This is a genomic window from Candidatus Nitrosotalea bavarica (assembly GCF_900167955.1).
GTDB lineage: Archaea > Thermoproteota > Nitrososphaeria > Nitrososphaerales > Nitrosopumilaceae > Nitrosotalea > Nitrosotalea bavarica.
This window is the reverse complement of the sequence record NZ_FUYK01000007.1, coordinates 258,514-316,184: the sequence shown is the minus strand read 5'-3', so window position 1 is coordinate 316,184 and position 57,671 is coordinate 258,514. Positions and strand designations below refer to the sequence as shown.

62 protein-coding genes, 2 tRNA genes and 1 other RNA gene (2 of these 65 only partly in view) are annotated in these 57,671 nt (G+C 35.7%); 32 read left to right on the top strand and 33 right to left on the bottom strand.

Annotated elements, in window-relative coordinates; translation table 11 throughout:
• The 4 genes in view from C0Q33_RS05105 to C0Q33_RS05090 are tightly spaced (at most 59 nt apart) and all read right to left on the bottom strand, a layout consistent with a single transcriptional unit that may run on beyond the window.
• On the bottom strand, window positions 1-440 hold the 5' portion of the coding sequence (locus C0Q33_RS05105; protein ID WP_101477479.1) for a S16 family serine protease. The gene continues 646 nt to the left of window position 1, outside the view; 440 of the gene's 1,086 nt are visible here — the first part of the coding sequence; its start codon is at window positions 438-440; its stop codon lies off the left edge, out of view.
• A 59-nt stretch (window positions 441-499) separates the two neighbouring features.
• On the bottom strand, window positions 500-1,525 hold the full coding sequence (gene fen / locus C0Q33_RS05100; protein ID WP_101477478.1) for a flap endonuclease-1: 1,026 nt from the start codon (window positions 1,523-1,525) through the stop codon (window positions 500-502).
• A gap of 35 nt (window positions 1,526-1,560) precedes the next feature.
• Window positions 1,561-1,743 (bottom strand): hypothetical protein, encoded by a 183-nt coding sequence (locus tag C0Q33_RS05095; RefSeq protein ID WP_101477477.1) that lies wholly within the window; start codon window positions 1,741-1,743, stop codon window positions 1,561-1,563.
• Between the two features lie 50 nt (window positions 1,744-1,793).
• Window positions 1,794-1,973 (bottom strand): hypothetical protein, encoded by a 180-nt coding sequence (locus C0Q33_RS05090; RefSeq protein ID WP_101477476.1) that lies wholly within the window; start codon window positions 1,971-1,973, stop codon window positions 1,794-1,796.
• A 110-nt stretch (window positions 1,974-2,083) separates the two neighbouring features.
• Between C0Q33_RS05090 and C0Q33_RS05085 the strand changes: the two genes are divergently transcribed.
• Window positions 2,084-2,179 (top strand) — tRNA-Ser (locus tag C0Q33_RS05085).
• A 71-nt stretch (window positions 2,180-2,250) separates the two neighbouring features.
• Here the strand turns inward: C0Q33_RS05085 and C0Q33_RS09080 are convergent.
• The 5 genes from C0Q33_RS09080 to C0Q33_RS05065 form a co-directional block, all read right to left on the bottom strand.
• On the bottom strand, window positions 2,251-2,475 hold the full coding sequence (locus C0Q33_RS09080; RefSeq protein ID WP_133121016.1) for a hypothetical protein: 225 nt from the start codon (window positions 2,473-2,475) through the stop codon (window positions 2,251-2,253).
• Window positions 2,475-2,750 (bottom strand): hypothetical protein, encoded by a 276-nt coding sequence (locus tag C0Q33_RS05080; RefSeq protein ID WP_101477475.1) that lies wholly within the window; start codon window positions 2,748-2,750, stop codon window positions 2,475-2,477. The genes C0Q33_RS09080 and C0Q33_RS05080 overlap by 1 nt, the downstream gene beginning before the upstream one ends.
• A gap of 182 nt (window positions 2,751-2,932) precedes the next feature.
• On the bottom strand, window positions 2,933-3,361 hold the full coding sequence (locus C0Q33_RS05075; protein WP_133121015.1) for a universal stress protein: 429 nt from the start codon (window positions 3,359-3,361) through the stop codon (window positions 2,933-2,935).
• A 179-nt stretch (window positions 3,362-3,540) separates the two neighbouring features.
• The gene (locus C0Q33_RS05070) at window positions 3,541-4,224 is read right to left on the bottom strand and encodes an MIP/aquaporin family protein (RefSeq protein WP_101477640.1); all 684 of its coding nucleotides are present in this window, start codon (window positions 4,222-4,224) and stop codon (window positions 3,541-3,543) included.
• A 155-nt stretch (window positions 4,225-4,379) separates the two neighbouring features.
• Window positions 4,380-4,877: a YqaA family protein gene (locus C0Q33_RS05065; RefSeq protein WP_101477473.1), complete on the bottom strand. Its 498-nt coding sequence runs from the start codon at window positions 4,875-4,877 to the stop codon at window positions 4,380-4,382.
• Window positions 4,878-5,088: 211 nt separating this feature from the next.
• Between C0Q33_RS05065 and C0Q33_RS05060 the strand changes: the two genes are divergently transcribed.
• A complete protein-coding gene (locus C0Q33_RS05060) occupies window positions 5,089-5,532 on the top strand; it encodes a hypothetical protein (protein ID WP_101477472.1) in 444 nt (147 codons plus the stop codon).
• Between the two features lie 26 nt (window positions 5,533-5,558).
• Here C0Q33_RS05060 and C0Q33_RS05055 read toward each other — a convergent pair whose 3' ends face one another.
• On the bottom strand, window positions 5,559-5,852 hold the full coding sequence (locus tag C0Q33_RS05055) for a hypothetical protein (protein ID WP_101477471.1): 294 nt from the start codon (window positions 5,850-5,852) through the stop codon (window positions 5,559-5,561).
• Between the two features lie 622 nt (window positions 5,853-6,474).
• Here C0Q33_RS05055 and C0Q33_RS05050 point away from each other — a divergent pair.
• Both C0Q33_RS05050 and C0Q33_RS05045 read left to right on the top strand, forming a co-directional pair.
• Window positions 6,475-6,804, top strand: a complete 330-nt coding sequence (locus C0Q33_RS05050) for a hypothetical protein (RefSeq protein WP_101477470.1) — start codon at window positions 6,475-6,477, stop codon at window positions 6,802-6,804.
• A gap of 129 nt (window positions 6,805-6,933) precedes the next feature.
• Window positions 6,934-7,797, top strand: coding sequence for a ParB/RepB/Spo0J family partition protein (locus tag C0Q33_RS05045; RefSeq protein WP_245867327.1), 864 nt, complete (start codon window positions 6,934-6,936; stop codon window positions 7,795-7,797).
• Window positions 7,798-8,139: 342 nt separating this feature from the next.
• Here C0Q33_RS05045 and C0Q33_RS05040 read toward each other — a convergent pair whose 3' ends face one another.
• From C0Q33_RS05040 to C0Q33_RS05030, 3 genes are all read right to left on the bottom strand, one after another.
• Window positions 8,140-9,114, bottom strand: coding sequence for an SPFH domain-containing protein (locus tag C0Q33_RS05040; RefSeq protein ID WP_101477469.1), 975 nt, complete (start codon window positions 9,112-9,114; stop codon window positions 8,140-8,142).
• A 415-nt stretch (window positions 9,115-9,529) separates the two neighbouring features.
• Window positions 9,530-10,489 carry a polysaccharide deacetylase family protein gene (locus tag C0Q33_RS05035; protein ID WP_101477468.1) on the bottom strand — a complete coding sequence of 320 codons (960 nt, stop codon included), beginning with the start codon at window positions 10,487-10,489 and terminating at the stop codon, window positions 9,530-9,532.
• A gap of 125 nt (window positions 10,490-10,614) precedes the next feature.
• Window positions 10,615-11,352 (bottom strand): J domain-containing protein, encoded by a 738-nt coding sequence (locus tag C0Q33_RS05030; protein WP_165776437.1) that lies wholly within the window; start codon window positions 11,350-11,352, stop codon window positions 10,615-10,617.
• A gap of 84 nt (window positions 11,353-11,436) precedes the next feature.
• Here C0Q33_RS05030 and C0Q33_RS05025 point away from each other — a divergent pair, with 84 nt between their 5' ends.
• Together C0Q33_RS05025 and C0Q33_RS05020 are read left to right on the top strand one after the other, a co-directional pair.
• Window positions 11,437-12,900: a glycosyltransferase family 2 protein gene (locus C0Q33_RS05025; protein ID WP_101477466.1), complete on the top strand. Its 1,464-nt coding sequence runs from the start codon at window positions 11,437-11,439 to the stop codon at window positions 12,898-12,900.
• Complete coding sequence (locus C0Q33_RS05020) at window positions 12,870-14,741, top strand: polysaccharide deacetylase family protein (protein WP_133121014.1); 1,872 nt, start codon at window positions 12,870-12,872, stop codon at window positions 14,739-14,741. The genes C0Q33_RS05025 and C0Q33_RS05020 overlap by 31 nt, the downstream gene beginning before the upstream one ends.
• Before the next feature lie 17 nt (window positions 14,742-14,758).
• Here the strand turns inward: C0Q33_RS05020 and C0Q33_RS05015 are convergent, their stop codons facing one another.
• Entirely contained in the window at window positions 14,759-15,067 is a 309-nt protein-coding gene (locus C0Q33_RS05015) for a hypothetical protein (protein ID WP_101477464.1), read from the bottom strand.
• A gap of 63 nt (window positions 15,068-15,130) precedes the next feature.
• On the opposite strand from C0Q33_RS05015, the gene C0Q33_RS05010 reads away from it, so the two are divergent.
• Genes C0Q33_RS05010 through C0Q33_RS04995 form a run of 4 tightly spaced genes read left to right on the top strand, consistent with a single transcriptional unit; the run spans window position 15,131 to window position 17,569 of the window.
• On the top strand, window positions 15,131-16,408 hold the full coding sequence (locus C0Q33_RS05010) for a hypothetical protein (RefSeq protein ID WP_101477463.1): 1,278 nt from the start codon (window positions 15,131-15,133) through the stop codon (window positions 16,406-16,408).
• A 56-nt stretch (window positions 16,409-16,464) separates the two neighbouring features.
• Window positions 16,465-16,875: a Mov34/MPN/PAD-1 family protein gene (locus C0Q33_RS05005; protein ID WP_101477638.1), complete on the top strand. Its 411-nt coding sequence runs from the start codon at window positions 16,465-16,467 to the stop codon at window positions 16,873-16,875.
• A gap of 36 nt (window positions 16,876-16,911) precedes the next feature.
• A complete protein-coding gene (locus C0Q33_RS05000; RefSeq protein ID WP_177996805.1) occupies window positions 16,912-17,226 on the top strand; it encodes a hypothetical protein in 315 nt (104 codons plus the stop codon).
• A 10-nt stretch (window positions 17,227-17,236) separates the two neighbouring features.
• Window positions 17,237-17,569: a hypothetical protein gene (locus C0Q33_RS04995; RefSeq protein WP_101477462.1), complete on the top strand. Its 333-nt coding sequence runs from the start codon at window positions 17,237-17,239 to the stop codon at window positions 17,567-17,569.
• A gap of 36 nt (window positions 17,570-17,605) precedes the next feature.
• On the opposite strand, the gene C0Q33_RS04990 is transcribed toward C0Q33_RS04995, so the two are convergent.
• The 4 genes from C0Q33_RS04990 to C0Q33_RS04975 all read right to left on the bottom strand — a co-directional run bounded on the left by C0Q33_RS04990 (window position 17,606) and on the right by C0Q33_RS04975 (window position 22,982).
• Entirely contained in the window at window positions 17,606-17,977 is a 372-nt protein-coding gene (locus C0Q33_RS04990) for a hypothetical protein (protein WP_101477461.1), read from the bottom strand.
• Window positions 17,978-18,105: 128 nt separating this feature from the next.
• Window positions 18,106-19,467 (bottom strand): ABC transporter permease, encoded by a 1,362-nt coding sequence (locus C0Q33_RS04985; protein WP_101477460.1) that lies wholly within the window; start codon window positions 19,465-19,467, stop codon window positions 18,106-18,108.
• A complete protein-coding gene (locus tag C0Q33_RS04980; RefSeq protein WP_245867326.1) occupies window positions 19,464-20,516 on the bottom strand; it encodes an ABC transporter permease in 1,053 nt (350 codons plus the stop codon). Before C0Q33_RS04980 ends, C0Q33_RS04985 begins: the two co-directional genes overlap by 4 nt.
• Entirely contained in the window at window positions 20,517-22,982 is a 2,466-nt protein-coding gene (locus C0Q33_RS04975) for an ABC transporter substrate-binding protein (protein ID WP_101477459.1), read from the bottom strand.
• A 144-nt stretch (window positions 22,983-23,126) separates the two neighbouring features.
• On the opposite strand from C0Q33_RS04975, the gene C0Q33_RS04970 reads away from it, so the two are divergent.
• Window positions 23,127-23,747: a restriction endonuclease gene (locus C0Q33_RS04970; protein ID WP_245867325.1), complete on the top strand. Its 621-nt coding sequence runs from the start codon at window positions 23,127-23,129 to the stop codon at window positions 23,745-23,747.
• Here the strand turns inward: C0Q33_RS04970 and C0Q33_RS04965 are convergent.
• The 3 genes from C0Q33_RS04965 to C0Q33_RS04955 are packed head-to-tail and all read right to left on the bottom strand — an operon-like array spanning window position 23,744 to window position 26,027.
• Entirely contained in the window at window positions 23,744-25,483 is a 1,740-nt protein-coding gene (locus tag C0Q33_RS04965) for a DUF2070 family protein (RefSeq protein ID WP_101477458.1), read from the bottom strand. The two genes, C0Q33_RS04970 and C0Q33_RS04965, sit on opposite strands and share 4 nt — an antisense overlap.
• Window positions 25,480-25,647 carry a preprotein translocase subunit Sec61beta gene (locus tag C0Q33_RS04960; RefSeq protein WP_101477457.1) on the bottom strand — a complete coding sequence of 56 codons (168 nt, stop codon included), beginning with the start codon at window positions 25,645-25,647 and terminating at the stop codon, window positions 25,480-25,482. Before C0Q33_RS04960 ends, C0Q33_RS04965 begins: the two co-directional genes overlap by 4 nt.
• A gap of 44 nt (window positions 25,648-25,691) precedes the next feature.
• The gene (locus C0Q33_RS04955) at window positions 25,692-26,027 is read right to left on the bottom strand and encodes an Sjogren's syndrome/scleroderma autoantigen 1 family protein (RefSeq protein WP_101477456.1); all 336 of its coding nucleotides are present in this window, start codon (window positions 26,025-26,027) and stop codon (window positions 25,692-25,694) included.
• 83 nt (window positions 26,028-26,110) lie between these two features.
• On the opposite strand from C0Q33_RS04955, the gene yciH reads away from it, so the two are divergent.
• On the top strand, window positions 26,111-26,419 hold the full coding sequence (gene yciH, locus C0Q33_RS04950) for a stress response translation initiation inhibitor YciH (RefSeq protein WP_101477455.1): 309 nt from the start codon (window positions 26,111-26,113) through the stop codon (window positions 26,417-26,419).
• Window positions 26,420-26,427: 8 nt separating this feature from the next.
• Window positions 26,428-27,429, top strand: coding sequence for a CPBP family intramembrane glutamic endopeptidase (locus C0Q33_RS04945; protein ID WP_245867324.1), 1,002 nt, complete (start codon window positions 26,428-26,430; stop codon window positions 27,427-27,429).
• Between the two features lie 4 nt (window positions 27,430-27,433).
• On the opposite strand, the gene cofC is transcribed toward C0Q33_RS04945, so the two are convergent.
• Both cofC and cofD read right to left on the bottom strand, forming a co-directional pair.
• Complete coding sequence (gene cofC, locus C0Q33_RS04940; protein WP_245867323.1) at window positions 27,434-28,072, bottom strand: 2-phospho-L-lactate guanylyltransferase; 639 nt, start codon at window positions 28,070-28,072, stop codon at window positions 27,434-27,436.
• A complete protein-coding gene (gene cofD / locus C0Q33_RS04935; RefSeq protein WP_101477454.1) occupies window positions 28,065-28,985 on the bottom strand; it encodes a 2-phospho-L-lactate transferase in 921 nt (306 codons plus the stop codon). Before cofD ends, cofC begins: the two co-directional genes overlap by 8 nt.
• 127 nt (window positions 28,986-29,112) lie before the next feature.
• Between cofD and C0Q33_RS04930 the strand changes: the two genes are divergently transcribed.
• The gene (locus C0Q33_RS04930; RefSeq protein WP_101477453.1) at window positions 29,113-30,273 is read left to right on the top strand and encodes a hypothetical protein; all 1,161 of its coding nucleotides are present in this window, start codon (window positions 29,113-29,115) and stop codon (window positions 30,271-30,273) included.
• Between the two features lie 30 nt (window positions 30,274-30,303).
• Here the strand turns inward: C0Q33_RS04930 and rnpB are convergent.
• Window positions 30,304-30,579: RNase P RNA component (gene rnpB / locus C0Q33_RS04925), an RNA gene on the bottom strand.
• A gap of 152 nt (window positions 30,580-30,731) precedes the next feature.
• Between rnpB and C0Q33_RS04920 the strand changes: the two genes are divergently transcribed.
• Entirely contained in the window at window positions 30,732-33,062 is a 2,331-nt protein-coding gene (locus C0Q33_RS04920; RefSeq protein WP_101477452.1) for an amino acid permease, read from the top strand.
• A 36-nt stretch (window positions 33,063-33,098) separates the two neighbouring features.
• Here the strand turns inward: C0Q33_RS04920 and C0Q33_RS04915 are convergent, their stop codons facing one another.
• From C0Q33_RS04915 to C0Q33_RS04900, 4 genes are all read right to left on the bottom strand, one after another.
• Window positions 33,099-33,593, bottom strand: a complete 495-nt coding sequence (locus tag C0Q33_RS04915) for a DUF367 family protein (RefSeq protein ID WP_101477451.1) — start codon at window positions 33,591-33,593, stop codon at window positions 33,099-33,101.
• Between the two features lie 46 nt (window positions 33,594-33,639).
• Entirely contained in the window at window positions 33,640-37,101 is a 3,462-nt protein-coding gene (locus C0Q33_RS04910) for a lamin tail domain-containing protein (protein WP_165776436.1), read from the bottom strand.
• 160 nt (window positions 37,102-37,261) lie between these two features.
• Entirely contained in the window at window positions 37,262-37,522 is a 261-nt protein-coding gene (locus C0Q33_RS04905) for a hypothetical protein (RefSeq protein ID WP_245867322.1), read from the bottom strand.
• A gap of 182 nt (window positions 37,523-37,704) precedes the next feature.
• Window positions 37,705-37,778, bottom strand: a tRNA-Pro gene (locus C0Q33_RS04900).
• An 86-nt stretch (window positions 37,779-37,864) separates the two neighbouring features.
• On the opposite strand from C0Q33_RS04900, the gene map reads away from it, so the two are divergent.
• Window positions 37,865-38,755 (top strand): type II methionyl aminopeptidase, encoded by an 891-nt coding sequence (gene map / locus C0Q33_RS04895; RefSeq protein WP_101477449.1) that lies wholly within the window; start codon window positions 37,865-37,867, stop codon window positions 38,753-38,755.
• Here map and C0Q33_RS04890 read toward each other — a convergent pair.
• Both C0Q33_RS04890 and C0Q33_RS04885 read right to left on the bottom strand, forming a co-directional pair.
• A complete protein-coding gene (locus C0Q33_RS04890) occupies window positions 38,748-38,933 on the bottom strand; it encodes a hypothetical protein (RefSeq protein ID WP_101477448.1) in 186 nt (61 codons plus the stop codon). The genes map and C0Q33_RS04890 overlap by 8 nt on opposite strands.
• Window positions 38,930-40,051 carry a DUF1512 domain-containing protein gene (locus C0Q33_RS04885; protein ID WP_394336911.1) on the bottom strand — a complete coding sequence of 374 codons (1,122 nt, stop codon included), beginning with the start codon at window positions 40,049-40,051 and terminating at the stop codon, window positions 38,930-38,932. Before C0Q33_RS04885 ends, C0Q33_RS04890 begins: the two co-directional genes overlap by 4 nt.
• 80 nt (window positions 40,052-40,131) lie before the next feature.
• Here C0Q33_RS04885 and C0Q33_RS04880 point away from each other — a divergent pair, with 80 nt between their 5' ends.
• Window positions 40,132-41,580 (top strand): FAD-binding oxidoreductase, encoded by a 1,449-nt coding sequence (locus C0Q33_RS04880; RefSeq protein WP_101477447.1) that lies wholly within the window; start codon window positions 40,132-40,134, stop codon window positions 41,578-41,580.
• A gap of 14 nt (window positions 41,581-41,594) precedes the next feature.
• Here the strand turns inward: C0Q33_RS04880 and C0Q33_RS04875 are convergent, their stop codons facing one another.
• Complete coding sequence (locus C0Q33_RS04875) at window positions 41,595-41,882, bottom strand: tRNA-binding protein (RefSeq protein ID WP_394336914.1); 288 nt, start codon at window positions 41,880-41,882, stop codon at window positions 41,595-41,597.
• 149 nt (window positions 41,883-42,031) lie between these two features.
• Between C0Q33_RS04875 and C0Q33_RS04870 the strand changes: the two genes are divergently transcribed.
• From C0Q33_RS04870 to C0Q33_RS04840, 7 genes are all read left to right on the top strand, one after another.
• Window positions 42,032-42,448: a type II toxin-antitoxin system RatA family toxin gene (locus C0Q33_RS04870; protein WP_101477446.1), complete on the top strand. Its 417-nt coding sequence runs from the start codon at window positions 42,032-42,034 to the stop codon at window positions 42,446-42,448.
• A 4-nt stretch (window positions 42,449-42,452) separates the two neighbouring features.
• Window positions 42,453-43,661: a glycosyltransferase gene (locus C0Q33_RS04865; RefSeq protein WP_101477445.1), complete on the top strand. Its 1,209-nt coding sequence runs from the start codon at window positions 42,453-42,455 to the stop codon at window positions 43,659-43,661.
• A gap of 38 nt (window positions 43,662-43,699) precedes the next feature.
• Entirely contained in the window at window positions 43,700-44,830 is a 1,131-nt protein-coding gene (locus tag C0Q33_RS04860; RefSeq protein WP_101477629.1) for a S1C family serine protease, read from the top strand.
• A 99-nt stretch (window positions 44,831-44,929) separates the two neighbouring features.
• Complete coding sequence (locus tag C0Q33_RS04855; RefSeq protein WP_101477444.1) at window positions 44,930-45,217, top strand: winged helix-turn-helix domain-containing protein; 288 nt, start codon at window positions 44,930-44,932, stop codon at window positions 45,215-45,217.
• 211 nt (window positions 45,218-45,428) lie between these two features.
• A complete protein-coding gene (gene cofG / locus C0Q33_RS04850) occupies window positions 45,429-46,598 on the top strand; it encodes a 7,8-didemethyl-8-hydroxy-5-deazariboflavin synthase subunit CofG (RefSeq protein WP_101477443.1) in 1,170 nt (389 codons plus the stop codon).
• A complete protein-coding gene (gene cofH / locus C0Q33_RS04845; RefSeq protein WP_101477442.1) occupies window positions 46,595-47,863 on the top strand; it encodes a 5-amino-6-(D-ribitylamino)uracil--L-tyrosine 4-hydroxyphenyl transferase CofH in 1,269 nt (422 codons plus the stop codon). Before cofG ends, cofH begins: the two co-directional genes overlap by 4 nt.
• The gene (locus tag C0Q33_RS04840) at window positions 47,864-49,216 is read left to right on the top strand and encodes a TldD/PmbA family protein (RefSeq protein WP_177996804.1); all 1,353 of its coding nucleotides are present in this window, start codon (window positions 47,864-47,866) and stop codon (window positions 49,214-49,216) included.
• On the opposite strand, the gene C0Q33_RS04835 is transcribed toward C0Q33_RS04840, so the two are convergent.
• Complete coding sequence (locus C0Q33_RS04835; RefSeq protein WP_101477441.1) at window positions 49,213-50,229, bottom strand: sodium:calcium antiporter; 1,017 nt, start codon at window positions 50,227-50,229, stop codon at window positions 49,213-49,215. The genes C0Q33_RS04840 and C0Q33_RS04835 overlap by 4 nt on opposite strands.
• Window positions 50,230-50,349: 120 nt before the next feature.
• Complete coding sequence (locus tag C0Q33_RS04830; RefSeq protein ID WP_101477440.1) at window positions 50,350-50,583, bottom strand: Lrp/AsnC family transcriptional regulator; 234 nt, start codon at window positions 50,581-50,583, stop codon at window positions 50,350-50,352.
• A gap of 121 nt (window positions 50,584-50,704) precedes the next feature.
• Between C0Q33_RS04830 and C0Q33_RS04825 the strand changes: the two genes are divergently transcribed.
• The 8 genes from C0Q33_RS04825 to C0Q33_RS04790 form a co-directional block, all read left to right on the top strand.
• Window positions 50,705-51,049 carry a helix-turn-helix domain-containing protein gene (locus tag C0Q33_RS04825; protein WP_101477439.1) on the top strand — a complete coding sequence of 115 codons (345 nt, stop codon included), beginning with the start codon at window positions 50,705-50,707 and terminating at the stop codon, window positions 51,047-51,049.
• A gap of 47 nt (window positions 51,050-51,096) precedes the next feature.
• On the top strand, window positions 51,097-52,116 hold the full coding sequence (purM, locus tag C0Q33_RS04820) for a phosphoribosylformylglycinamidine cyclo-ligase (RefSeq protein ID WP_101477438.1): 1,020 nt from the start codon (window positions 51,097-51,099) through the stop codon (window positions 52,114-52,116).
• Between the two features lie 75 nt (window positions 52,117-52,191).
• The gene (locus C0Q33_RS04815; RefSeq protein WP_101477437.1) at window positions 52,192-53,778 is read left to right on the top strand and encodes an elongator complex protein 3; all 1,587 of its coding nucleotides are present in this window, start codon (window positions 52,192-52,194) and stop codon (window positions 53,776-53,778) included.
• Complete coding sequence (gene lysS / locus C0Q33_RS04810) at window positions 53,778-55,367, top strand: lysine--tRNA ligase (RefSeq protein WP_101477436.1); 1,590 nt, start codon at window positions 53,778-53,780, stop codon at window positions 55,365-55,367. Before C0Q33_RS04815 ends, lysS begins: the two co-directional genes overlap by 1 nt.
• 2 nt (window positions 55,368-55,369) lie before the next feature.
• Complete coding sequence (locus tag C0Q33_RS04805; protein WP_101477435.1) at window positions 55,370-55,558, top strand: hypothetical protein; 189 nt, start codon at window positions 55,370-55,372, stop codon at window positions 55,556-55,558.
• Window positions 55,559-55,613: 55 nt separating this feature from the next.
• The gene (locus C0Q33_RS04800; RefSeq protein WP_101477434.1) at window positions 55,614-56,438 is read left to right on the top strand and encodes a coiled-coil domain-containing protein; all 825 of its coding nucleotides are present in this window, start codon (window positions 55,614-55,616) and stop codon (window positions 56,436-56,438) included.
• Between the two features lie 53 nt (window positions 56,439-56,491).
• Complete coding sequence (locus tag C0Q33_RS04795) at window positions 56,492-56,722, top strand: Lrp/AsnC ligand binding domain-containing protein (RefSeq protein ID WP_101477433.1); 231 nt, start codon at window positions 56,492-56,494, stop codon at window positions 56,720-56,722.
• 1 nt (window position 56,723) lies between these two features.
• Window positions 56,724-57,671 carry the 5' portion of an NAD(P)/FAD-dependent oxidoreductase gene (locus C0Q33_RS04790; RefSeq protein ID WP_101477432.1) on the top strand. The gene runs 27 nt beyond the window's last position, so the window shows 948 of its 975 coding nt (coding positions 1-948); it begins with the start codon at window positions 56,724-56,726; its stop codon lies beyond the right edge, outside the window.

The window sequence follows — 57,671 nt, the reverse complement described above, 5'->3', positions numbered from 1 at the left end:
TAATTGTTTGAATTAGTTATTTGATTTCCAGGTACATTTTGGATCTGTTTCAAAAGATCATTGTATTTAATCTGCAGGGTATTGTATCTAGTTTGCAGATCATCAATCTTTTGCGTCATGGTACTGTTTTGGTTTGCAATCGAAGATAATGAAGATGTTTTAGATACATGAATGACACCAGTGTCAATCAGGTATTGTATGGCATTTAAAAAATCAGAATCGCTAGTCTGACCTTCAGACCACCATTTTGTAACATTTCTAATCCAAGTTGGAATGGAATTTGTATAAAGAGTGTAATTAGATGATTGTTGCTGTGCAGATGCTTTGGTAAAAAACCCGGATGTCATGACTGTGTTATTTGCATGGATTGTAAAGCCAGCACTGATTATACCAATAACAATCATACATGACACCAAAATTACAAGATTTTTTCTATTCATCAACTAATCACGTTTCAGATAAGAGATCCACTTTTCACAATTATAAATCTTAATTTTTATCAGCCAAACCACTGGTCTAAATTATGACTCTTCTTTTCATATGATTTTTTCAATCTGTTTAATGATGTGTCAACACGGTCTAGTGAAAAACTCCTCTCCTTTGTAAGATAATTTACTATTCCTACATAGTCAACATTTCCAAATTTTATCTCAGATACATTTGCCACTTTGGGTTTAAGAAATATCTCACGTATCTGGTTGTAGTCTATCTCGTTTAATTTATCCTGGATTTGCGGTATGTTTTCTAGATTCCCATGCTCTTTTACCATCTTCAAGGCAGTCTTGGGACCAATCCTCTCAAAGCCATCAGGATTAAAGTCCGTGCCTATCAATATCCCAATATCCACAAGCTGCTCCCTTGTAACCCCAAGTTCTGCAAGTGTTTTTTCTAATAAAATAAGTTCGGGTTCAATCTCTATTGTAGTATTCCTATTGGGTAGTTTTCTTTTTCCACTGTTTGTAAAATTTCGTACCAGCCTTTTTGCACCAAACAATAAAGAATCAAAGTCCTGACTTGCTGAAGCATATGCCTGACCAGTATTAGTAAGATGTGCCGCAGTTGACTCACCTTCTGATGGTGCTTGTATCCAAGGTATACCAAAAAGGTCTAGAAACTTTTTCGATTCTTCAACCATATCATCTCGTAGTACGGATGTTTGTTGTGCAAACTTTTTTGCCTCGACATAATTTCCTTCACTAATTGCAATTTCATATTTTATTGTAGCGTCTTTTTTCACCTGTTTTCTTCTTTGAATTTCAGCAGATTTTAAAGATGGAGGTTTTCCATCAAAAACATAGACAGGTTTTATTCCAAGTGACAAGAAATTGATATTTCTATAAAACAGTCCGCTGATGTGACTAGTGATTCTCCCATTGTGATCAGACAAGGGCAAACCATCAGGACCGCGTATGATTGAAAGAAATTGATATATTGCGTTATACGCATCAATTGCGACAATTTTTGATGCAAAGGATTCAAGATTTGTTTTTTCTCTAACACATAGTTGTTTTAGATCTAGACCCAAAATATTTCCCTACAAGATACTAGATTTTTGCATGTTTATTTCTTTTTTATACTAGGTCGTGATTCCCAGCCCTTTTCAATTATTTCCTCGTAAATGTTTGAGAGTTTTGGAATTGGCTCGCCTTTTTCTACCGCTACTTTGACCTTTTCGCGATAATAGAGTTCAATGGCTTTGGCAGTATCATCGTCAATGGTTATAGAAACTCTAGTCTTTGCCAATTATTTCCACTTCACAGAATTGTCAAATATCAATAATAAACTATCTATTATCAATTTTTTAAGACTTGGGGAACAAGTAGAAAGCCTTCTTTGGTAATTGTCATCTTGACAGGCGTATCTTCTGAAAGACCAAGTTGTACCAAGAACATGCCTATTGTAACCTCATCTGGAAGAACATACATCTTACCCTCAAACTCTACTGAGACTGTCTTCTTGGTAATGGTCTCCATTTATTATTGATATAATAAATTGTCTACTTTATATCTTTTATTATATATCTGATCAGCTGATCACTTATTCTCATTGTATTTATGTACCAAAACCAGAGTCTTGACATGCTGCCAGGTTAGCCAAGTGGAACGGCGACCGCCTCGAGATCAAATACAAGGTAGCGGTTGTGCTTCGGCACGCAGGGGTTCGAATCCCTTACCTGGCGCTGTTAAATTCTCATTTAAATAGTTTGAACCTAATTTTTAAAAAATTTGAAAAAGTTCGAAGAGTGCTGAACTAAAAGTACAACACCCCAACTAAACGAGAATTATTTTTCAAACCATGATAGTAGCTGGACCTTACCAGACTCAAACCTAGTGCCACATTATAATTACATGCAGTAAAACCAAAGTCATAAGGATAACTCCTTAGATAAATTGGGAATGAACTTGTAACTAACTTTGCATTATTTGATGAGACATGCTCATGTAATCTTTTTTTATCATCATGGGAATCTCTCATTATGAGCTACAACTGCAATCTTTTTTTATTGCATCCGTAATTTCTATTTCTTTCTTAATCTGTTTTAAATAACTAGTATTGTGTGCTAATTGATTTTCCAGAGTATTCCAGTCTGCATTAAGATCTTTTATGTATTGATCCAATACCATACATATGATATTGTGATAATCAGGAAATTTGGTTTTATCAATTTTAATTACTTTATCGACACTACCTAAAGTGTTAACCAAATTTGGAATAGATTTTAGTATTTCATCAATGAATCCATTTGCCAACTTGGTATGAATTTCAAAATTATTATCATCTCTAAGTTTGTTAATCCTATCTTGATAATGTACTATTATTTTTGAGATAAAGTGGATTTTTTATTTCCATACTACATTTAGGCTAAAACTAACCTTAAACCTTTGTTGATGATGTGTTTTAAGAGAAAAGTATAGCCAAAATTAGACATTTATCATTTTACCACAAGTACTGGAATTTTGGATTTGGTGACAACTGAAGACGCCACACTTCCAAGAATCATTCTCTTTATCGAACTTAGTCCCCTTGAACCCATTACTATGAGATCAAACTTTTCTTTTTGGGAATAATCGACAATCTTTTTTGATTCTTGCCCAAACAATGTCTCCTTTTTAAAACTGATTTTGTTTTTCATGACTTGTTTTTCTGCCTTTTCAAGAAACTTTGTGACTTTTTTTAGGAGTTTTCTAGTCTCTGGAGTATTAACCAAATCGGGATTGTCATATGCAACATGCAAAACATACAATACAGTTATCTGGGCATCAAACTGGCTTGCCATATAGATTGCTTCATCTAGGGCACTAAAGGAACTCTTGGAACCATCCATTGGTACTAGGATCTTTTTTAGTGCTCTTTTTATCAATGAATTAAAAAAGGAAATTAACCATTTAAGTATCACATAGAATATCAATTATGAAAACATCATTTGAATATAAAAATATGAAACTTTTGACTGATGTTATAACATGTAAGAAAATCTAAATCCACTTGATGAATTTGTAAAATAAATTATTTCAAGAAAGAAATGACATGAAGATTATTTTACTTGGATCCACTTTTTTTAAACTTTATTCTATACACAAATGCAACAATACTAGTACCTACAAAGGGTGCAGTCAAATACAACCACAAGTCGTGTATGTAACCAGATGCTACTGCTGATGCCATCGAGCGAATTGGATTCATGGATGCACCTGATACGGTTCCAAAAAAGAAAATATCCAATCCGATGACCGCACCCACGGCAGCCCATCCTGGTCCATGGTGTCCTCTATCATGAACAACAATTAAAGTAATTCCCATTACAAACATAGTAGCCAAAACTTCTACTCCAAAGATCACTGGTGTTGGGTATGCATAGTTTGGTGCATTAGCTCCAAGATTGGCTTGTGTGCCAATCACATATTTGACAAAAAGAATGCCCAAAAATGCACCAATAAATTCCGCCGTAAGGTATAGCCCAAGAAGATTTCGTGGCATGTGTTTTGTTATCAGAAACCCAATTGTTACTGCTGGGTTGTAGTGTGCCATTGAAATTTTGGTAAATGCACATATTGCCAAGCCAACTCCAACCGCTGGGCATAGTGCAAGAAACCAAGGTCCAAACATTCCTGCATACTTTGCATTCAATACTGCCGGTCCTGCAGAAACAATAACTAAAATACACGTACCAACGATTTCAGCAAAAAACTTTTTTTGATTAATTTTCTGATTCCAGACTTGCAATATGTTGATTATAGGACACACTAATAAAAAAGTGTGCAATATCTCATATTGTATGAAATTTCTTCACGAAAATATCTCGGACTAGTAATTAGTTTGAAAATTGTGACTACAGAATATGATAAGAACGTGTTCTCATACCATCAAATACTACAAATCTAATGTGTCATTTTAAACAGCCAATGTATCAAGTGAAGTCCAAAAAATACTATAGCTGCAGCTTTTACAGTTTTACCAATTGTCATTGCAATTGTGTATCTCCTAATATCATATCGTTTGACTCCAGCTATGATCGATATGACATCTCCAAGTATGGGAATCCAGGGAGAAAGAAAAATTATTGCAAACCAGCCGTATTTTGTCATCAGGCCGATGCTTTTTTTCTCATTTCCTCCCTCTGGAGTCTTTCTGAGTTTTTTCAACAGCCTTCCATTATATCCAATATAATATGCAATATATCCGCCAATTATGGAGCCAACAGTAGATACCAAAAACACGTCAAGTGGATTTATTCCTCGTAGTAATAATGCTGAAATGGTAAGTTCTGTGGGAATAGGAATAAAACTTGAAAACATTCCATTGAAAAATAATCCCAACAGTCCAAATTTTATAAATATGGAATCATGTAATGCAGACCTTATGAGTTCATGTAACATTGAAGCATATTCCTTCTACCTTGTTTTAAGTGAATTTAGATAATTTTATGAATATAGTGGGCCTGAAAATTATTCCAAGTTAGTATCTGGACCTTACCAGACTGATACATAGGGTGTTACTCTCATATCAGGTACTTGACATCTGCTACATTTTTGGATCAAGTAAAAATCTAAAACATTCTTTTATCTAGCCTATCTTCCATATTATACCATGAGAGAAGAACGAGTAATTTTAAGCAAAATAGATGTAGACAGACTAGTTATATCTACCAAGAACCATTTGCAAGAGTTGGGATTGAAAATAATCCATGAAGACACATTCGAAGGTTATCACAGTATCAAAGCATACAAGGGCGGAATTCCTTCGCTTGTAACTGGTAGCGTAAGAGACGTCGAGATATTAATTACTGGGAAAGATAAAGACTATGAGCTAACACTAAGAACTGGAGCATGGGGCAGAGATATTGCAATTCCTTCACTTCTTGTAAGCGGATTCTCGTTTGGTGTAGGAGCAGTTGTAGCAGGTGTCGAAGTCTTAAGAGTAGTGATGTTTGAAAAAAACTTTTGGGCATGGCTCAATAAGGAAATATTCAATCTAGGGGAAGAATCTGTTATGACTACACCACAAGTTGTTGCGCCACAAGATGGTAAATAATTACACTTTATTTTTAACTCAATTATTCAAAGTTTATCGCTAAAGTGTCCGGTGTATTTATCCACGTTGTCTTGAGCAGATGAGGGTGAACTTTTCTCATGTTTATTCCCATATTTGTGAATACGTCCAAACATTTTTTTCTCGTGTTCCTTTCTTGAGTGGTGTAGTCTATCTGCTTCATAGATGAACTCCTTCCCACATTCCATGCATTTTATTATCTCGTGATGGTGTTCATGTCTAGCATGGCTTATTAGATCTTCATATTTTGAAAACTTCAATGTGCATTTCTCACATTTAAATTTCTTCCAAAAAAGATTCATGTTTACAGTATAATGATGACTGGGATAAGAATGTTACAGGTAGTTACTTATTGTGACAAAGAAAAATATTCGTAGCCTTAGATCATTTTGTATCATAAAATCAAATATGGAAACAAGTTTTCTACAGACCCACATATTCCAATGTAGAAATAGAGAGTAAACCATTTTCCATTTAGTTAGACTCATAGTGATTGTCCATTACGCTAGTTAAAAGAGATATTTTCAATTCAAGTCTCTCATCTGATGAATATGGTAAATCGTGTTCTGAGCATCACAAGAATAATAGCCTTCGTAGTAGGAATCATTATGAATTTGGTAGGAATTCAAATACGTCCCTCCGATAATGGAAAATGAACTGAGGTGGTGGGTTCTTTGGTAGGTTTAGCTGGTTCTGGATTGTTTATTGTTAGAATTTTTAAAAAAAAGTGAAACCATCCTCTTAAAAACCAATAACGAAAGCCCCTGATGATAGATTCAAAAGTTGAAAGGTCTATTTTTCTATCTATCCGGCAAAGGGGATTTTCTTATCATTTGAGAAATCAACAAGTTTACAATATTTGTAAACTATACTCGAATATAATTCTAGCAAGACATATTGCTCATATGGTCGTTATGAAATAACATGATGGTTGCCATAGATTGTGCAGAGGATATAGAACTAGCATCAGAGTTACAAAATTATCTAAAAAAGCATCAGTATGATGCAAAGATAGAAGGGTCATCTGTTATGTTAAATGCGCTGGATGTAGAGAAAGTTCTAGAGTCATTTCTCAAGGAAAGTAGTAGAACAGAGTATAGCATACGTAAAATTGATTCCGCGAATCTTTTACTATCTAAAGAGGTGCCAATAGAAGATTTTGGTTTTCTAAGATGTGAAATGTGTGGATATGTACTTTCAAGCGAAGAAGAATTATTAGTTCACAGACGAGCACATGGAATTCAACTCCTGTGACAGAATTTTCATCTAAATATCAAACTAGATTTTTAGAATTAGTTCTCCCATTACCTAATTATTCATCACACATAAGCGAATCTGATTCAACCAACCCACCTTTTACAAAATTAAAACGAAACCATATGGTTGGCAAAGGTTAGAATAAAGAAAGGCAGACGAATCACCAAAAAACGGACTGTCAGAAAGACAAGATATACGTCAAGAGTCTCCTATCGTTTAAAGGAAATTCCGATAAAACAGATTCAGGTCTGGAAAGAGGCGCAGGCAAGAAAGTTGGACCGAGATGGAATTTCAGAGCTAGCAAAGTCAATCAAAACCGAGGGGCTGCAAAATCCTCCAATGGTGCAAAAAGAGGGAAACAAGTATCTTTTGATGTCAGGACAAAGGAGATTAGCTGCACTGAAAAGATTAGGAGCAAAAAAAATTCCTGTCTTGGTTTTGACCCGTAAAACAGAATATGATACCCCTGATGCCAAGGCAGCTTCTGTTATTGAAAACATTCACCGCAAAAACATGAATGTGAAGGATATGGCTGATGCATGTGCGTTTTTGGCAGAGCAGATGGGCAAGTCAAAGGCTGCCCAGTCATTGGGACTTTCAATGTCAACATTCAAGAAATATCATGGTTTTGCAGGAGTACCAGACAAGCTAAAAGAACTTGTTCCAAAGATAATCTCAAGGGACGGTGCAACAAAGTTATATCAAATTATTCCAGATGTTTCAAAAGCAGTTAAAATCGCACATCAAATATCAGAACTTGAACCACAGACAAAAAAGCGATATCTCAAAGTTTTAGGATATAATCCAAATCTATCCCACAAAAAGATTATGAAAAAGGTAAGATCCTCTGCGTTGCAACAGAATGTTTCAGTAAGGTTATCAAAGAGAAAGACACGTGGACTGTTGATACAATCACGCCGTCAAGACATACATCCAAATGAGCTTGCAAACAAAATTGTGTCAGACTGGCTTGATAAACGAGGGTACTAGTTTTAACACCAAATTGCATTTTCGTTTCAATTATTTTACTAGTACTAGAAATCACATTTTACTTGAGCCTATATCGCAATATGTCAAGAACACTATCGTAGAGATCAAGCTTTGCCAGTAATGTCGGATTTACAATAAATTCTATCTTGGTAGATATTTTTTCTGTGATTTCCATCATTCACATAATTTCTTCATGTTCCAATATCGATGTAGAATAATTAGTAGAAACTATCAGTGTCCACAGATCATAATGACAGGGATTGGTGTATTACATAAATTTCTATTTTTGCAGTGACTATCATCAAGAGAACCATAAGACTTGATCTAAAACTATGAACAATTCTATTGCGGTTCAATATCAGTGTGTTTTGTTTTATCGTCTTTTGATTTTTGTTGGGCTGCTGTCTTTTTGGTGGCTTCTAGGTATGCAATAGTAGTTCCTAAATTCCCAAATCCCATCGAATTAAGTGATTCTGTTGGAACCATGACTATGGTACTTCCTTGAACCTTTATCGATTCATATAACATGTTGGATTGTCTTAGTGCATATGCTACAGGATTATCTTCATATACTTTTGCTGCTTCTGAAAATTTTTGTGCGACCAGAACTTCTGACTCACCATATATCACCCTCGCACTCTTTTCACGCTCAGCCTGAGCTTGCATCGACATTGCAGATTCCAACTCTTGTGGTATTATCACCTGGCGAATTTCTACACCAGTTACTTCCATTCCCCAGTTACTTGCCTCACTTGAAATTGTGGTTTTAATACGTTCATTGATCTCTTCTCTTTTTGAAAGCACTTCTTGGAACATTGCGGAACCAATGTTATTACGAAGTGTTGTTTGAGAGACCTGTCGTATCATTTGATTAAAATTCTCTACGTTTAGTATTGTATCTTTAGCTCGCTGCTCTATTATTTTGTAACGAAGTATTGCATCGATAGTTACTGGAACATTATCTTTTGTTAGCATTCTTTCAGCTTTGAATTCACTTACTTTTTCTCTTACATCTACAACAAGTATGTTATCTGCAAAAGGTAGTCTAGTTTGAACACCTGGACCTACCTGTCTTTGATATTTTCCCAGTCTCAATATTACTGCTCGTTCATATTGTTTGATAATCATTAGAAATGAAGAGATGATAATCAATATGCCTAAAGCAAGTGATACGTAGATTATCAACGAATTATTAATTGCCAGTCCTATGGCAATGCCAATGATGAGAATCAGCACTCCTGCAATAACATGGGATCCAGAACCTTTTTGTTGTACCAATCGTTCTGCAAAATTATTTGTAAATGACTCTTGACTCATGCTATAATTTCTCTGCTTGTATCATTCATCGTCTCTAATTAGATGTACTGTTACAATCATTTTGCATTCTTTTTCAGAATATGTAGAAGATGTCCTAGCCGCATGAGAATCCCATGTCAGCACACTTGAAAGATTTTATCACATCATATTAGAAACATTATGAATAGCAAAAGAATATTTGTTAAACTGGACGTATTTGCTGATTTTGCTCTCAAGAACTTTTTTTCGACCAGTGTTACAATCTCTAAGAAAATCCAATAAACTAAATGAATTTGTATAAAATGATTTATTTACAATGGAACAAGAATGTGAAGATTATTTTAACTGGATTCATTTTTTTTAAACTTTATTTAGCATACAGATACGACAATACTAGAACCTAAAATGAATAAATAGTGATATATTTTGATGTTATTTATTTTTTGAAGTAAAGAGCATTCTGATTTTCATCATATCCAAGATCTGCCATAGTGACTACCCTAAATCCGTTGTCATGCAGATAATTCATTTCTTGGGCAAACAAGTTCACATCAGTGTTATAATCTGATGTTCTAAAATCCACATTATGATAAGCAATAACTGGGAACGTCATCATTATTCCATGTTTGTTCAACACAGTTCCTTGATTTACTTCATCAACAAATAAGTTAAATATTTTTTTGTCGTCATGAGAATATAGGATATCATAATAATTGTGATCCCACATCCTAATAGAATATCTGCTAGCAAAATTCAATTTACCATCATCAGAATATGTTCTGCAATCAGTTTGATTTGTAAATGTCTGCCACCCATCACAATGTAAAAACATCGTAGGAGCATATCCATCCCTTGCAAAAGAATAGTATTTTGAGACTAAATCTATTACTGTTTTATTATTCCAAATATTTCCATAAGGGGAGGCAAAGATTGTGGTATTGATATGATGTTCAGCAAAGCTCTTCTGTGAGCCTCCAATTTCATAATCTAGTTCTGGCAAGGACATTTTTGTCAAGTCTCGATGATCCATCGTGTGTGATTCTATGTCATAACCGTTGTTTTGCAATATTGCAATGTCATCCCATGTCATTCTAGAGTTATCTTGTCCCAGAAAGTCACGTACTATGAAAAATGTTGCTTTAAAACCACATTCGTCCATGATTGGGACAGCATAAGAATACTGACTTTTTCTGCTGTCATCAAAGGTCAGAATTATAACTTTCGAATAGTCAGTTGAAATATTGGTGTTTGTACATGTGTGTGATTTTATGTCAGCAAGATTTTGTCCAAAATTATAATTACTAATCACATCCAAGGGGTTTATTAAAACTACAATTATTCCAGCCACGATAACAACTACAATCAAGATTTTGTTACCAATTTCATAATCTAACATAGGTATTGAATTTGTTTTGGCATTAAAATTTCTTTATAGCCAGACTCTAAAAATGAATAAAGATAATTTTTACACCATTTACTATCGGGTTCATTATTTTTATTAAATATCAAAATTTAACTAATTTACCGTCTTAGTTTTTTTTCCGTTTCATAACACTTGTCCGCTTCTTTCTTTTTACCTAGTTTTAAAAGTACACCACCTTTGTTATGCCATGCAACTACAAACTCTGGGCTTAGTTTTGTTGCCCTATCAAAGCACTCTAATGCTTTACCAAATTTTTCAAGAATAAAAAAACAAACACCCTTAAAATTCCAAGTAGATGCCCTCATAGGATCTAACAAAATTGCCTCATCAAAAGACTCCATTGCATCTTGATATCTTTTCAAATCAGACAGACATATGCCTTTTAGATTCCAAGCATCTGCAGATTCAGGATTTATGTCTAAAACTTTTTCAAAGCAGTAAAGTGCTTCATCATATCTTTTTAGATTAGACAATGCATCACCTTTTTTGAGCCATGCATTAGCATATCTAGGTAACCTTTCTAATGCATTATCGAAAAAAACAATTGCCTCCTCATATTTTTGTTTTAAAAGTAATTTCTCAGCTTGTTCATAAGAATACACTGCATCTTCAGGATAAATGTCTCCAAATTTTTGAATAGTTTTTGATTCCCCAATTTGTTGTATCCTCAAAGTCTGGTATGCGTCAGAGATTTTCACAAATCGTTCCTCATTGCCTTCCGAAGAATCCTTGTCAGGATGATAACGCAAGGCAAGATTTCGGTATGCGTCTTTTATTTCCTTAATTGATGCACCAGGTTTTACCCCCAATATTTCATAGCATTGCAAAGTATTCAATATCGAAAATATATCCAAAGTAGAATATCAAAGTCTTTCTTGCAAGTTCCATGCCTATTTTTATAACTGACGTTAACATTACACATGGTGGCTGAAATTCAAACGGCTAAAGTAGATCATGTTCAGATCTTACTTGTTTGTGCAATATTTTCCATTTTATTTTTTACAGTATATCTAATGAAGACAAACCTTACTTTAATCTCACTTGCCTTTGCGGCGTTTATCATGTTCTATCAACTTCTTAGTGCAAGAGGTAGTCTCTCATCAAAATTCAAGTATGGAGCAAGACTGCCTTCTCCATTTGCAGCTATTATGATTACCCTCCCATTTGTGCTTGGCACAGTTGCAGCATACGAAGGATTTGCAATATGGGAGTCACCTGCAAGAATCATAATCCTTTGGGGAATGACCATAACATTTTGGAGTACTTTGATGTTTGTGCCACTTGCAGTATACAGTAAATTTAGGGAAGACATGCAGCCAGAACCTGCTACATATCCAACTCTTAGCGTACTTGTGCCTGCATATAATGAAGAAAAGGTAATTGCAAGAACAATAGAGGGATTACTTGATGCAAATTATCCTGACAAGGAAATAATTGTAATTGATGACGGAAGTAAAGATGGTACGTTAAAGATAGCAAACAGATACAAAAACAAAGTCAAAGTGTTACACAAAGAAAATGGGGGAAAAGCTTCAGCTCTCAATCATGGAATTGCATTTGCAAAAGGTGAGATAGTTGCAATAGTTGATGCTGATACAATCGTTGGTAGAAATGCTCTAAAACAACTAGTCAAAGGATTTTCCACGGGCAAGAACGTTGCAGCTGTTGCAGGAAATATCAAGGTAAGAAACAGAATGAATTGGCTCACATGGTCTCAAGCTCTAGAGTATGTAGCTGGAATTGAGATCATCAGAAGGGCTTTTGATTTTTTTGGCTCAATTACAATTGTTCCAGGAGCATTGGGCGCATTTAGGAAAACAGCATTAGAAGATGTTGGAACGTATCACAAGGATACATTAGTGGAAGACTTTGATGCTACCATCAAAGTATTAAAATCTGGATTTGTAATTTCTGGAAGTACTACTTCAACTGCTTATACAGAGGCACCACAATCTTTTCATGATTTTTACAAACAACGAAAGAGATGGTATCGTGGAAACTTGCAAGTATTAACAAGACATGCCGAGACCTTGTTTAATCCAAGGTATGCTTTTTTGTATAGAATTGCATTTCCATTCATGATAATCTCCATGATAGTACTGCCATTTGCAGGACTTGTGGTGATAGTCACCTCGATATACGAAGTGCTAATCGGAGATTGGGTATTTGTAGTAGAGATGTTTGGCTTGTTCATCATACTACAGACTCTAATGTCATCTCTAGCCGTCCGTATAGACCGAGAGGATCCCAGACTGATACTATTTTCACCATTTCTTGTCATAGGATACAAGCAAATAGTCGATATTTTGCTCATATTTGGGTGCCTTGAAACAGTTTTTAGGACAAAGGCAAAATGGACAAGTGCAAAGAGGATCGGGACATGATGAAATTGTTGTTAAGCGGGATATTGATTGCAATATTATCAATAACAATGTGGGCAACTATTCCAGCATATGCCGATACAACAGGTTCTGTTGCAGTCACATTGACATATACAAATGGCGATACTGCTGACTATTGGCCAGTATCTCTAAAAATTTATCAGGATTTTAACCAAACATCTTACAAAGAAATTGTATCATTATCAGGTAATCCGTTTAACATTGTATCATTGCCTATTGGTCATCAGTACAAAATTGAAGCATATGCAAATGGCATGTATTCAAGTGTAAATTATGTCAACTTGCAACAACCACATCAAGACATTACTATAAAATTACCACTTCCAGGAGGAATGCGCGCTAATGTTTTTTATGATGATGGTGTAACACCAATATCAAATGCAACTGTTTACGTCAGTGCTCAAGATAACAAGACATGGGCTCACAGTCCTGTAGATATAAATGGAAAAACGATGCGCTTCTGGCTAGAACCAACCACTGTTCAAAATGATTTCTACATAGCAGATGTGAAAATTGGAAACAATCTAACATATTCCCAATCACCAATACTTCTTTTACCAGGCATACCTCAGGAAATAAAAATCATAACAAACTGGCCGCCCGTGATAAATACTCTCATCACAGTAAATATTCTTGATACCCAATTGCACCACGTATCTTCTTCAAATGGAGACTTCGTAGTAGATCTTTATGATAACAGTGGAAATAAAATCTCACAATCCCCAGTAACAACACGCGGAGTGGCATATTTCTCCAATTTGAAGGTAGGAGATTATCTTTTCAAAGCTATTGAGAAAAGTGACAATTTAGAATGGGGAACTTCACAGATAACATTAGATGGTTCAAAATTTTCTTTTGATATTGTAGAGAGCCAAAAAGTACCAACCGCCTCTGAACCTACGCCAATCATTCCTACACCCATACCAGTAACTCCTGAAACTACCCCTGTAACTCCAACACCTGCACTAATAACTCCAACGCCAGTCATTCCCATACCTTCCCCTCAGAAAATCATTACAAATTGTAATTGTGTAGCATTCAGATTAGATAATATTCAAGATTATTGGTTAAGCAATGTACAAACCAAAGTCATAGACGTGTTTGAGGAAAAAAATGCAAGTTTAACTATTGGTGTAATTGGCAATGCGTTTGGAAATGATACCACATTAACAGAGTACATTAAATCGAAAATAAAGACTGGGCGGATTGATGTAGGAATAAACGGATGGAGTTTTGAGGATTTCACCACAGTTACTAAATCAGAACAATCGCAATTATTAGAACAATCAAAAAGTAGAATATCTGCAATATTGAATATTATACCATCTGTCTTCATTCCACCATATGGAGAATCTAACAATGATACATTTTATTCCATGATTGACAATGACTTGCATTTTATCAGTGGAAATGCAGATACTCAAATTCCACCAACTCTAGCAGGAGAAATCCACTCCTATCCCCCAACTGTATTTACAGATACAATACAACAGTATAACGCAAATCAGAGTATGACAAACGACGAGATCATAACAGACATCCGTAACAGCATACAGGCTAATGGATATGCTGTAGTTACAATCAACTTCCAAGATTATGCACAGAATAATGGCACAATCAAGATGAATACACCAGATAATGAAAAAATTCTAAAACTTCAATCTTTGATTGATGATGTAAGAAACGATGGTTATCAGATTGTGACTATCAAAGAAATATCAAATCCCCCCAGTGTTCCAGAATTTGGGCACTTGGCCACAATTACTTTCATACTATCAATTATTGTAGTTATTACAATTCGATCTAAGATTATACCAAATTAGATAACAAATCAAAACATTTACGGGTTTTTTGGCCCTACCATTTCATCATCTTTTACACTATTGTCCCATTTTCCACGTATTCCTTTGTAAATAACCGCCCCACCAGTTCCTAGTAGGCCAATAGACAATGCAAGATAAAGCAAATAATCTTGGCTCTTTTCAGAGCATTTTACATGTACTGCTACTCCAGAGGAATAATCATAGCATTCATCAAAAGTTTCCTGTTGGACTGCAAATTGGGCATAAGTTGAGTTAGCAAAACCGCCAAGCATAAAACCTGCAAATATTATTGCGGCTCCACATAGAATTAACCGTATGTCGCTCATGACAGCGTAATTGATTCTGCACAATATTTAACGTTGTCACAAGTATAGAATATTGTATAGACCATGGTTTTTGGATTTGGTAAGAAAAAAGTAGAAGAGCATCCCACTACAACACAAAAGGAAAGAGTAATCAACATAGAAGAAATCCCAGGAATTCTTCAAGAAGTTCAATCTCCACACATTACACAAGCCATCAACATTGCCAAGTCAGTCAGAGATGAAGTAGAGACACATAAAAAAAAGATTCATTCATTGATTCTTCAGCTAGAGTCTGACGACTTGAAACTAGACGACATTGACAGAAACTTGATGATGATTGTAAAACGAGGAAAAAATTCTATTGTATCAATAATAAAAAAAGAGACCGTATCTGGTCTAACAAATGCTACAAAATATGATCAGGTAATATTGCTCAACACTGAGATCAGTCAGACACTAAAGAGAATAGGCGATGTATTAGGATTGAATTCAAGAATAATTCACATATTTGCAAAAAAGTATGCAGATAATCTAAAGGAGGAGATTGCCAAGATTGCAAGTAAGAGAAATCAATTACAAGTTGCCATAAACCTTGTAGAAGATCTCAAAGTAGATGGTGAAAATATGATTGAGACAGGTAAAAAAATTACAGAAGAAAAAAGTAAGATTATTCAGAAAACAAACAGAGTATCAGAGATCATCTCAGAGTTGGATACCTTAAAAAATAATTTTACATCACTTGAGAAGCAGATTCATGATTTAAAGTCCATGAAAGAGCACACAGAATATCTCGAGATTAAAAATAGTGTTGAATCACTGTCTTCTGAAAAAAATCAGATAAAAAATATCATAGATATGCAGTTTTCAAAGATTTCAAGACCACTTGATAAATATAGATACATATCTGCATTTGAGAAACCAGTCAAAAAAATGATGGATGAATTGGTTTCTAACCCGTATGAAGTAATTTCCGCTCAAAACAAACCCACCATAATACAGATACTAGAAGCCGTTGCCAAGTCGGTTTCATCTGCTTCCATATCGGTTAAAGATACGGACAAGTCTTTAGAACAGATAATGGAGACAATATCACGATTAGACGAGTTTATCACATTAAAAGAATCTCATTCAAGCAAAGTATCAACACTTGAAAAAGATCTAATTGTTTTTGATATCAAACTATTAGAATCAAAAGAACACAGTTTGCACAAAGCAAAAATGAATTTTACAAACATGGAATCCGTTAAAAAGAAACTAGAGGAAGAGATAACCGAGGACAGCAATCTATTGGAAAAACATGTATCCGAAATAGAATCAGATCTTGCCAGAGTTACAAAATTGAAGATCATTCTAAAAAAATAGAACATCGTCAGACCATATTGAAGATTAATTAGTTTGGCAGTACGAGTCACCATATGATCTTCTTCAAGACTGAAAAACATCAGAGAACCATAACCATCAAGAAGGATGTAAGAGATGGAATTCTTTCATATTGTAAGATGAATCATCCAAATGAATGCATACTGGTACTTCGTGGAAAATCAAGGAAAGGAAAAATACTAGTCGATGGCCTTGTCATTCCCCCGTTCTTTCACACAGGTCCAACTTTTGCAGGATTTCCTCATTCTTTTCTACCATTTGACACAAGCTATGTAGGCACTGTTCATTCTCACCCATCTGGTGTTGCCAAGCCCTCAGTCACTGATCTGCACAATTTTTTTGGGTTTGTCTCAATTATCATACAATCACCGTATGAAGACGGTGACGTTTTTGCATATGATCGTGATGGAAACCTCCTAGAGGTCACAATAAGTTCGGATCAATCATGACAAAAATTTATAAGCTTTTTGATATAACAACTAGTGTTGATTAATTACAAGACTTATCTCATATTCCTTTTTGGCTCACTTGCAGTAAGCATAGGCTTACAGATGCTATTGCCATTCCCATATGGCTTGATTGCAGCGTTGGCTATTTTCATAGTATTTCCACTCTTCTTAAGAAACAGAGCAATGAAACGAATGGGCGGAATGGGTTCGGATGTAGGAGGGGGAGGATCTGGAGGAGGATTCTTTGGTCAGAGTCAAGGCATCAAATACATCTGTCTTGCATGTAATAACAAGTACAAGGGCGGAATGTGTCCAAGATGCGGTTCCAAGATGAAAAGAGCAGATTTTTAATCATCCAGAAATGAAACTTGAAGAACTTCGTAGTAAAGCATTATTTCAAAATACAATAGACACTTGGATAATGCTTTGTGAAGAAAAAAACACAGATTGGTATTCGCCTGAGAATTACATGAAATTCATTGCTCATCTTTTTAAGAGTGGATTGAAGTTACAAAAATTTCCATTATGTATAAAAGAATCTGGAGGAATGTATCAAAGAGGTAAGGACAAGACACAATTTGCAGAAACACTTGCCCAATCAACAGACCCAAATGCGGCAGCTTATACCGTCAGACTCTCAGATGACACAATAAAGATAATTCGTCAGTTCAATTCCAGCGTTGTAGTTAACTAAATCTTATTTCAAAATCAGTTGCATATCAAATGTGAATTAATTTTTCCTTTTCTTTAGAAACTGAGCGATTGCAACTACTGGAATTTCGTTTGATTGATCGATGACCAATATCTCTTGATTGTATTGAGTTTTGATAGTAGATTTGAATTCTGTCATCTCACAGTAATACACAGATGCAACATGAGTTGTTCCGTTGAGGACTTCTCTTGTGACATCATCAGATTCCGGAAAGTTTGTAAAACTTATCAGGTATCCGCTACACCATCCAATAGAAGGCGTGTTTGGCGGTATTGCACTTGTTAGGAACTTCTCTACGGAAGCGTACTTTGAGATATGATGTATAATTATCTTTTTCACAGGTTTGTATTCTACTTCGGGAATCATCTCAGTAACACTCTCAGTGGTCATCACCTTAAGATATAATCAATAGTATTTAGGCTATTTTCAAGTAGACTATTACATCAAGATTAGAAATGACCAGACTGTGAAAAACTTACCCCCGCTGATGAAGAATTTCATTTCTAGATCTAGTCAGATTATCGTCGTAGCCTAGGATTGATTATTACATCCATCGCGTGACCCATAAATACAAACGCAAGACCTGTTATTGCAATCAAGATTCCCGGGGGTAAGATCCACCACCACATACCCCGAGCTGCTGCACTGTAAGAGCTTGCATCATGCAATATTTGTCCCCATGTCGGAAAGGTAGGATCTCCCAATCCTAGAAAACTAAGACCAGCTTCAGTAGTAATCGCAGCAGGAACTGATATTGCAATGCTTGCAAATGCATATGGAAGAAGTTGTGGAAGTATGTGTTTGAATATTATTTTACGATCTTTCTGACCCATCAGTTTTGATGCTTCAACATATTGGAGTGTTTTTATCTGCATTGCCATACTTCTTGATACTTTGGCTATTCCTACCCAGCCAAAGATTACAAGGAATCCAACCATCAAAAATACGCTGTTTCCAACAGTTACTGCTAAAATTATCAAAAGCGGAAGAGCAGGCATGGCATAAATTATATCGTTAAAACGCATCAATATCTCATCAGTTGCTTTACCCTTGAATCCTGCAAACACACCATAAAGTAAGCCAAGTACTACAGAACCAATTGCTACTGTTATACCTATGAAAAGTGCCAATGGTGTACCCCAAAGCAATCCAACAGACAAGTCCCGTCTGAGTTCATCGGTTCCCATCATTCCAAAAACCTTTCCCCCTATTACAAGATTAGACTTTTCAAGAGTAGGTTTTCCAGATACATCGTACAAATGAACGCTGAAAACATAATTGCCCTTGAGGATTTTGTTTTCGTCAAGTTTTGAGAATATTATTTTTTCAGAAGAAAGAGCATCAAATGGAAATGAATATCTGTTTTTATCATTTCCAAGATTTTTTACAATTACATTTTGTGTTGAAAACAACATACTGGTGTATGTTGTTTCAGTATTGCTAAAAGGTAACGATATAGAAATCAGATGCAATTCAATTCCATCAGGTCGTGTAACAGACAATTGCAACAAAGGAGAGCCGATGTATTTTGCAGTATATTGATAGATAAAATCACTTGGAAATCCATCGTATTGATAATTTACTGCAAATGAATCGGTCAGAACATATACAGAGGACAGTTGTTGTGATGAGCTTTGCGGTTGCAATATCAAGTGTTCTGGGATCTTTTCAGATTGGAAATAGTTTATCCAAGCAGGTTGTGCAGATTTTGGATACAGTAGCCAACTTGCAGGATCATTCCATGTCTTGAAGATTTCAACGGGTATAGTTACAAATGCAATAATTGACATCAAGAAAAGTGCTGCAAGAATTACAATTCCCGTCATTCCTATTTTACTATGAGAAAATTCACGCCAGATGCCTCTTGCCGAAAAACTCATTCTCTTCTCACCCTAGGATCAAAGTATCCGTACAAGACATCAGCTATAAACACGCTTACTAGAAAGAATGCAGTCAAAACATATGTCGCACCAATGATTACGGGTAAATCCAAAACACTGATTGCCTCAAAGTATAGTCTACCCATACCTGGCCAATCAAAGACAGCTTCTGTGATTATTGCCCCACCAAGAGAGCCTGACAAGCTAAGTGCAAGAATTGTCACAATTGGCGGTGCGGCATTTTTCAATGCATGCGAGAATAGTATTCGTTTTTCATCTATTCCTGCGGCTCTTTTTGCCATGATAAAGTCCTCTTGTAATACCCCAACTAGAAAATTTCTTACCAAGTATGCCCACGAACCAAATCCGATTAGAACCAGAGTAATCAATGGAAGTGCCATGTGGTACAAAAGAGACCCTAAGTACCCTGGGTCGGTTACAGAAATATCAGGTGTAGCTCTTGCAGGAAATATTGGATAAAGAAATGCAAAAACAAATATCATAAGAACACCTATCCACCAAACTGGAAAGCTGCTCGATATTATTGCAAAGCCTGAGGTTATCTTGTCAATCTTTGAGTTCACTTTACTTGCAGCAACTGCCCCCAGAAATATTCCTATAACCGAAACTATCACAGTGGCTGTTGTAAAAAGAAGAATGGTCCTTGGCAATTTTTCAAGTATTATATCTTTTACATCAGATGATCCGCTATCACTTGTAAGAAATTTTGCATGACCAAAGTCCAGAGTTAAAATTTTGTACATTGACAAACCAATTCTTTGAGGAGCGTACCATGGTTGATCAAGTCCAAGAGATTTAATTTGTTGTTGAATTTGATTTTCTATATACGAATCCATCTGATCAGTTGTTTTAAAACTTGACAGAAGACTTTTGTTGTTTGTCACTTGCTGCCTTATTTCCAATGTAACACTTTGTTTTGATATAGAATCCATGTTTGCTCCTACCAATGCGATTGTAACAAGAAGTGTTGCCATCAATACTCCAAACATTGTAATTGCGCGCTTTGCAAGGAATTTTTTAAATCCCATCTACTTTACCTTACTTTTTCTTCTCCTAAGAAATACATACAAAATTACTAGAAATATCACGCTTGTAAATATTGCAACCCCTGCAAGATATACATAATTTACTTCATGAGATTCATTGCTTGAGACAAGATTCTCGGGAGCTAGTTGATTTGCCCCTTGCGTTACAAGAAAACTTGTGTGATACATGTCAGGCTTGTATGCAGCATCTGATACTACAAATATCTGAAAGTCATTAGAGCCCAGTTCAAAATTCTTTGTCATTTCAGGACCTAGGGTTATTGTCATGGTGCCATTAGCAGACATCTGCTTTCCATTATCAACTATCTTTCCTTCAGGGTTTGTAAAATAGTAATATACAGTCGCGTTTGGTGTGACTGAAATGGGGATTGTGAGGTTTGCACCCAGAGTTACAGTAGTTGGCACCTCAACATTTTGAATTGTAGGCATGCTTACCTCTTCGAATTTTTTCCAATATCCAGATTTGAAAGGATATGTAGGATCATCAAATGCTTTTATTGTAATTTTTCTTGCATCAGGAGAATAACTATCCAAATAGTATGGCCCATTACTTATTACGGCATGGCCATGTTCTGCAATCCATGATATCGAAGCATTATATCTTGAAACAAAATAGTTTGAATCATTAACGTATGAAAGTGCTGGTGGAATGGATCTCTCTTTTTCAAAGTCTTCAAGGTTTGTTTTTATCACATTGGCATCGTTTGGAATAATTAACGACATCCAGTCTACGTCTTTACTCATTGCATCTGATCTTGAAAATGCAAGCTTGCCATCAGTTACTGCTTTTTCCATAGAGTAGACAACCTCCCATGGCATGGCTGGCCAGACTTGGGCCGAGTCTGCAATTTCATTATCATCAAAATGCCAATAGTTTTGATAAACTTCAATTGTATTTCCATCAACAACTCTAACTCCTATGAGGGTTTTTGCAGCCTGATTTGCCTTGGGAGAATATTCAGAATCAAATGTCATCGTTCCATTTGTCTGATCTGCACCCCATTGATATAGAAAATAAATCCCATAAAGAACATCATTCATATCCATTGGAACTTTGTTGTGCCAATTTCCAAATTTTAGGTGAAACGTTACTTTGCTTGTTGCCTTGATTCCAGTTCCTACATGGGTCCACTTTTGTTTTACAGCATCCCAGTATATTGCATCACTTGGAACATCAAGTTTATTCAAAGGTCCAGCAGTCTGGACTTGCCAATCAGATCGTACTGGAATGGTATAACCAGTGTAAGGATTTTTGAAGCTTCCAGGATCAGATAGCGTTCCCCAAATTTGTTGGCTAGAGGAATCTGTAAATCCACCGATTGGATTCCATGCACCAGAGTAAATCTTTTTTACACCTATTGTTAGCGTATCAGAATCGGATCTTGCATTAATTGGAGTAAACCTACTTGTAATTCCTGCACCAAAATCATTTATTATTCCATCGACTTTTTTGTTTGCAACAAATTGGTCTATCTTGCATGCAAGAAATATTCTAACAGAATCATGAATTCCCTTGTCAACTGCCTGGTTTATCAAATTGGAGCGTTGCTCTGAAGATGTAAAATTTCCAAAGAATATCGCCTTTGATAGAGAATCAATTTCTGGGTCTTTGAAATTCCAGTATGATGGATTGTTAAATCCAGGCATGTTAGAGTACCATGGAGAATACATTTGAGCAGTATTTACAGAATCATATCTTACAAAGCCACTCATTGTCCATCCTTCGGTGTAAATATTCCATTTCATATCAGATGGGTTGGAACCATAAACATCCGAGAATGCCTTTGTCAGATCACCATAATCTTTTTTCACCGTAAATCCTACATCGTGTAGTTGAGAAGCAAGAATTTCGCCAATAGATTTTCGCACTGGATCATCATTTCGTATAAAGATTGTAACTGATATCGGTTTTGAATCATAGTACCAAATTCCCCCAGTCTTTTGTGCGCCTACCTTTTCAAGTGCACTTGATATGATTTGATTTGCAAGCGCTGGATTGTGTTTGAAATTAAATGATTGTAATTCTCCCAGCATTGAGAGATAATCAGGGTCATATGGCTTGTACGCAGAAATCATTTGAACGCCATAACCATTTAGAACTTCGTCTACGATAAGATCCCGGTCTATTAGATAATTTAGTGCAAATCTTACTTGTTGAATTGAAAACGGATTGAATTGATCAGAGACTGCAGGATTTATCAAAAGACTATAACTTGTTCCAGCAGACTGGAATATCTTCAAATTTTGCCTTGATTGATCATCAAGTCTATCCAATGGTATTGCAGAATAATAAATATCCAAGTGTCCATTTTCTACTTCTTGTACAGCAGTGTTATCATCAGAGTACTGTATAAATTCCACTTTGTTAAAATTTGTACCTTTCTCGCCAAATGCAATTACCGGACCCAAAATAAAAATCACTAGAAGAAAGAATAATAAAAATTTCATGCTATGTTTTTCAATGAACTGTATTTAACCATGGTCCAACAAGTAAATTATTAGAATATAAAAATCAGATACAAGAAGTTCCAAGGCTTGGTATCATGTACTAACACAAATAGCATTTTATAAAAGAAATGTAATTGGTTCATAGTGAATCTTCAAACACTGGTAAAAGGAATTGAGGGGATAATTCCTGGAGGACTTTCTATCAAGGACTTTAGCATGGCAACTCAGACTAGTGAAGATTTGGCAAGGGAGATACTAGACAATTTTATGCAAAATGGCATTGGAAGATTTGAAGAGGATCAAGTCCATTTCGAAGAAAGTGACAAGCTAAAGACAAGTATTCTTGCAATCAGCATGGGTGCTGCAATTGACGAGGTCTCCCGCTTGTTGAAATGGCAAGACTTTGAGTCACTTGCTGCTGAGATACTTGAGAAACGAGATTTTGAGACAACAAAAAATGTCATCTTGACAAAACCTAGAATGCAGATAGACGTGATAGGCATCAAATCAGATGTTGCCATACTGGTTGATTGCAAACACTGGAAAAACATGACCCAATCAGCCCTTCAGAGTGCTGTAAAAAAACAAATTGAAAGAACCAAACAGTATCTTGTCAAAGAAGACATCAGGGCGGCAGTTCCTGCAATTGTAACTCTTTACCAACATGATCTACAATTCATTGAAAGAGTACCAATAATTCCGATTCACCAGTTAGATTCCTTTTGTGACGAGTTTTATGGAAATCTAGAAAAACTTCAAAGTTAGAGCAACGTATAGATAAAAAATCCCGTTGTTATCAAAAGAAATGCTTGTGTAATTCGCATTGCGTTGTCAAGAGATTTTGAATAAAGTTCAAGTTGGTTTCCTCCCATGACTTTGACACTGGTTTCGCTTTCCAAGAGATCATATGATGTAGGGGATGCAGTCTGTTCTGCCTTTTTGGCAAGATCTAAAAACCACGAAACAACGTCAGGTGCTTTTGATAGACTTCCAAATTCAAAATAACCGTGTTTATTTCTAGGCGTTCTTGCTTTATAGTGTGTATCAGATGTACATATTTCAAGAAAATTATATCCATTATTTAAGAAACTATTTGCAATTTCTTCCCGTAGTCCATTTAACATGTTATTTGCATCAGCCCATGCAAGAAAGAACTTTTCATCGCCAATCTTAAAACACATTATTGCAACCTTGCCAGGTCCAAGATCATCTGCCTCAAAATTTAGATGTTCAGAGTTTGCATATCCAACTTCTAATGGCAGTGTCTCCTTTGTGATGAGGGTATCCAAAGTAGATTTAGCAGCGTTTAGAAGATCATCTGCATCAAGTTTTTCAATTTCTTTCCCCATTGCATTATGACTGTCAACAATTAACACTCTCTCAAATCCTCGGTTTTCACCATATTGTTCAAGATCTGATTTTATGTAATACGGAATATCTTCCATACCATGAGGAGACAATGAAAGAATCAAGATTGCAGTTTTATCAAACAATAGTCCAGTAGTTCGTGCCTTATTGACTTGAATTGTCACAGGCTTTGTGCTCTTTGAGCCTTCTTGGATTTTTAGATTTTGTTGAAGACTTGTTATGTAATGATCAACCTGAGATTTAGAAGGCAAGTTAAGCGAATGATCAGATATGCTATGCATTACCATCGCAGAAGAATTGAGATTTTTATAAATAAGATATGGGATATTACTTCCACCTATCGGATGAAACGGTCCAGGATGGAGGTCTGGAATTACCAGCCTGCAGTCTCCATCTTTTTTCTTGAATAAAATCTGAAATGTAGAGACCTTTGATGGTTCAGAACGTTTCTCCATCAATAATTCCATCGGTTTAGGATCATCATTTGTCCATGCTGCAAGATATGCTTGCAAGAATGCATGAGTGCTAGACAATTTTCCACTACCTGCAATTCTGTCACTTAGTAAAGTCCAGAGACTTCCAAGAACACAAAAAACTATACCATATACAATAGACTTAGGATCAGACAACATTGGAATCCATTTATTTGGCGGTACAAACGCAAGAAACATTGCAAGAGGTTGAATTAATGAAATTGCCCACGCTGTTTTTAGTTTTGCTCCCAGTACTGATGTAAATATTGCAATTCTAAAACTAGTAAACAAAAACATTCCTTCAATTACATAAATTTGCAATAACTGAGGTTTAGAAAATACGTAAAAAGACAGTACTCCACATAGAATTGTTACAAGCCACAAAAGATTTCCAAATGCCGACATGTGTATAGATTTAGAATATTCAGTCTTCAAAATTCTAGTATCTATTACCTGAGTTATCATAAGTGCCGCAACAGTAACAGGTATGGTATAGACTAGTCTATCAGTTGATTTGAAATAATCAATGCTCGATACTGCTACAATAACACATGCAACGACAATAGCTATTACGAGTGATACATAGTGTGAAGTTGGAGTAAATGTTGTTAACGTATACCGTTTGTGAATGCGGGATACATCATTGGAGCTTTCCGTCATGCTGAGAAAAAGATTTTAAGAATCCATGAAATTCCAATCAGTGATGCAGGTATTGAAATTACTATCTCCGGTCTTAACTTGTAGCCCTTAGTCTCATCCTCAAAGAATCTCAGTAGACCTGCACTTGATGCCGGCAGTGGTGCAGATTTTTTGCTGCTGCTCATATCATCTCTGTTTCAAGGCTGTTTAAATAAATACCTATTTGTGCCTAGATCTTGGCTAGTTTCTCTTTAATTATAATTATTTCATTCATAGCATACAAGATCTGTTTTTGTTTCTCATAGTCCTTTTCCTTTTGAAGTGCTTCTGCCAGTTCCTTTATTTTTTGATCCAATGTATCAATTACACCATTTCCAGATTTTCCTTCTGTTTTGGGTATGGCTGTTTCATCTTGCTCTTTTTTTGCTTCTTTGCCACATGTTATGCATAATGCACTACCATCATTCATTATTCTAACACCCTTACAATATGGACAAGGGTCACTAACTAGTGTGGCTCCCTTTAGTAGCATTTCAACTGCTCTTTTTGTCAGTTCTTTTGACATGGCATATTGTTACTTTAACCAAATAAAAAACTTAGAGGAGGATAAACAAGGCTTAATAGTAAGATTTCGACTTTTTAATTCGAATGGCGGTAATCTGCAACACTTGTGGACTTCCTAATGATTTATGCGCCTGTGGTGAACTTGAAAAAGATCAAACCCAGATTGTTGTAAGAATTGAAGAGAGACGTTTCAAAAAGAAAGGAACCAAGATCGAAGGAATCAATCCAAAGATGAATGATTTAGGAAAAGTTGTAAAAGAATTAAAGGCTCGTTATGCTTGTGGTGGCACTGAAAAGGAAGGATACGTCTTTCTTCAAGGAGACCACAGAGATACAATAAAGGCAACGCTTGTTAAGCTTGGATTTCCTGAAGCTAGTATAGAAGTTCATTGATATCAAGTTTGGAAAAAATAGATAAGATCATAAAAATTCTTGCCGTTCCATATTCTGGATTTTTATCAATAATATTTGGAATAATGTTACTTTCATTTCCAATCGGTCTTTATGTGATGTTCAATTCAGAGATTGGAAAAGATATCAATTATCAATATCCCACCGACGGATTGAATTTGTTTTTTGCCGGAATAGGCTACAAGATTCCAATTTCTTTTGAGATTGGAGATGCATTCATCATAGCATGGGCAGCTTTTTTGATATTATTTTCAATCTCATATTTTGGGCCAGAAGAATCTCTATTGAAAACACTTTCAAATCTAATGTCAAGAGGCATGAGGAATATGAAAGATAATGCACTTGTAAATATGATGGCATGGTTTTCAATTTTGATTTTATTTTCAGTGATAATTGAAATGGTTCAGCAAAGCGTTGGAATCAAGATTGAATCACCCCAGTCTGATAACAATTTGATCCGTTTCTTTCAGTTAAGCACGTCTCCTTTGACTGAAGAGGTGGGCTTTAGAATCATACTCATAGGAATTCCACTATTTCTAATATATTCACATATTCCTTCATGGAAGATATTTTTCAAGTCTTTGTGGAGACCTTCAAAATATCTCTACATTGAGAATTACAAAAAACCAATGATACTGATTATTACAATAGGATTATTTTTTGGAGTATCTCATATAATTTCAGGCACCCCATGGAGTCCCGGAAAGATATCACAGGCAACTGTTGCAGGAATAATAATTGGCTGGGTTTATGTAAGATATGGTTTTGCCCCAGCAGTGTTGATTCACTGGGCCACAAACTACTTTTTATTTTCATATTTATTTTTTATTTCAAATCTAAGTCAGAGTCCAACAATAAGCGAATCATCAAATCCCTTCTCCAATACTTTAGAAGCTATAATCATCATAACGGGGATAATTGCCATAACAATCAAGATTCTGTCATACATGGAATCAAGAAAGAATATAGACAAAACAAGTATTATCAAGTGATAAATTAATCTAAGATTTTTCTAAGAGAGTTTGCTATTTTAGTATCAGAAAAGGATAGTATGAATCTAAGATCAGATTGATCATCGATATCAAGCATGATCCTTCGAATCAACACAAGTGCTGAACTTGCATTTCTTTTTTCAGCAGTATTCAGATGTATTTTGTAGCTGTCTTCATCATAATGCGTTTCCATCACATTTGTAGGAGTTCTAAAGAGTGCGTTGGTTCCATCAAATTTTCGCGATGGTACAACTAAGACACATCGGTCAGACGTTCTCATCTGATACAATGTTTCTACATCTTCTGGCTGTATCAGTGGGATATCTTGTGGAAAGACCATTGTTGCCTCAAATCCTTCTTGTGAAAAATAGGAATCTGCAAGCAAAACAGCACTGTTGACTCCCTGTTCAGATTCGTCATAGATTCCAAGTGCTCCAAACTTTTTTCCAATACCTAGTGCCTTTTCATCTTTACTTACTAGAACTGTTTTTTCAATAAGGTTGGAATGTGTTACATTTTGTAAGACTGATTCTAACATTTCCTCACAGATTTTCTCAGTCTTTTCTTGAGATAAATTAAGACGCGTTTTAGCCCTTGAGAAAGTTTTCACTGGAATTATTGCGCCAATACGCAAATCAGACATGAACTTGTTTTAGAATAAAAGATGCTAAAGCTTCTTCGTCTTTCTTGTCTTTCATTCTTATCTTAGTTTCGTAAACTTTCATATCCAAGTTTTCTATTTTTCTAGTTAGAAGTCTGTCAGCAGTATCAATGACCATGTGCGATGCAACTTCAGAATACATTTTTGCAAGACCATAAACCGAAACTTCCATACCTGCAGCTTCCATATACTTTGTAGCAGGTCCACTAATTGCAGTATTTCCTATAAGAGGACTAACAACCACTACCTTTTTCTTTGATTTTGATAATTCTTTTCTAATTCCTTTAATTGATAAGATTGGTCCAATGCTAGTTAGAGGATTACCTGGTGCGATTATCACTAATTTAGAATCATGAATGGCATTTACCGCAGCAGGGTTTGCGCGTGCCTTGTCTGCACCAATATACTTTATTCCCTCTACTTTATCTTGGCCTTTGTATTTTACCCAATATTCTTGAAGATGCAAGTCTCCCTTGTTGGTTACAATTCTTGTTTCTACACTATTATCAGTAACTGGAATAATTTTTACGTCAATTGCAAATTTTCGGCACATCCATTCTGTAATATCAGACAAGTTCTTTCCATTCTTTAGCATATTAGTTCTCAGGAGATGAATTGCTGCATCTCTATCACCGATGTTAAACCAAGTCTCTTCTCCTAAAACTTCCATTTGTCGTAAAAATCCATATGTGTCCTTCTTAATCCCCCAGCCTTTGTCAGTATCCAAAATATCTGCTAATCCATAGAGAATGGTATCAATATCTGGACAGATGTAAAGACCATACAACCAATAATTGTCACCAACATTAGATATTACAGATATATCTCGAGTTTGAGTTGCTATACCACGTACAAGTTTAACAGAACCTGTTCCACCTGCAAGAATTGTAATCATTATCTATTTTCCCTGTAAGTAATTGGAATAGACCAACTAAATATTACTCTTACCACTACATCAAAGAAAAATTTTCAACTGAAAAATAATGCTAAAGTTTATTACTATCCGACAGAGAGTTCACACCGTGACTAAGAGATTTCTTTTAGCATCAGCAGTTTTAGGTTTACTAGTTTTTGGAACTGTTGCACCAATTTGGGCAACAGTTGACTTTAATGCCTATCTACCAATCGAAGGAACTCCAATTACACCAGAATTCAAATTTACAAAGAACGTTGCAATTGACTATTCAAATGGCGGGAAACTAAAGGATGCCCTTATGGGTAAAAATATGACAATATCATTTTCTGACAATTCGGATAACAACACAAGTATCAAATCGTTTATGGATGCGATAAATACAGAGTTTGCAACAGATAGAAAGTCTACTGCAATAATCACCAATTTGAAAGTAGAATATCAAGTACAGGTCAACGGTGATGACAAGGGTGCAACATTTGATTACTTGATCAGATTAATTCCTACAGTTACCGCATACACCTTAAACAAGGGAGGCGGGGATGTTCCCACAGTATTAGACATATCATGGATGGGATTTGCCATAAAGAATCCAGTAGTTATAACCACCCAACAATATGGTAACTTGGATATTAATTCTCCAATAGGTGTAATACAGAGTCAATTACCAGACGTATACAACATATTGAAAGGATCTGCTGCAGAAGGTCCTTTGAGTATTAATTTGATAGATGCAAGTCCACTTGTCGGATATACAATTGACAAATGGAATACTCTTTTTGATCCAGCATACACTCTAAGTGAGACAGCCGGATATGGATATGCAGGGCAAAAAGTTGCAGTGACAGGATTTGCTTATGGACAAAGCGATTTATACCAAGGATCATTAAAAACCCAAGATACGGATGTTGATTTTACAGTAGATTCAAAATATCATTTAACCGTGATTGAAAGAGCAAGTTCAGGTACAATAGATGTAGCAGGACATGCAAATGGATACATGGTACAAGACACTCCGGCAATTTCTACACTGACTCAAGTATCCACAGGTTCATCCGTTCAAACAGCCCAAGGCCTATCAACTACTACAATATATGCAATGGCAGGATTTGCAGTAATAATTGCAATAGGAGTTTTCTGGTTTAGTAATCAAAAAATGAAAGCCGCTATGAAGAGAGGTGTAGACACTAGTCCGCCTCCAACATTCCAGTATGAAGAAAGAAAGCACTGGGTGGACAAGTTTGATGAAGAAAAGAAAAAGAAAGAGTAATTTTTAAAAAATTTCCTTTTAAAAAAAAGTGCGTGCCAGCCGTAACCCTCCTTCTGTTTTAACGATATTTCGCTATGCGGCCTACCTAAACAAAGTGCAGCGCTTATTGTTTGATTTGGCCTTTCTCCGCGCGGGACAGATTTTTCATTCCTTGCTGGAAACCTCAGGCTTTACCATCATAGTACTCCAGGTTAGATTTTTTTCTGTGCTGTTGCCAATCATCTCTGACTATCCGTCTCCGGATCGCACTTGCTGCATGGAGGGAGGAGTTTCCTCTGCCGTGGCAGTGATCGTTCACCGGCTCGCACCTGATACCAAGTATCCAATTTGCTATTTTAGTATTAGTATGAAAGAATTTGGAATCATAAGGCATGTCTCACATTTAGTAAATTTGTGTGCCTGTTATAGATAACGAGTAGAGATTTATTCATCCATCTAGACCTCACCGATATATTCACATGACACATGACTCTCATGCCGGACTTGTTCGCAGTCTCTCATTATTAGACATAACAATGATTGGGATTGCCGCCATGATTGGTGGTTCTATCTTTAATCTAGTAGGTCCTGCAATGTTTGAGGGAGGACCTGCACTTCTAATTGTATTTTTAGCTAGTGGAATAATCAGTTTCTTTACCGCATTAACATATGCAGAGTTAGGTTCTGCATTTCCAGAAGCAGGTGGCGGTTACAGATGGGTAAAAGAAGGCCTTCCAAGACCAAATGCGTTCATCAGTGGATGGATAGCATGGTTTGCTCACATGATAGCAGGTAGTTTGTATGCGGTCTCAATTGGAGATTTTGTTGGTAGTCTACTAACAGGTATTGGAATGTCATCACAATATGGTGGAATCCCACTAGACAAAATCATTGCAGTGGTATCTATAATATTATTCACATATGTAAATTACAGAGGTGTTTCACTGACTGGAAAAATTGGAAACGGACTTACATTTATGCAAATCATAATTATCATAATTCTCATAGCATCCGGAATCTATGCAATGAGTTTTGTTAATCATGGCTGGGCAGTAAACTTTCAGCATTTTATCCCAAAAGGTATAACGGGCTTCATCTTGGCAATGGGAATAACATTTATCGCTTTTGAAGGATATGAAATAATTGTCCAAGCTGGTGAAGAAGTAAAAAACCCAAGGAAAAATATACCAAGAGCGATTTTTATCACATTGGGAACTGTAACTGTACTTTACGTGGTTTTTACTTTTGTCTTTCTAGGAGGTCTTGATTCTTCAAAGATTGGTAAGGAGGTATGGCAATACATTGGTGACAATCAGGATGTTGGAATTGCAAAGGCAGCGCAGTATCTAATCCCATATGGAACAATTCTGGTATTTGTGGGAGGTATTGTTTCAAGCATAGCTGCTCTTAGTGCCACTACATTTTCTTCAAGTCGTGTATCTTTTGCAATGGGTAGACAATACAATCTTCCATACATTTTCAGTTCCATCCATCCCAAATATCATACACCTCATTTTGCAGTAATTGCTTCAGGGTTTATCATGTTGATCATGGCATCATGGCTCCCATTAGAGCAGATTGCACTTGTGGCAGGAGTCATGTTCCTTTTTCTTTTCACACAGGTAAACTGGGCTGGAATCAACATTCGAAGATTATATGGTAACAAACTTGATTATGGATTTAAAATTCCGCTATTTCCGCTCATGCCAATCATAGGAATAATATGCAAAGCAGGATTGGCAATATTTCTGTTAGTTTACAATCCATTAAGCTGGGTAATTGCAATCATTTGGATATTAATTGGATTTTCAATTTACAAGTTGCACATATCCAAAAAAGAAATAGAACATTATGCACCTTTGGTTGCAAACATAGGTCCAGCAGAAAGAAAGAATTATCGTATAATGGTAGTTTTCAACAAAAAGACAATTGAAAAGCTAGTCAAGATTGCATCCACCATTGCCAAAGACAAAGATGGAGAGATTTCACTTTTAAATGTGGCAACAATACCTCTCCAAATCCCTCTTTCAATGGGTCACAGATTTGCAGAACCAATCACAAAGTCGTTTGATGAGTTAAAAAAAATTCCAGGCTTCTCAGATTATAGGTACCTAGTAAGACTATCGCATGACAACACAGAGGCAATTCTTGCAACTGCTGAAGAACAGGGAATAAATCTGCTCATCATGGATTTCTTTGATCTTAGAAATAATAGAAAACTGCTTTCTCTTACTACTTGTGACATTCTTGGAGTAAGCATTAAGAAAGAATTTGAAACTGAATTGTCTAAGGTAGTGGTGTCGTATGACAAGGGAAGACATTCAGATTTAGGAATTGAGATTGCACATGCGTTTTCCAATATCATAGGAAGTAAGATACGAATCATACGAGGTGTTGTGGAATCTCCAGAAGAAGAAAGAGATATCCTAAGCAGAATTAATGAAAAAATGTTTGATCTTGATCTTAGAAAAGTACCAGTGGAACGAGTTTATCCCACAAGCTCTGAAGTTATCAAAGATTTACTTGAGAATCTAAACAAGGAACCAGAGATTGTAATAGTAGGAGCTGGAAATCAATCAGATCAGGCATTCAGTCCAAGAACAATGGAGATTGTGGAAAAATCTCGATATAGTGTATTTGTTGTAAGAGATTCCAGATTTTCAAACATCAAAGCAAGATATTTCTGGCAGATGATAGCACCCAGATTAAAAGAAAATAGAATAATTTATAACATTTATCGCAGATTTCTTAAATTACAGCCCAGAAAGAAGGCTCCTTCGGATGAGGAATATTTTTCACCAAAAATATAATTTTTCTAAATCATGTGTAGAAGTTTTGAAAAGCCGTTATGGTTCCAAGCCATATTCCTTTGATATTTTTATGACATCATCCATAGTTTGAGCATTAGAATAATCTTCTAACAAGTATTGGTTAAGATCAAAAAATGTATGTCCCCACTTGAATTTATTAATTATAGAATTAGCAAGTTCATCAAAGTCCAGGATATAAAGAACACCGGCAATTGCTTCGGCAGTTGTAAGTTTTCCTATTTTAGAATAATTAACAGGGTTACCTGCAAGAAGAGGAGGAAGTTTTCGTGATAGACCTTCAAATTTTTTGAGAAACATATTTTGTGCCAATTCCCATGAGCAATCAATTGCAGTAATTGACTTGGTCAAATCTCGATCAGATCTTAGAACAAATTCTTTTGCAAAGGGATTAAGAATCATGTCTTTTCCAGATAGATGTTTTATGCGCTTGGCAATGCCAAATTTTACAAGTTTTGCAGCAGTACATTTTGCAGGATCATCTTGCTCAAACATGAGAACTTGGATTTGCATCTTGTTTTAGTGTTTTAATCAGGAATAAATTTCTTGAGATTGAGAATTACTTTCCAACATATGTTACTTGATAATAGAATCTAGTAACTTGATCTTTTTTGATTACATCTACAGTCCATTGTCCATCAGGCATCACATCATTTGCGATTGCAGGCATGATACTAAATTGTTGCAGTCTAAGCCCAGTTCCAGAATAGCCAACAAGGAAATCTTTGCCATCAATCATCACAACTCTATATGACAGGCTAGGCTGGACGGTGGATTGTGAAACAATGCAGTTTGAATCTTGACCTATAACGCAAGTTCCATTTTGTGAACTCACTTTGATACTAACATCATTTTCATTACCAGGATTTACTCTAAGCAAACCGTCAAGTTGTCTGGGATAATAGGTCATGCCGGCAACAGATTTCTCACCTAGTGTTATAGGGATGACAGAGTCAGGGATTTGGTTGGTTTTTGAGATAAACATGTTAGTTGATTGGGATGGTTTTTCAACTGGGCCAATAGTTGAAGGGATGGTTGTTGGTATAGAAGTAATTGAAGTCACATTAGTTGGAGTGGTTTGTGTTTGGTTTGTTACAATTGGGACTAGGATTTTACTTGGTAGTTGGTTTACTACATTAAAGTATGCATTAAAGGCTCCAAATGGAACTTGAGCTACTATAGTATAGTTACCAAGTTTTGCATTGCTTGGAATTTTATAATCATAACTAAAGGAACCGTATTGATCAAATGGAACTGTGGTTGATGGTATCGTAATTCCTGTCAGTGACGTTACTTGCCCCTCACTGATAGTAGTGTCATTTGTCATACCAATTGCAAGGTCTACATTTTGGATAGAGACGATGCTGCTAGTTCGTCCAGTTATCAAGACAGTCTGACCTGGAAGATACTTGTCAGAATCTGTAATCATGATAACTCGTAGACCGCCAGAACTTGTGGAAAATGGGTCTGATACATTAAACGAGGTTGTGACTTGATTTCCAAGATATTGTGCATAAAGATTGTAGGTTCCATTTGTCCAAATACCCGGATGGAATGGAATTGTAATATAATACTGACCTCCCTGGTTGACAGTTGCAGTGCCTTGATATGCCTGCTGTCCATTTTGATATACCGTGACAGCAACTATCGAGTTTGCCACAGCAGTTGCAGCATTTTGAGGTGGGATTACCTGACCCCAGATACTTGCCACATCAGTTGAGAGATAATTTGTTTTATCAGTAACTACTGTAAGAGGCGATAAACTTTGATTGGGTTGAGGGTTATTAGAGACTTGGAAAAATAATCCAGTACTTGCATGCGCTGAGCTAATTGTTATTCGATATATTCCATAAACAGTACGTGTGAGGTCTACAACAGATGAGGCAGATCTATCAGTAGTAATAACAGCACTACCAGAAGTATCAGTTTGTGGTACAATCCAATTCCACGAAAATAGTCCATTAGTTACCTGTAATGGAAATGTGATTATATTGCCAGATGGTTTTACCAATGTCAGCGTATAAGAATCAGTACCAACAGAAGAAGCAATTTGTCCATTCAATTGAACGGTATTGCCTATACCGTAAACGTTCTTGTCAGTACTTACAGAAATTGGATTTGATGCACTACCATTAAGAGGATTTGAAACTGAAAAAGAGGTAGATGTTTGCAGACTAGCACCAAAATGAGCTACAAGAGTATATGTGCCTACACTGAAAATATTTGGTATAACATTTTGTTTTAGAGAATAATATCCATTCACATCAGGAAGTGCAGAGAAGGCCAATGCTGTTGATTGTTGACTGCTTGAAGAGCCACTAAGAAAACTAGTTTGTGAATATACCTGACCTCCAGTAGAATTGAAAAGCGATATCATAACTTGTGCTGCACCAGTGCTGGATATCAGATCAGGTCTGACTTGACCTGAAATAAGAATAGAATCCCCATATACGTATGATGACTTGTCAGTAGACATTGAAAATGGTCCGTTATTAACAGCAACATAAGTGGAGGGATTTGCCGAGACTACAAAAGTAGTATAAGCTGTTCCAAATGGCGATGTTACCGTTACACCATAATTTCCAATTCTATCAGATATAGCAGGTATAGTAAATTGATATGTAAATGAGTTATCAGATTGAACATTTACAAAAGATGTAACATGAAATGATACTGGTACTGATCTAGATTCATTTGTGTATGAAACTTGGATTATGTCAACTGTTGGAGATAGTCCAGAATTTTGTAATCCGTGTAGTTGAGTACTGCCTGTAATTGTTACTGTATCACCAGGAGCATACACCTTTTTGTCAGTAGTTACTAGAATTGGCTGACTTTGTATTTGCGCTTGAGATAATACAAAAGTAGTAAAAGCTGAAGTACCACCATAAGTTGCGGCTACTCGATATATTCCATAAATCGGATTTACTCCGTTGATTAGCAATCCAGAACTGCCCGCACTGCTTTGATATGCATTTACAGTAGTTAATTTTCCTTGAGAATCAGGAAAGATGGTTCCCTGATAAACTACTACATTAGTCGGATCATATACCTTGAATTGTACTGGAGTAAGTGGTATTACTGTTGAAACAGTTCCTGTAAGTATGATAGGTTCTGAAACTGTATAATTAGAACGGTCTGTAGATATGACCATCGTAGTAGGTGCAATCTGTGCAGGAGGAACAAAAGCAGCAGAACCTAGTGAAAAAGTAGATGATGTTTGAATACCTCCGTACGATGCAGAAATTGTGTAAATTCCTTCAGTAAATCCCAAGACTTGATCAGTTTTCATATATGTTGAGAACTTGAAATCAGTTCCAGGATATAGTGAAAATGTTTGTTTGAATCCATTTGGTCCCGAGACAACTAGATTAACAGTCGTAGGAATTGAAGTTACTGCTATGTTTGGTACAATTTGTGAAACTTGACCGTCAATGTTTACTATATCACCAAAAATGTAATTCTGTTTGTCGGTTGAAACAGACATTGTAAGCTGGCTAGTGACAGAAGTTGTTGGAGGTGAACCATTTGAAGATCCAGGTGTTCCACTCTTGTATACCCAGTCACTTTGGGAACCAGTGTTATAACCATCATAGGTTCTCTGCCAAGTATTACCATCTCCTTGCGTGTCTGTAAGTGGCGGTGTTTGATCAATAATGGTTCCATCTGATCCTGTTAGTTGTATTACAGCACCTGCCTGTGGAAGCCAAAGCGGTACATAATGATATACAATGAATTGCTGAGGTTGTATTGTAGTTCCTAATGATATTGCATATGCTTGTTTTAATCCACTAGTTGCCCCAATTGACCAACCTCCTATAGTAACAGGAGAACTGGTGGGATTATACAGTTCCACCCACTGTACTGGCAATTTAGTATAATCACCTACAGGATTGAGTTCAACTTCATTTATGACAACATGGTTTGCTATCTGAGTCGTTTGTCCACTGGCTGCATAACTTTGTCCAATAACAAGTAAGACTAGAATTCCTGCAATAAGGTACGGGTTTGAATATTTCATCTGTAATACCATTTCAAGGCTATGTTTGGAATTTTAGGTGTTGATTGTGGAAAAGTTGAGCTAGTTGTTAATGCCCAATATGCCCCAGTCCGCATAATCAAAAGATTCTTTTCAAGCATTATAAGTCGTACGTATAATTCGTACCAAATTAGTTACAATACTATGTTTTTTCTTGCTTGTCTGAATCACATTTAGGACATTTATTTTCAGTGATTTTTGCTCCACAGACGGCGCAAATACCCTGACCAACATCTCTTAGAATCTGTCTCTTTTTTCTTCCAACAAATACTTTCATTGCAAAATATAGTAAAATTGCAATCAGTATTGCATAAATTAGATTCATGCCAGGTAATGCCATCACTCCTATCATAATACACAAAATTCCTACAATCAGGAGAATTTCGCGTTTTTCAAATTTCAATTTAATCTAGGGCTAGAACATTTCAATAAATAGATATGCCAGAACTCAGAGTCACTGAATTGGCATTCATCTTGTGTCATGTCTCTAACTCTTCTTCATCGCCTGGCTATCATAATCAGTCAAGGTCCGATAATAACTAGTTGCATTTTATTCAAATCTCAAACATGCCTAAAACATAAAAGTGGGATCGGCCGGATTTGAACCGACGACCTCAGGTACCCAAAACCCGAATCATACCAAGCTAGACCACGATCCCGATGTGATTGCACAAAAATGTCCCCAATTTAATCTTCTCATATCATATGATGATTTTAAATAATAAACCAAATTAAGGCATAATTGTTGCAATTACAGGATTACATCAATGCTGGAAAAATAGCATCAGAGGTAAGAGAGAATGCAAGAAGAAAGAACCATGTAGGTTCTACTCTTGAAGAAATATGCAATTTTATCGAAAAAGAAATTGAGAGTAAAGGTGGAAGATGTGCATTTCCAGTCAATGTCAGTTTAAATGAAATTGCAGCTCATTATACTGCTGAACCTAATGATACCATTACAGTCAAAGACACTGATCTTTTAAAAATTGATTTAGGTGTCCAAATAAATGGGCACATTGCAGATACTGCAGTTACTGTGTGTTATGAACCAAAATATGATTTTCTAGTACAAGCCGCAGAGTCTGCTCTTAGAGAAGCTATGGCAATCATTCGAGTAGGTACAAAATCAAGTGATGTTGGAAAGACAATAGAGAACACAGTAAAACAGATGGGTGGAATTCCAATAGCAAACCTCAGTGGTCATTCTCTTGAACAATATACAATTCATGCAGGTAAATCTGTTCCAAACATATGGTCAATAGGTTCATTCTCATTTCAATCCACAGAGGCATATGCATGTGAGCCATTTGTCACTACTCCAGAAGGTTCAGGTTTTGTTCGAGAAGGTAAAATTAGAAATATTTTCTCATTGATTACAAGAAAAAGAACAAAGGATGAAGAGGTAAACAAACTAATCGATGCCATCTGGCAAAAATTCAACATGTTACCATTTGCATTAAGATGGCTCATACCAGAGTATAATGAAAAGACTGCAAGAGATCTAATCGAAAGATCAATTAAAAACAAAGTTGTTCGTTCGTACCCAATACTTGTGGAGGCAAATGAACAAAGAGTTGCCCAAGCAGAGCACACATTTATTCCAAAAGAGAATGGTGTTACTGTAACCACTATTTGATAAGTTCGCCAAAAATTTTCGATATTATTATTTGGCCACTACCACATGAAGTGCATTTTTCCATGGTTTTAAAGATAAAGTCACCTTCTTTGAATTGTCGCTTGTTAGTTTTATTGCAACTAGTACATTGCTCAATTGAATACGGGTCAAGTACTTCCTTCTTTTTTCTAAAGATCATTGTGCAACTCCAATGGTATTTCCAACCCCAATAACTAGAGCACATTGGTCTTTTGATGTATTAGCCCGGATAATATCATAAATTTGAGATGAGACTATATCCGAAGAGTCAGCAATTTCCTTTTTCATCAGAGTAATTGCTTCTTTAATTGATTGTTTTATCACAATTGCATATATCGGAATATTGTGCTTTGTTGCAACCTCTTCTATTTGGAATCTTTCAGTACCAATTCCTCCAATTGCTGCTCCAAATCCTTGTGCAATAGAGCCAGTATCTTCACCTTCGAGCTTTAGTGCTGCATCAACCATCACGATTATGTCAGGTTTCTTTTCAGCAAGAATTTTCTCAAGTGCATCAGCAGGCCTTCCAACTGTTGCAGCAGGTCCTTCAGCTTTCATGAAACAGAGTTTTCTTCCTTCAAAGTCTTTTTCACTCCATACCGTCTCAAGTGCAATTGATTTTTTTTCTGTATCAAGCATCATTTTTCCAACAATCATAGGACCTATTCCATCTCCAATTGGTTGTCCTTGTTTGAATGCAGACACTGCAATCTTGAGTGCTTCTGCTTCTTCCATGATAAAAGGCATCATCATCTGTAAAGGTAAAATTAATGGAAAGTTATTTTGCTTCTTTGCAGTTAGGAAAAAGTGTCTTACCATTTTGTATAACAATTGCAATGTAGCTACTGCTTCCAAAATGTTAGTAATCTTACTTATTTCCAGATGACTGATATTTTGGGACAGACTTTTGACTTGGTCTCTAGTGGAATCTTCTCTTGTTCTCATAATATGTCTAATTTTTGGAACAATTCCGTTAGGATCCATATCTGACGGCATTATTGTAAAGTATTCAAAAAATCTATCAAGTTTTAACGTAGGATCTTCAGAAGGTTTTAGAGTGTTTTTTATATAATCAATTAGTTCTTTTCTAGTATCGTCTCGATAAGATTTCAATTTTTCAAGCCCCCTGTTAATGTCAGAGGAAGTTATGTAAAGCTGAATTCTTTGCCCATACAACATAAAAATAAAGATAGGCACAATCCAAACCATCCACATTAGCGGGTTAGAATTATCACTAGAGCTGAAAAGCTTGTCCAGACTTGTTGCATTAAAATCCAATAACAAAAAGAACTTTTTTTGCCAAATTAAGTCTTTCAAAAAATTAAATCATTTTAAACATATGTTACTCACGTACTGTCATGAATACAAATGAAATAGGAGTTAGATTATCTAAAATAGTAAAATGTACTGTTTTATGGGATAATTACACTCGAAATTTTTATTCAGTCGATTCAAGTTCATACATCTCAAGGCCATCAGTTGTAGTTATCCCTCGTAATGAATCAGACATAATCAAAATTATACGATTTGCAAAAAGATACCAAATTTCAGTAACTCCTCGAGGAGCAGGAACAGGACTTGTTGGCAGTGCTTTAGGAAAGGGGATTATAATAGACATGAAAAATCTTGATGAGATAAAACTTGGTAATAATTATGTCAAAGTGGGCACAGGAGTTTTCAAGGGACGTCTTGATAAAATATTGAAAAAACATGGTAGGTTCATAGGTCCAAATCCTTCCATAGGTCCATTCTGTACTATTGGAGGAATGATTGGAACTAATGCCAGTGGGACTCACTCTTTGAAATACGGTAGCATTATAGACAATCTAATTGAAATTAGAATGATAAATTCTTCTGGCAAGATAATAAAATTGCCTAATAAAACGGATTTAAAAAAAATTATCGGCATCATACCACCCAAGATTTCAGAATCATTTCCAAAAGTGTCCAAGAATTCATGTGGATATAGAATTGACAAGATTCACTCAAAAAAAGACACGCATAAAATTATTGCAGGCTCGGAAGGAACTCTTGGCATAGTAACATCTGCAAAAATTAGAACGTATGCATACCCAAAGAAGATTTTGTTACTTGTCATACATTACAAAACATTGTTAGAAGCAGTAAAAGACGTTCCAAGAATCATATCATTAAAGCCATCAGCTGTTGAACTTGTAGACAATAACATTGTAAAGCACATCAAAATAAAAATACCTTCACAGGTAGGTTGTCTGCTTTTTGTAGAATTTGATGACAAGATTGAACACAATAAGAATTACATTCAAAAAATCATTTCAGGTGAAATAATCAGAACTGAATCAAACACAAATAAAATCAAAGAGTTATGGAGTTTTAGAAATTCTGCTCTTGCATTTAGTCTTAAAAGTATTACAAAGAACGAGACGATGCCTACTCTCATAGAGGATGCAGTAGTACCAGTAAAAAGACTTCCATTACTGCTAAAAATACTAGACATTATTACCAAAAAGTATGACCTAAAAATGATCATTTACGGACATGCTGGAAACGGCAATCTACACATAAGACCCATCCTAAAGAGAAAAGATAAGCATCTCATCAAGAATATCGCCTCCGAGTTCTTTTCCAGCGTAGTAGAAATTGGTGGAAGCATAACAGGAGAACATGGGGATGGGCTTGCAAGATCAGAGTTTGTAAAATTGCAATATAATAATGAAGTATATACTATTTTTAAAAAGATAAAAAAACAGTTCGATCCTCAAAATATTCTAAATCCTGGAAAAATTATATCAAATCAAAGCACTGTGGCAAAAAACCTAAAGTTCTAATTTTTTCAAATCAATTATTTTATTTTAGTGCCTAATGTTACATCGTCAGTCACTGTTAGCCAAAAAGGCTTGTCATTTAGATCAGCTGCTAGAAGCATGGCACCGGATTCAATTCCTCCAATTTTTCTAGGCTCTAGATTTACAAGTGCTATGACTGTTTTACCTACCAGTTCCTCTGGTAGATAGTATTCCGCCCCACCGATTATAACATCACGTTTTTCATCTCCAAGATCAATCACACCTTTTACAATTTTTGATTTTCCCGGAATTTTTTCAATCTCGATTACCTTAGCTACACGCATGTCCAGCTTTGCAAAATCATCATAAGTAATCAGAGTCACAACATGTATCAAATTATGAGATTAAAATTGATTTCGGAATAAAAGAGTGAGTTACCAACAGTTGTTCTTATCGTGTTATAACATAAATATGAAGAAAAAAGAACTCTCTCATGGTACAGATTCAAGCATCCATTGAGATTGATTCCCCCATAGACAAGGTATGGAGTTTAGTGTCTGATCTTGATTCCGAGCCAAAATTTTGGAGAGGAACCAAAGAGGTAAGAAATATCTCAAAAGAGGGAAATATCATAACGAGAGAAGTTACCATAGCGTTCAAAGACTCAAAATGCATGCAGACTGTAACACTTTATCCTAAAGAGAAGATACATGTTCAATTTACCAAAGGAATCATTGAGGGAAGCAAGACAATTACGCTTATTCCATTAGAAAATAAGACACGACTTGATGTTTTATGGAATATGAAACTATCAGGGATGATGGGTATGTTTACAGGTATGATAAAAAAACACATTCAAAGTGGAACTGAGCAAGCCCTTGAGAGCATAAAGCAAGAATCTCAGAGATAGACAAATGTATTTTTTTGTAGACATAATCAACTACATTCTGGCATCTATTTTGTTAGGTGTTGCAATAGCATGGATATTTCTAATAAAATCAATGTGGGTTACTTTTCGAGATTCGCCTTTTTTAGATAAATTCAATCCTAGACCACATCATACTCCAAAAGTATCTATAATTCTACCAGCTAGAAATGAAGAACCATTTATTGAAAAATGCATAAATTCCCTTTTAGACCAAGATTACAAAAATTATGAAATAATAGCAATCGATGATAGATCAGAAGATAACACAGGCAATATAATAAAAAAAATCTCCATAGAAAATTCAAAAGTAGTATATGTTCTAGCAGAACCCAAACCAGAAAAATGGACAGGAAAGAATTGGGCGTGCATAGAGGGGTTCAGAAAAGCATCAGGTGAACTGTTGTTATTTACTGATGCAGATACATTTCATTCACGAAGAACAATTTCTCTTGCAGTGGATCATCTCATGAGTGAAGAATTAGATGCACTCACAGTAATTCCAAAGATGCTCTGTCTTGATTGGTGGACAAAAGTCACTTTACCAGTGCTATCGACTTTTCTTCATACACGATTTTCTGCTTTAAGAGTAAACGATCCTTCTAAAAAGACAGGGTATTTTTTCGGTAGTTTTTTCATAATAAAAAGGAAAACGTATGAATCAGTAGGAACTCATGAGGGAGTAAAAAATCAAATTGTTGAAGATGGAGCATTAGGCAAAAAAGTGAAAGAACAAGGATTTAAGCTAAAAATGGTACGTGGTGAACATCTAGTTGAAGCAATATGGGCAAGAGATTGGACCACTTTATGGCACGCCCTCAAGAGGTTAATGATTCCACTCTACATACAATCAAACAAAATAGCAGTAGGAATATTCTTTGCAGTACTTTTCTTGTTATTCATGCCATTTCCAATTCTGGCATATTCTGTAATATTTATCCACGTCTCAGAATCATTTGGCATCCTATGTGGGATTTCACTAATTTCTGTTGGATTATTCTATATAGGAAGTACCATAGACGCAAAGAAGGGACTATCACTAGGATTCCGACACGCATTATTTGCCCCAATTGGTAGTTCAGTAATAATAGCAGGATTTGCAACGGGAATTTTACATGCCAAAAGAAGCAATACCTTGGTGTGGCGAGGAAGAACATATTCCATATCAGAAACAGTACAAAATTCCATTAATTTGTGAGTAAGGATTATACAGTAACCTCAGATACTTTTAGATTCTTGGATAAGACGACTGTCATTTTAGGTGGAACATATGGAATAATTGTACTAATTTTGGTATTTGCATTTGCATCCGGACAACAAAAAACAGATCTAACACATCAAACTGTCACACCACTCGGAAGTATGGTTCAATCAAATCCTGCATCACATTTGAGCTTGGCAGATCTTTTTTCTAAATCTCAAGACGGAGTTGTTCAGATCATAGTTCGTAAAACAAGTGATAATTCTTCAGATAGAGCCATTGGTTCAGGTATTGTATATGACCTCAGCGGACATATAATTACAAGCAATCATGTTGTAGCAGACTATCAGAAGATCAGAGTTGTATTTCACAATGGAGACTCTTACACAGCTCAGGTCACTGGTACTGATCCATTTGCAGACCTTGCTGTAATCAAAGTAAATGCAGATCCCCAAACACTCCATACATTACCGTTAGGAAATTCTTCAAAACTTAGAATAGGAGATGAGGTAATAGCAATAGGAAGTCCCTTTGGTTTAACGGGCTCTATGACCAGTGGAATAGTAAGTCAATTAGGAAGAATATTAAATCCTCCCGATATCGGATCATTTTCCATTCCAAATGTAATTCAGACAGATACCGCAATAAATCCTGGAAATTCAGGTGGTCCACTTCTAAATGACCAAGGTGAAGTAATTGGAATCAATACAGCAATTCAAACCCAGACTGGAGAATTTTCTGGTGTAGGATTTGCAATCCCATCAAACACCATGAAAAGAATCGTGCCATATCTCATACAGGATGGACATTACAAACATCCTTGGCTAGGAGTATCGGGAATAACAATTGATCCTGACTTGTCAGACAGTCTCGGGCTTTCCATACAATCGGGATTTCTAATTGAAAACATCGTACCAGACAGTCCAGCTGCTAACGCAGGCTTGCATGCGTCGAATCAAACAAAGATGGCAGAGGGGATCAAATACAAAATCGGTGGAGACATAATAATTGGAGTAGATAACACTCCCGTTAAAAAACTAGAAGACCTTCTAAATTATTTACAAGATAACAAGTCAGCAGGTGACAAAATGGTCTTGAAGATAATTCGTAATGACAAAACCATTGAAGTGACTCTAACTCTACAGGAAAGACCAAGCAGCCCATAAAAATTGGTAATGTGTAATCAAAGGCAACTATAACATCAGTAACTATGTTAGTGAACAAAGTAGCGCAATTTTTTATTAACTAAAATTCCATATAACATCATGTCAAAACAACCATATCGAACAGAAATTGGAATGATATCAGACATACTAAAGGTGGCAATGGATCATGGTAGACAAGGCACAATAATTACAACCATAGCAAGAAATGCAAACCTCTCACATTATACGGCAATGGACAAATGTCAAAAATTGATAGACTTTGGGTTAATGGAATCAAGAATATACAAGAGAGGACATATTTTTGGTATTACCGATAAAGGAATGCAGTTTTTATCAGAGTTGCAAAAATTTACAGAGGAAGCACACGCACTAAAAATAAGATGCTAAACCATCAAAGTCAAATTAGAAATTGGTTTAACTGTCGGGTTACACCCTAATACAAAATCACTGTAAATGGTCAGATTTTGATTGAGATCAGGGAAATGAGTAAAAAAAATCAAAATACCACCTTTGGCAGTATTTGTCCGAAGTGCAGTTAGGTTCGTTAAATATACCACTATCTAAGGATAAATACAACTGTCAAAGCTAACATGACTAGTTGAGTGAGCTTATCCTCAGTTCTGAGTTGTTAAATAGATTGGTCGATGGCAGGACACCATCAAAAAGTGAATCTTATCAGATCTATCAAGATGCAGAAAGGGATCCTTCAGAACTTTACAAGGTATCACAATTTTTAAGAAATAATCACAAGGGTTCAATGGTAACCTATTCAAGAAAAGCCTTTTTTAATTTGATAAACCTTTGTCGTGATACTTGTTCATATTGCACATACAAATCAGAGCCAGGTCAGTCAAAAATTTCAATGTTGTCAAAGAAAAATATCACAGAACTTATCAGCATTGGAAAAAAATACAATTGTACTGAAGCATTATTTGTTACAGGTGAACGACCTGAACAAAAATATCAAGAGGCAAAAACATGGCTTAAAGAAAATGGATTTTCAAGTACCGCAGAATATCTAGTGTATGCATCAGAAATTGCACTAGAGGGAGGACTTTTTCCACATACCAACGCTGGAAATCTAACAAAAGATGAGATGCGTGAATTAAAGAAAACAAATGTAAGTCTTGGTCTAATGCTAGAGAATGCAAGTGAAAGGCTTTCAGAAAAAAATATGGTCCATCAATTTGCCCCAAGTAAAAACCCTAAAGCAAGAATGAAGATACTCCAAAATGCCGGAGAGTTGAAAATTCCAATGACTACAGGATTACTTTTAGGAATTGGAGAAAATCCGTTTGAACTAATTGATTCAATTTATTCCATAAAAGAAATTCACGACAAACATCAACACATCCAAGAAGTAATTTTACAAAACTTTCAGCCAAAATATGATACGCCTATGAGAGATAGTCCTTCTCCACAAGAAAAATATTTCAAGATAATGGTTGCAATGACTAGAATAATTCTCCCTAAAATGAATATCCAGATACCGCCAAATCTATCCCCCAAATCATACTCATCATTTCTGTCAGCTGGGATTAATGATTGGGGCGGAATATCACCCATAACCCGTGATTACGTAAATCCAGAATTTCCATGGCCTCAAATTGAAGAAGTCAAGAAAGATTGTTCCAGTGCAGGATTTCAACTTAGAGCAAGATTCCCAGTTTACCCAGAATTTTTCTCGTATGTCAACTCTGATTTACGATCAAGGATGAATGAGATTTCAGATTCTGAAAATTTAGTAAGTAAGGAGTATATCAAATGAGTACAATACACACATCTTCATTTGATGCACTTCTAAGAAGTTCAGACCCATTAATATCGGATACTTTGAATCGCGCCCTGGATGAAAAAGAAATTTCAATCAGCGAAGCAACAAGATTATTTTATGCAAAAGGACTTGATTTTCATCTAATTGGAATAGTTGCAGATGAGCTAAGAAAAAGAAGAGTGGGAGATATTGTCACATATGTTGTAAATCGAAACATCAATTTTACCAATGTCTGCATAAAGCAATGCGGTTTTTGTGCGTTTAGTAGAGACTTTCGTGAAGAAGAAGGATACTTTTTACCAATGGATGAGATAGTACGGCGCGCAAAAGAGGCACATGCATTAGGCGCTACAGAAGTTTGTGTCCAAGCAGGACTGCCTCCAGACATGGATGGAGATACATATGAGAACATTTGTAGAGCTATCAAATCAGAAGTTGGTGATATTCATATTCATGGTTTTTCACCTGAAGAAGTCCTATACGGAGCTACAAGATCAGGCATCTCAATAAAAGAATATTTAATTAGATTGAAAAATGCCGGAGTAAATTCTCTACCAGGAACTGCAGCTGAAATTTTAGATCAGGATATGCGAGATAAAATTTCTCCTGGTAGAATTAGCGTCAGCAAGTGGATAGAAGTTATCAAGACTGCACATAAAATAGGAATACCATCAACTTCAACAATCATGTTTGGTCATCTTGAATCACCTGAGGATAGAGCAAAACACATAGCACTGATAAGAGATATACAAAAAGAGACAAGAGGATTTACAGAGTTTGTTCCATTAAATTTCATTCATTCCGAAGCTCCAATGTATAAAGAGAATTTACATTTGAACATTAGAAACGGAGCAGATGGCAAAGATGTCTTGTTGATGCATGCAGTATCACGAATCATGTTAAACAACTACATAAACAACATTCAGACGTCGTGGGTAAAAGAGGGAGCAGGAATGGCACAATTATCATTATGTTGGGGAGCAAACGACTTTGGCGGTACCCTTATCAACGAAAGCATTTCCACATCAGCAGGATCTGCACATGGACAATTATTAAAACCAAAAGACATCAGACAAGTAATAAGACAAATAGGAAGAATTCCTGCCCAGAGGACAACATCTTACAAGATAATCAAGAATTATGCTTCAGAAGAAGGCAAAGACCCACTGGATGAAATTCAAAATACTTCTCAGTTTGGGTCGTATCACGAATTAATAAAACTGGACAGATATAGGTACAAAAACAATAGGCGAAACTAGTTGTCATACTGTGATGACATACTCAAAAAATCAAAGGCTCTGCATTTGGATGAATGTGAAGCGATCTCAATACAGAAAAATATTACAACGGTAAGAATAACTGACTCTGAAATAGCAGAGATAAAGCACAATCAAGAAGATTCTGTTGCAGTACGCATTATTCATGAAAAGAAAATAATGTCATCTAGATCATTTTTAAGCAATGAAGAAAATTTTCTAGAGAAAATTTTAAAGACAAAATCATTTGTGCGACCAAAGAATTTTTGGAAATCACTCCCATTTCCTTCAAATATAATGAAAATAGCAAAAACCTATGATCCACATCTTGCCAACATAACAGGTACCAGAGCAATAGATATTGCAAATGAAATGATAAATTCTGCCAGTCACGGCAACATAACAAGAATTTCTGGTTCTCTTAATATCGTTTCAGAGCATTTTCAGATAATGAATACAAACGGCATGGATTATTCAGATGATTCTACATTCATCACAGGAACAATAAATGCTGACTCTGAATCAGACTTGCCAGTCAGCGGCATAGGCACGAATTGTTCAAGAACTCTTGAGAGTTTTTCACCACAAAATGTCGGCAGTGATGCTTTAGAGATGTGCATAAATTCAATCAGTCCAAAGAGAATTGAACAAGATTCCTATGATATAATTTTTGAGCCTTATGCATTTGGGGAGCTGTTAGCATTTGTTTTTTCTTCAAACTTTAATTTAAAGACATATTCTGAGAAACGAAGTTGCTTTTCAGACAAATTGGGTAATATCATTTCAAATGAGAATTTTAGTCTAATGGACGATCCACATAGTCCAGATAGTATTGGCAGCAAACCATTTGATGATGAGGGAACTGCAACATCACCTCAATTTTTAATAAAATCAGGAGTCTTGACTGGTTTGTTTTCAGATTCTTTTGAGGCATTTAAGAATGGAACTGGGTCAAGTGGAAATGCGGGAAGGCCAGGTTCGCCAGTGGGAAGATCTACGCAATCCATTCCAATTCCCATGCCACATAACTTGAAAGTTCCAAATGGCAATGATACCAAAAATGAAATCATTCAAGAAACAAAAAAAGGATTACTGATTGGAAGATTATGGTATACATATCCTGTAAATCCAGAACAGGGCGATTTTTCATGTACTGCGCGAAGTGGAATAAGAATAATAGAAAATGGCAAAATAGTTCACCCTGGCAGGTCTGTTAGAATAGTTCACAATCTAAAGACAATGCTTAGAAATATTTTATCAGTTGGAAATGATTCAAAAAATATTCTCCAGTGGAGTTCTTTGCCATCCATAACACCTACTGTTAAGGTTGGTTCAGTAAAAGCAACTCCAATCTAGAGAGATGGTAGAACAAATTGCATGCCAATTCCTACCACATACAAAATAAGGAGCATTATTCCAGATTTTAGGCCCATTTTGTTCCTAAACATTGGAATTAATGCAATAATTGTAATTATGGTAACAAGTATCATTTGATTTTCCAACATTGCGGTGTTTGGTATTTTTGCAGTAAATCCTTTGTAACTCATGGTAGCAAAAATGGCAATAGCAAGTAGTAGCGTATTGTTCAATATTTTAGATCCAAGAACATTTGCGACTGCTATAGATGCTCCATTTGCACTTTTTCTTGCAAGTAAGATCATGGATATTTTTTCAGGCATTTCACCTGCGATGGGACTTACTATTACAGCAAGTATAACCACTGAAATACCCATGTCTACAGATACGCCTTCTAGGGAGTGTACAAATGGTTCTGCTCCAATAAATATTCCCACAGTACCCGCAATGAAGAGAAACATTGCACGTGTAAAGTGTTTTTTTGATTTTATCTGTGATGGATTTTCATGAAGATGTACCTTAAATGGTACCACCTTCATTGCCTTCTTTTCTTTCCTCATCTCGCTAAAAGCAAATCCCATATAGATGGCAAACAGTCCTACAAACACTAGTCCATCCATAAAATTATAACCGTCGATGAACATGACCGCACCAGCAACGGCGGTTATTATCAGAAAAATTTTATCCAATCCAAATTCTTTAACATCAATGAATTTTTGTGGTGCTTTTGAAAGACGTGTAGTTGCTATAATCAACATGATTGCCAATCCAAAAGTCATCATGAATAAATTACTTCCAAGTGCAGAACCTAGCGCTGTGCCGTATGATCCATCTTTAGAGGCAGCAACAACTATCCCTATTTCTGGTAATGTTGTCGCCACACTAAGTAATGTCCTACCGACAAATCTTCCACCCCACCTTTCTGCCAGGTGTTCGGCTCCATCAGATAGTAACCAACTAGCAAAAATTAGTTCTCCCAACCAACCAAGTAATAAAAGCACATTAGCGGTCACTGAATATTTATATCAAATCAAGTATTATTATTTGTGACTACAAATTAAATTTCAGACAAGTAGAATCAGAAATATCAATAAAAAATCGCAATAATAAAAAGTGATTTATTTTTTAATTTATTAATCTTTAACTATAATCATAGTAAGCGTAGATTTTATTCCATCTAATTTTCTTATCTGATCAGTTATAGTTTCCCTCAAGGATTCCATTGAATCAGATTCAATAATCATCAATACGTCATAGACACCATAAACTGGATAGACTTCTTTTACATGGGGTATTTTTTTTATTTCGTTTACAATTTGAAGTTCTTTCCCAAGTTCTGCATTCATCAAAACAAAGGCGCTATGCATGTAAAAAGTCAGTATGTCTAGAATAAAAACAGATTGAATTTGTCCAAAAAAGCTATTACTAAGCTCAAAAAATTCACCTAGCTAGAATTAATAAGGTATAGTACGGTACCAATACCGTAACATGAAAACTAGAATGACGTACATATCAGTGGAAGTAGCAGATCACTTCTCAGATTTCATCATAAAAAGAGATGAACAGGTATTAGATGCAGTAAAAGCAAGAACTAGAGATTTTAGTACCATTTCCATCCTAAAATTATTGTATCAACTAAGATGCAATCCCATGACTTTCTCTGATCTATATGTAAAATCAAATATCAGAATGAAGAGATCGTTTCTTAATTACCTTCATCTGTGTGTATCATACAATTTCATAAGCAAGGAACCCAGTGGATCAAATATGGTATATTCCATAACTGACAAGGGAAGAACAATGTTGGATCTATTCATGCAAAAAAGCAACTAGGATGCAATTACATAATTCTTTTATTCCAATCACATAGAGCAGATTCATTGGGAATTACTTACAAAGACACAGGTATCGATATCAGTAAGATAAAACAGAGTCAGACAAGTATCGGAAAACTCATTGCATCCACTCACAAGTTGCAAAAAAAAGCCAAGACAATATCTGGATTTGGACACTATGCAGGAATTGTAGAGATACCAGGAGGTACGTTATTGGCAACTCATACAGATGGTGTTGGAACCAAAGTCATGATTGCACAATCTATGAAAAAATACGATACTGTTGGAATAGACTGTGTTGCAATGAATGTAAATGACATAATATGTACTGGTGCAGTTCCCATATCTTTTGTTGATTATATAGCAGCTAATAGAAATGATCAAGAAATATTCAAGCAAATAGTTCGAGGGCTTGTAAAAGGTGCAAAAGTTGCTCAAGTTCCCATAGTGGGAGGTGAGACTGCAATATTGCCTGATTTGATATCAGGAAAGAATTTTTCTTTTGATTTAGCAGGAATGGTGGTAGGAATTCTTAACAAGCAAGACATGATTCTGGGCAACAAAATAAAAAAAGGTGATATCATCATAGGAGTAAACAGTAGTGGATTACACTCAAACGGATATTCACTTGCAAGAAAGGTTCTTTCAAAATACTCTATGCGAGAAAAGATAAAAGGTATCGGCGTTCTTGGTGATGTACTTCTTGAACCTACTGAGATCTATGTTAAACCAGTTTTGCAAGCAATCAGAGAATGCAACATCCACGGACTGGCACATATAACAGGTGGTTCATTTACCAAGCTTTTGAGACTAAAAAAGACAGGATTTATGCTAGATAACCTGCCCGAGTCCCCTCCAATATTTCAAATAATTGAGAATCAAGGCGTTGCAAGAAAAGAGATGTACAAGACATTTAACATGGGAATTGGATTTTGCCTAATTACACCAAAAGAAGAAGAAGTGCGAATAGGTCAAATCTTCAAAAAACATGGATTCCACAATAGGCAAATTGGCAAAATAATTGAGAAAAATGGCGTCTACATAGACAAACTAAGAATAGCATAACTACATGTGAAAATCAGAAAATTTACCCAAGGATTCTAGATTAGGATTTAATACCCAAATTCATTCTAACAAGTCGTGCAAAAAGCAGATGTGACGTTTGAGGATGCATGTAAAGAGATATCTAATAATCTTCTTTCCATTTTAAATCCTACAGACAAGGATACAAAAAGAGAAGTCAAAAGAATTTGTATAAAATACGCGCTAGAGAGAATTCCAAGAAATTATGAGATACTTGCACATGTAACAGGTACAGACTACATTAGGCTTCAAAAAGCTCTAGTAAGAAAACCTGTCAAGACAGCATCAGGTGTTGCCGTGATTGCATTGATGCCAAAACCATATGCGTGTCCACATGGAAGATGTAGTTATTGTCCTGGAGGTATCGAGTTTAATACTCCAAATAGTTACACAGGACGAGAACCTTCTACACAGAATGCCATAGCAAACAGTTATGATCCAAAAAAGCAAATTTTAGACAAACTTGAACATCTTATTGCATGTGGTCATGATAGTACAAAACTAGAACTAGTGATAGTAGGTGGAACATTTCTTTTCATGCCGCATAGTTATCAGACAAATTTCATCAAATCATGTTTTGATGCTTTAAACGGATTTGATTCACCAGATTTAGAATCAGCCAAGAAAAATAACGAGAAAGCAAATTTTAGGAATGTGGGATTTACCATAGAGACCAAGCCAGATTATTGTAAGAAAGAACATGTAGACTGGATGCTAGAATACGGAGTAACAAGAGTTGAGATAGGGGTACAGAGTCTTCATGAAAAAGTATACAAAATTGTAAACAGAGGACATACCTACAAAGATGTAATAGAATCATTCCAAATATCAAAAGATGCAGGTTACAAAATTGTGGCTCATATGATGCCAGGCCTTCCTTCAATGACCCCAGAAGATGATATTTCGGATTTTAAGCAGTTATTTTCCGATCCAGAATTGAGACCAGACATGCTAAAAATATATCCTACCTTGGTTCTTGAGAATACTCCTCTCTATGATATGTATAAGGAAGGAAAATTCATACCATATTCAGATGATGAGATGGTAAGAGTCCTAACAGAGATTAAAAAAATCATTCCAAGATGGGCAAGAATAATGAGAGTCCAAAGAGAGATATCATCAGATCAAATAGTTGCAGGACCAAAACTTGGAAACTTGCGTCAAATTGTCCAGCAAAATCTAAAAAAACAAAACATTTCTTGCAAATGCATTAGATGTAGAGAAGCAGGATTATCTGAAAACACAATGAACATTGATGACATAAAACTACACAGAGAAAACTATGATTCCTCACAGGGACGAGAAGTTTTCTTGTCATATGATGATTCCAAGGACAGAATATTCGGATTTTTAAGATTAAGAAAACCAAGTGCCATGGCGCATAGAAGCGAAGTTGCTGGAAATACATGCATAGTAAGGGAAATTCACGTATATGGTAAGTCATTAAAATTGGGAGAAAGGGATCAGGACGGAATACAGCATTTAGGATTAGGAAAAAACTTGGTCAGTGAAGCAGAGAAAATCTCAAAAGAAGAATTGGACTCAAAGAGATTGTTAGTAATAAGTGCGGTGGGAACAAGAGAGTATTATCGAAAACTAGGTTATGTTCCTCTTGGACCATACATGTCAAAGGATTTGAAATAATGGAAGAAGAGCAACAAATAATCGGCAGAGGAACATGGATAGACAAACTTGCAGATGACCTTTTACAAAGAGAAAAAACACTTGGAAGAAAGACTGACCTAATCAGAGTAGAAAGTGGTCTAGGGGCATCAGGAATTCCTCACCTTGGAAGTTTAGGTGATGCAGTTAGAGCATATGGAGTAAAACTCGCTCTTGAAAATTTTGGATATAAATCAGAATTAATTGCATATTCTGATGATTTAGACGGATTACGAAAAATTCCCGAGGGGTTACCAGAATCTCTAAAAGAACACATTGGAAAACCTGTCTCCTTTATTCCAGATCCATTTGGATGTCATGATTCTTACGGTCTCCATATGAGTAGCCTCCTTTTGGACGGTCTTGACAAACTTGGAATAGAGTACAAGTTTCAACGAGGAGTCGATACATACCGTAATGGACTACTCAAAGATCAGATTCATACAATATTGACAAACAGTAAAAAAATTGGTGAAAAGATTGCAGAGATGGTAGGTCAAGAAAAATACCAAGAAACATTACCATACTTTCCAGTATGTGCAAATTGCGGCAGGCTGTATACTGCGATGGCATACGAGTATTTGCCTGATGAAAAGAAGATCAAATACAAATGTGCAGATACAACAATTGGTTCAAGACCATTACAAGGATGTGGTCATGATGGAATTGCAGATATTACAAAAGATCTAGGGAAACTTCCTTGGAAGGTAGAATTTGCCGCAAGGTGGCAGGCCTTTGATATCAGATTCGAGGCATATGGTAAAGATATCATGGATTCAGTAAAGGTAAACGACTGGGTAGCAGAAGAGATTCTAAATTTCCCACCTCCAACTCATGTAAAATATGAAATGTTTCTGGACAAAGGAGGAAAAAAGATATCAAAATCACTTGGAAATGTACTTACCTCACAGGCTTGGCTTAGATACGGAACAGCAAAAACAATCCTATTGTTACTTTACAAAAGAATCACAGGAGCACGTGAAGTTGGTATTGATGACATACCAGCACTGATGGATGAATACAATGAACTTGAAAATATTTACTTTGGAAAAATAAAATTGGACAACGAAACCAGAGTGGTAAGATCCAAAGGCTTGTACGAATATGTGAATCTACTAAATCCTCCAAAGACTCAAAAGCCATATGTCAATTATAGATTATTAATTCAACTCTGCAGAATATTTAGAGAAAACAGAATACCTCTTGTTACAAAAAAACTAATGGAATACGGAACAATAAAAGAATCAAGTCAAGAAATAGATGAACTCATCACACTTGCAGGAAATTATGCAGATGATTATGATAATCCAACAAAAATTGAGATTCAACTAGATGATATTTCAAAAAAAGTCTTAACTCAACTAGTGAGTACATTATCATCAGAAGAAGAACCAGTAGATCTTCAAAATACTATATATCAAATTGCAAAAGATAATGGTATGCAACCAAAAGACTTGTTTCGAGTACTATATCAAATAATATTAGCATCAGATAGAGGTCCAAAAATCGGACCTTTGATCATAGATATTGGAAGAAAGAAAATTGCTACATCGATTTCTGAATACATATAGACATGGCTCATAGTGAACACAACAGACCCAAGGGAACAGGCATAATACTAATCGCAATAGGAATTTTGATTTTTTTCTTTGCTCCAAGTTACTACAAACAGGGCCTCATAGAACGTGTGATAATCATCGTTCTGGGCTTTGTGCTTGGTGGGATAGGCTTTTACATTTCGTTTTTAAAAAAAAGAACATAATTTCAAGCATACCCCAAAAGCAATACTTTTCTTACCTTAAACCAGAGTTCTTCTAATGGGACTTTTTGGGCGTACAAAAAAGGATTCGGAGAAAACTATTTCAGATGATAAATCAGATAAGAAAACTCGTAGATCAGCGGAAAACGATGCTGCCCAAGAAGAAATTATCGACCTAAAAAAAGAGATTCAAGATACAGCAATAATGCTTGGAACCTATTCTCAAGAATTGGAAAAAGCAAAGACTGAACTTGACGCTGTTACGCTAGAAGTTAAAACCGCACGAGAAGAATTAGAAGATATAAGAAATGAAATTCAATCCATAAGGTCTGAACGAGATTCCATATCAAAACAGATAAAAATTTCAAAGGAAGAATTGGAGTTAACAAAATCACAATACGTGCAGAATGACGTAGAACGGATAAAGCGGCAAATCAGTGAAGTGCAATATGAATTATCAAAAATAAATTCTGAAAAAGAACATGTTGCTTTGGAATTAGAAGAAATGAGATCCAAGGTATCTTCTACAAAAGAAGAACATGAGAAAATATTATCATCCAAAGAAGTGGAAGAAAAAGCAATCATATTATTAAAAGATCAACATGAAATGAAGAAAAAGGAGATCATATTATCCAAGAAAGAGTTAGAGTTTATAGAAACAGAGCTTGCCACAGTAGGAAAAAATGATAGTACAAAGAGAATTGTAGAGGCTGCAGGAGCCGTTGCTGCAGCAATCAATGCCAAATACGAGGATGCCAAAAAAGAACTTGAGATAATTAAAATGGCTCTTGCAAGAACAAAGGAAGAATACGAAACAGCAAAAAAGGAAATAGAGATACTAAAAAACAAAATTAGTGCAAATAACATTACAAGTGAAACATAGTTTTAAAGTAAACAATTAGACAGCCTTTTAAGATATGATCTCTATACTGACTTGTGAATGAGGCTTTTGTCTTATTAAATGTCGATTATAAACAACAAAAAAACATAATCGAAACCGCAAAAAAAATTCCGATAGTAAAAGAAGTAAAGACAGTTTATGGAATTTATGATGTTTTGATAATCATACAATCAGACAATATGCAAGATATCAAGACTGCAATTGACATAGATTTGCACAAAATTGACGGAATAAATAACATCACATCACTTATTTCCGTAAACTAAATTGTCTCAAGAATATGAAATTATAATAGTGGGAGGTGGACCTGCCGGATTATCTGCAGGGATATTCATAGCAAGACAAAAGGTCTCTTGTCTTTTAATTTCAAAAGATTTGGGCGGGCAGTTAAATCTGATACCAAAACTTGAGAATTATCCTGGAACTATAATGTCAAGTGGACCATTACTTGCAAAAACCCTTGAAAATCAATTCTTAATGTTTGGCGGTGAGATGATTTATGATACAGTTGAGAAAGTAGATGAGATAGAAAATGGAATTAAAGTTAAAACAACTCGTTCTGAATACACAGCAAAAGCAATTGTTGTTGCACCAGGAAAAGTTCCAAATAATCTAGGTGTTGAAAATGAATCTACATTTGTGAATAAGGGAATACATTATTGTACAAAATGTGATGCTCCATTTTACCAAGGTAAAACAACTGCAGTAATTGGAGTAGGAGCTTATCTTCTAGAATCAGGCATTTTACTTTCAAGGATGGCATCAAAAATATACATGATTTACAAAGGAGGTGCGCTGGGCGGAGACAAAGAAATGATTGCGTCAATTGAAAAGAAAGAAAACATAGAGCTTGTTCCCCAGTCTTCTGTCAAAGCTATATCGGGGGGAAATAATCTTCAGTCAATTACAATCGTAGACAATTCTGGAGCTGAGAGGGTGGTTAACATAGACGGACTTTTTATCGAGATGGGTTCAAAGATAAATCTTGATTTTATAAAACACCTAGTAAAAATTAATACCAAAAGTGAAATCGAGGTTACAAGTGACGGAAAGACATCCCATCCAGCAATATTTGCAGCAGGTGACGCATCAAGTATTCCCTACAAGCAAATCATAGCAGCCTGTTCTGGTGGTGCCAATGCAGGATTATCCGCCTTTAATTACATTGAAAAACTCAAGGGAAGGCCAGGAATACGTGCAGACTGGAAGAAGACT

What these genes read in the sequence shown, in the direction of transcription:
- cofD (WP_101477454.1), bottom strand. Translation starts at nt 28,985, where the DNA reads ATGATTACAATTCTTGCAGGTGGAACAGGTTCTGTTAAACTTGTACGT.
- C0Q33_RS05015 (WP_101477464.1), bottom strand. Translation starts at nt 15,067, where the DNA reads ATGAGCGACATACGGTTAATTCTATGTGGAGCCGCAATAATATTTGCA.
- C0Q33_RS04825 (WP_101477439.1), top strand. Translation starts at nt 50,705, where the DNA reads ATGAAAACTAGAATGACGTACATATCAGTGGAAGTAGCAGATCACTTC.
- C0Q33_RS04880 (WP_101477447.1), top strand. Translation starts at nt 40,132, where the DNA reads ATGAATACAAATGAAATAGGAGTTAGATTATCTAAAATAGTAAAATGT.
- C0Q33_RS04995 (WP_101477462.1), top strand. Translation starts at nt 17,237, where the DNA reads ATGAAACTTGAAGAACTTCGTAGTAAAGCATTATTTCAAAATACAATA.
- C0Q33_RS04965 (WP_101477458.1), bottom strand. Translation starts at nt 25,483, where the DNA reads ATGACGGAAAGCTCCAATGATGTATCCCGCATTCACAAACGGTATACG.
- cofH (WP_101477442.1), top strand. Translation starts at nt 46,595, where the DNA reads ATGAGTACAATACACACATCTTCATTTGATGCACTTCTAAGAAGTTCA.
- C0Q33_RS04865 (WP_101477445.1), top strand. Translation starts at nt 42,453, where the DNA reads ATGTATTTTTTTGTAGACATAATCAACTACATTCTGGCATCTATTTTG.
- C0Q33_RS05010 (WP_101477463.1), top strand. Translation starts at nt 15,131, where the DNA reads ATGGTTTTTGGATTTGGTAAGAAAAAAGTAGAAGAGCATCCCACTACA.
- C0Q33_RS05040 (WP_101477469.1), bottom strand. Translation starts at nt 9,114, where the DNA reads ATGAGTCAAGAGTCATTTACAAATAATTTTGCAGAACGATTGGTACAA.
- C0Q33_RS04960 (WP_101477457.1), bottom strand. Translation starts at nt 25,647, where the DNA reads ATGAGCAGCAGCAAAAAATCTGCACCACTGCCGGCATCAAGTGCAGGT.
- C0Q33_RS05025 (WP_101477466.1), top strand. Translation starts at nt 11,437, where the DNA reads ATGGTGGCTGAAATTCAAACGGCTAAAGTAGATCATGTTCAGATCTTA.
- C0Q33_RS05090 (WP_101477476.1), bottom strand. Translation starts at nt 1,973, where the DNA reads ATGGAGACCATTACCAAGAAGACAGTCTCAGTAGAGTTTGAGGGTAAG.
- C0Q33_RS05060 (WP_101477472.1), top strand. Translation starts at nt 5,089, where the DNA reads ATGAGAGAAGAACGAGTAATTTTAAGCAAAATAGATGTAGACAGACTA.
- C0Q33_RS04975 (WP_101477459.1), bottom strand. Translation starts at nt 22,982, where the DNA reads ATGAAATTTTTATTATTCTTTCTTCTAGTGATTTTTATTTTGGGTCCG.
- C0Q33_RS04830 (WP_101477440.1), bottom strand. Translation starts at nt 50,583, where the DNA reads ATGCATAGCGCCTTTGTTTTGATGAATGCAGAACTTGGGAAAGAACTT.
- C0Q33_RS04910 (WP_165776436.1), bottom strand. Translation starts at nt 37,101, where the DNA reads ATGAAATATTCAAACCCGTACCTTATTGCAGGAATTCTAGTCTTACTT.
- cofC (WP_245867323.1), bottom strand. Translation starts at nt 28,072, where the DNA reads ATGTCTGATTTGCGTATTGGCGCAATAATTCCAGTGAAAACTTTCTCA.
- C0Q33_RS04855 (WP_101477444.1), top strand. Translation starts at nt 44,930, where the DNA reads ATGTCAAAACAACCATATCGAACAGAAATTGGAATGATATCAGACATA.
- C0Q33_RS04985 (WP_101477460.1), bottom strand. Translation starts at nt 19,467, where the DNA reads ATGAGTTTTTCGGCAAGAGGCATCTGGCGTGAATTTTCTCATAGTAAA.
- lysS (WP_101477436.1), top strand. Translation starts at nt 53,778, where the DNA reads ATGGAAGAAGAGCAACAAATAATCGGCAGAGGAACATGGATAGACAAA.
- C0Q33_RS04920 (WP_101477452.1), top strand. Translation starts at nt 30,732, where the DNA reads ATGACACATGACTCTCATGCCGGACTTGTTCGCAGTCTCTCATTATTA.
- C0Q33_RS05035 (WP_101477468.1), bottom strand. Translation starts at nt 10,489, where the DNA reads ATGTTAGATTATGAAATTGGTAACAAAATCTTGATTGTAGTTGTTATC.
- C0Q33_RS04870 (WP_101477446.1), top strand. Translation starts at nt 42,032, where the DNA reads ATGGTACAGATTCAAGCATCCATTGAGATTGATTCCCCCATAGACAAG.
- yciH (WP_101477455.1), top strand. Translation starts at nt 26,111, where the DNA reads ATGGCGGTAATCTGCAACACTTGTGGACTTCCTAATGATTTATGCGCC.
- C0Q33_RS04915 (WP_101477451.1), bottom strand. Translation starts at nt 33,593, where the DNA reads ATGCAAATCCAAGTTCTCATGTTTGAGCAAGATGATCCTGCAAAATGT.
- C0Q33_RS05020 (WP_133121014.1), top strand. Translation starts at nt 12,870, where the DNA reads ATGGACAAGTGCAAAGAGGATCGGGACATGATGAAATTGTTGTTAAGC.
- C0Q33_RS04980 (WP_245867326.1), bottom strand. Translation starts at nt 20,516, where the DNA reads ATGGGATTTAAAAAATTCCTTGCAAAGCGCGCAATTACAATGTTTGGA.
- C0Q33_RS05065 (WP_101477473.1), bottom strand. Translation starts at nt 4,877, where the DNA reads ATGTTACATGAACTCATAAGGTCTGCATTACATGATTCCATATTTATA.
- C0Q33_RS04890 (WP_101477448.1), bottom strand. Translation starts at nt 38,933, where the DNA reads ATGATCTTTAGAAAAAAGAAGGAAGTACTTGACCCGTATTCAATTGAG.
- C0Q33_RS04875 (WP_394336914.1), bottom strand. Translation starts at nt 41,882, where the DNA reads ATGCGTGTAGCTAAGGTAATCGAGATTGAAAAAATTCCGGGAAAATCA.
- C0Q33_RS05055 (WP_101477471.1), bottom strand. Translation starts at nt 5,852, where the DNA reads ATGAATCTTTTTTGGAAGAAATTTAAATGTGAGAAATGCACATTGAAG.
- C0Q33_RS05050 (WP_101477470.1), top strand. Translation starts at nt 6,475, where the DNA reads ATGATGGTTGCCATAGATTGTGCAGAGGATATAGAACTAGCATCAGAG.
- C0Q33_RS04805 (WP_101477435.1), top strand. Translation starts at nt 55,370, where the DNA reads ATGGCTCATAGTGAACACAACAGACCCAAGGGAACAGGCATAATACTA.
- C0Q33_RS09080 (WP_133121016.1), bottom strand. Translation starts at nt 2,475, where the DNA reads ATGAGAGATTCCCATGATGATAAAAAAAGATTACATGAGCATGTCTCA.
- C0Q33_RS04990 (WP_101477461.1), bottom strand. Translation starts at nt 17,977, where the DNA reads ATGACCACTGAGAGTGTTACTGAGATGATTCCCGAAGTAGAATACAAA.
- C0Q33_RS04800 (WP_101477434.1), top strand. Translation starts at nt 55,614, where the DNA reads ATGGGACTTTTTGGGCGTACAAAAAAGGATTCGGAGAAAACTATTTCA.
- C0Q33_RS04955 (WP_101477456.1), bottom strand. Translation starts at nt 26,027, where the DNA reads ATGTCAAAAGAACTGACAAAAAGAGCAGTTGAAATGCTACTAAAGGGA.